At 71.3% G+C, this 40,472-nt stretch carries 39 protein-coding genes and 1 pseudogene; 24 read left to right on the top strand and 16 right to left on the bottom strand.

Annotated elements, in window-relative coordinates; all coding sequences use genetic code 11:
• Both MKK69_RS05290 and MKK69_RS05285 read right to left on the bottom strand, forming a co-directional pair.
• Positions 1-337, bottom strand: a pseudogene (locus tag MKK69_RS05290) (ATP-dependent DNA ligase); the annotation flags it as partial.
• The gene (locus MKK69_RS05285; protein WP_243966658.1) at positions 334-1,392 is read right to left on the bottom strand and encodes a ligase-associated DNA damage response exonuclease; all 1,059 of its coding nucleotides are present in this window, start codon (positions 1,390-1,392) and stop codon (positions 334-336) included. The pseudogene MKK69_RS05290 and the gene MKK69_RS05285, both read right to left, overlap by 4 nt.
• Positions 1,393-1,460: 68 nt before the next feature.
• Here MKK69_RS05285 and MKK69_RS05280 point away from each other — a divergent pair, with 68 nt between their 5' ends.
• Together MKK69_RS05280 and MKK69_RS05275 are read left to right on the top strand one after the other, a co-directional pair.
• On the top strand, positions 1,461-2,408 hold the full coding sequence (locus MKK69_RS05280) for a class I SAM-dependent DNA methyltransferase (RefSeq protein WP_243966657.1): 948 nt from the start codon (positions 1,461-1,463) through the stop codon (positions 2,406-2,408).
• Between the two features lie 68 nt (positions 2,409-2,476).
• A complete protein-coding gene (locus tag MKK69_RS05275) occupies positions 2,477-3,271 on the top strand; it encodes a YoaK family protein (protein ID WP_243966656.1) in 795 nt (264 codons plus the stop codon).
• 8 nt (positions 3,272-3,279) lie between these two features.
• Here MKK69_RS05275 and arfB read toward each other — a convergent pair whose 3' ends face one another.
• Together arfB and MKK69_RS05265 are read right to left on the bottom strand one after the other, a co-directional pair.
• Complete coding sequence (arfB, locus tag MKK69_RS05270; protein ID WP_243966655.1) at positions 3,280-3,711, bottom strand: alternative ribosome rescue aminoacyl-tRNA hydrolase ArfB; 432 nt, start codon at positions 3,709-3,711, stop codon at positions 3,280-3,282.
• Between the two features lie 140 nt (positions 3,712-3,851).
• Positions 3,852-4,148 (bottom strand): BolA family protein, encoded by a 297-nt coding sequence (locus MKK69_RS05265; protein WP_243966654.1) that lies wholly within the window; start codon positions 4,146-4,148, stop codon positions 3,852-3,854.
• A gap of 109 nt (positions 4,149-4,257) precedes the next feature.
• On the opposite strand from MKK69_RS05265, the gene MKK69_RS05260 reads away from it, so the two are divergent.
• The 4 genes from MKK69_RS05260 to cobT all read left to right on the top strand — a co-directional run bounded on the left by MKK69_RS05260 (position 4,258) and on the right by cobT (position 8,505).
• The gene (locus MKK69_RS05260) at positions 4,258-4,887 is read left to right on the top strand and encodes a J domain-containing protein (protein WP_243966653.1); all 630 of its coding nucleotides are present in this window, start codon (positions 4,258-4,260) and stop codon (positions 4,885-4,887) included.
• A gap of 208 nt (positions 4,888-5,095) precedes the next feature.
• The gene (cobS, locus tag MKK69_RS05255) at positions 5,096-6,079 is read left to right on the top strand and encodes a cobaltochelatase subunit CobS (protein WP_243966651.1); all 984 of its coding nucleotides are present in this window, start codon (positions 5,096-5,098) and stop codon (positions 6,077-6,079) included.
• Positions 6,080-6,096: 17 nt separating this feature from the next.
• Positions 6,097-6,591 carry a DUF29 domain-containing protein gene (locus tag MKK69_RS05250; RefSeq protein ID WP_243966650.1) on the top strand — a complete coding sequence of 165 codons (495 nt, stop codon included), beginning with the start codon at positions 6,097-6,099 and terminating at the stop codon, positions 6,589-6,591.
• Between the two features lie 6 nt (positions 6,592-6,597).
• Positions 6,598-8,505 carry a cobaltochelatase subunit CobT gene (gene cobT / locus MKK69_RS05245; RefSeq protein WP_243966649.1) on the top strand — a complete coding sequence of 636 codons (1,908 nt, stop codon included), beginning with the start codon at positions 6,598-6,600 and terminating at the stop codon, positions 8,503-8,505.
• A 218-nt stretch (positions 8,506-8,723) separates the two neighbouring features.
• Here cobT and rpmB read toward each other — a convergent pair whose 3' ends face one another.
• Positions 8,724-9,026 (bottom strand): 50S ribosomal protein L28, encoded by a 303-nt coding sequence (gene rpmB, locus MKK69_RS05240; protein ID WP_243966648.1) that lies wholly within the window; start codon positions 9,024-9,026, stop codon positions 8,724-8,726.
• A gap of 352 nt (positions 9,027-9,378) precedes the next feature.
• Between rpmB and MKK69_RS05235 the strand changes: the two genes are divergently transcribed.
• The 9 genes from MKK69_RS05235 (at position 9,379) to MKK69_RS05195 (ending at position 19,680) form a co-directional block, all read left to right on the top strand.
• Positions 9,379-10,329 (top strand): DUF3108 domain-containing protein, encoded by a 951-nt coding sequence (locus MKK69_RS05235; RefSeq protein ID WP_243966647.1) that lies wholly within the window; start codon positions 9,379-9,381, stop codon positions 10,327-10,329.
• A 79-nt stretch (positions 10,330-10,408) separates the two neighbouring features.
• Positions 10,409-10,699: a DUF1330 domain-containing protein gene (locus MKK69_RS05230; RefSeq protein ID WP_243966646.1), complete on the top strand. Its 291-nt coding sequence runs from the start codon at positions 10,409-10,411 to the stop codon at positions 10,697-10,699.
• Positions 10,700-11,289: 590 nt separating this feature from the next.
• Positions 11,290-12,600, top strand: coding sequence for a hypothetical protein (locus tag MKK69_RS05225; RefSeq protein ID WP_243966645.1), 1,311 nt, complete (start codon positions 11,290-11,292; stop codon positions 12,598-12,600).
• Between the two features lie 83 nt (positions 12,601-12,683).
• Positions 12,684-13,028, top strand: coding sequence for a hypothetical protein (locus MKK69_RS05220; protein WP_243966643.1), 345 nt, complete (start codon positions 12,684-12,686; stop codon positions 13,026-13,028).
• 81 nt (positions 13,029-13,109) lie between these two features.
• A complete protein-coding gene (locus MKK69_RS05215) occupies positions 13,110-16,529 on the top strand; it encodes a helicase-related protein (protein WP_409564780.1) in 3,420 nt (1,139 codons plus the stop codon).
• Between the two features lie 11 nt (positions 16,530-16,540).
• A complete protein-coding gene (locus MKK69_RS05210) occupies positions 16,541-16,840 on the top strand; it encodes an RNA-binding S4 domain-containing protein (RefSeq protein ID WP_243966641.1) in 300 nt (99 codons plus the stop codon).
• Positions 16,841-17,056: 216 nt separating this feature from the next.
• Positions 17,057-17,395: a ferredoxin FdxA gene (fdxA, locus tag MKK69_RS05205; RefSeq protein ID WP_243966640.1), complete on the top strand. Its 339-nt coding sequence runs from the start codon at positions 17,057-17,059 to the stop codon at positions 17,393-17,395.
• Positions 17,396-17,894: 499 nt separating this feature from the next.
• Positions 17,895-18,494, top strand: a complete 600-nt coding sequence (locus MKK69_RS05200) for a CarD family transcriptional regulator (RefSeq protein WP_243966639.1) — start codon at positions 17,895-17,897, stop codon at positions 18,492-18,494.
• Between the two features lie 310 nt (positions 18,495-18,804).
• A complete protein-coding gene (locus MKK69_RS05195; protein WP_243966638.1) occupies positions 18,805-19,680 on the top strand; it encodes an RNA polymerase factor sigma-32 in 876 nt (291 codons plus the stop codon).
• 166 nt (positions 19,681-19,846) lie between these two features.
• Here the strand turns inward: MKK69_RS05195 and MKK69_RS05190 are convergent, their stop codons facing one another.
• The 3 genes from MKK69_RS05190 to secB all read right to left on the bottom strand — a co-directional run bounded on the left by MKK69_RS05190 (position 19,847) and on the right by secB (position 22,143).
• Positions 19,847-21,079, bottom strand: coding sequence for an MFS transporter (locus MKK69_RS05190; RefSeq protein WP_243966637.1), 1,233 nt, complete (start codon positions 21,077-21,079; stop codon positions 19,847-19,849).
• Between the two features lie 52 nt (positions 21,080-21,131).
• The gene (locus MKK69_RS05185; protein ID WP_243966636.1) at positions 21,132-21,545 is read right to left on the bottom strand and encodes a DUF4865 family protein; all 414 of its coding nucleotides are present in this window, start codon (positions 21,543-21,545) and stop codon (positions 21,132-21,134) included.
• Between the two features lie 97 nt (positions 21,546-21,642).
• Positions 21,643-22,143 carry a protein-export chaperone SecB gene (secB, locus tag MKK69_RS05180; RefSeq protein ID WP_243966634.1) on the bottom strand — a complete coding sequence of 167 codons (501 nt, stop codon included), beginning with the start codon at positions 22,141-22,143 and terminating at the stop codon, positions 21,643-21,645.
• Between the two features lie 333 nt (positions 22,144-22,476).
• On the opposite strand from secB, the gene MKK69_RS05175 reads away from it, so the two are divergent.
• Genes MKK69_RS05175 through MKK69_RS05165 form a run of 3 tightly spaced genes read left to right on the top strand, consistent with a single transcriptional unit; the run spans position 22,477 to position 25,026 of the window.
• Positions 22,477-23,190 carry a Tim44/TimA family putative adaptor protein gene (locus MKK69_RS05175; RefSeq protein ID WP_243966663.1) on the top strand — a complete coding sequence of 238 codons (714 nt, stop codon included), beginning with the start codon at positions 22,477-22,479 and terminating at the stop codon, positions 23,188-23,190.
• Positions 23,191-23,209: 19 nt separating this feature from the next.
• Positions 23,210-24,394 carry a murein transglycosylase A gene (locus MKK69_RS05170; RefSeq protein WP_243966633.1) on the top strand — a complete coding sequence of 395 codons (1,185 nt, stop codon included), beginning with the start codon at positions 23,210-23,212 and terminating at the stop codon, positions 24,392-24,394.
• Positions 24,391-25,026, top strand: a complete 636-nt coding sequence (locus tag MKK69_RS05165; RefSeq protein ID WP_243966632.1) for a Smr/MutS family protein — start codon at positions 24,391-24,393, stop codon at positions 25,024-25,026. Before MKK69_RS05170 ends, MKK69_RS05165 begins: the two co-directional genes overlap by 4 nt.
• Positions 25,027-25,189: 163 nt before the next feature.
• Here the strand turns inward: MKK69_RS05165 and MKK69_RS05160 are convergent, their stop codons facing one another.
• Together MKK69_RS05160 and MKK69_RS05155 are read right to left on the bottom strand one after the other, a co-directional pair.
• A complete protein-coding gene (locus tag MKK69_RS05160) occupies positions 25,190-25,480 on the bottom strand; it encodes a hypothetical protein (RefSeq protein WP_243966631.1) in 291 nt (96 codons plus the stop codon).
• Entirely contained in the window at positions 25,477-26,286 is an 810-nt protein-coding gene (locus tag MKK69_RS05155; protein WP_243966630.1) for a hypothetical protein, read from the bottom strand. The genes MKK69_RS05160 and MKK69_RS05155 overlap by 4 nt, the downstream gene beginning before the upstream one ends.
• Before the next feature lie 152 nt (positions 26,287-26,438).
• Here MKK69_RS05155 and mutM point away from each other — a divergent pair, with 152 nt between their 5' ends.
• The 4 genes from mutM to gmk all read left to right on the top strand — a co-directional run bounded on the left by mutM (position 26,439) and on the right by gmk (position 30,645).
• The gene (gene mutM / locus MKK69_RS05150) at positions 26,439-27,332 is read left to right on the top strand and encodes a bifunctional DNA-formamidopyrimidine glycosylase/DNA-(apurinic or apyrimidinic site) lyase (RefSeq protein WP_243966629.1); all 894 of its coding nucleotides are present in this window, start codon (positions 26,439-26,441) and stop codon (positions 27,330-27,332) included.
• Between the two features lie 151 nt (positions 27,333-27,483).
• Positions 27,484-28,908 carry an endolytic transglycosylase MltG gene (gene mltG, locus MKK69_RS05145; RefSeq protein ID WP_243966662.1) on the top strand — a complete coding sequence of 475 codons (1,425 nt, stop codon included), beginning with the start codon at positions 27,484-27,486 and terminating at the stop codon, positions 28,906-28,908.
• 149 nt (positions 28,909-29,057) lie between these two features.
• On the top strand, positions 29,058-29,933 hold the full coding sequence (locus MKK69_RS05140; protein ID WP_243966628.1) for a YicC/YloC family endoribonuclease: 876 nt from the start codon (positions 29,058-29,060) through the stop codon (positions 29,931-29,933).
• Between the two features lie 49 nt (positions 29,934-29,982).
• Complete coding sequence (gene gmk / locus MKK69_RS05135; protein ID WP_243966626.1) at positions 29,983-30,645, top strand: guanylate kinase; 663 nt, start codon at positions 29,983-29,985, stop codon at positions 30,643-30,645.
• A 21-nt stretch (positions 30,646-30,666) separates the two neighbouring features.
• Here the strand turns inward: gmk and MKK69_RS05130 are convergent, their stop codons facing one another.
• Positions 30,667-30,951, bottom strand: a complete 285-nt coding sequence (locus MKK69_RS05130; RefSeq protein ID WP_243966625.1) for a hypothetical protein — start codon at positions 30,949-30,951, stop codon at positions 30,667-30,669.
• Positions 30,952-31,152: 201 nt separating this feature from the next.
• On the opposite strand from MKK69_RS05130, the gene MKK69_RS05125 reads away from it, so the two are divergent.
• Complete coding sequence (locus MKK69_RS05125; RefSeq protein ID WP_243966624.1) at positions 31,153-33,324, top strand: hypothetical protein; 2,172 nt, start codon at positions 31,153-31,155, stop codon at positions 33,322-33,324.
• Between the two features lie 53 nt (positions 33,325-33,377).
• Here the strand turns inward: MKK69_RS05125 and MKK69_RS05120 are convergent, their stop codons facing one another.
• A complete protein-coding gene (locus MKK69_RS05120; protein WP_243966623.1) occupies positions 33,378-33,824 on the bottom strand; it encodes a DMT family transporter in 447 nt (148 codons plus the stop codon).
• A gap of 99 nt (positions 33,825-33,923) precedes the next feature.
• On the opposite strand from MKK69_RS05120, the gene MKK69_RS05115 reads away from it, so the two are divergent.
• On the top strand, positions 33,924-34,811 hold the full coding sequence (locus MKK69_RS05115) for a LysR family transcriptional regulator (protein WP_243966622.1): 888 nt from the start codon (positions 33,924-33,926) through the stop codon (positions 34,809-34,811).
• 11 nt (positions 34,812-34,822) lie between these two features.
• Here MKK69_RS05115 and MKK69_RS05110 read toward each other — a convergent pair whose 3' ends face one another.
• From MKK69_RS05110 to truB, 4 genes are all read right to left on the bottom strand, one after another.
• A complete protein-coding gene (locus tag MKK69_RS05110) occupies positions 34,823-35,422 on the bottom strand; it encodes a biliverdin-producing heme oxygenase (RefSeq protein ID WP_313900831.1) in 600 nt (199 codons plus the stop codon).
• Complete coding sequence (locus tag MKK69_RS05105; RefSeq protein ID WP_243966621.1) at positions 35,419-38,037, bottom strand: histidine kinase dimerization/phosphoacceptor domain -containing protein; 2,619 nt, start codon at positions 38,035-38,037, stop codon at positions 35,419-35,421. Before MKK69_RS05105 ends, MKK69_RS05110 begins: the two co-directional genes overlap by 4 nt.
• Before the next feature lie 75 nt (positions 38,038-38,112).
• Positions 38,113-39,507 carry a dihydrolipoyl dehydrogenase gene (locus MKK69_RS05100; RefSeq protein ID WP_243966659.1) on the bottom strand — a complete coding sequence of 465 codons (1,395 nt, stop codon included), beginning with the start codon at positions 39,505-39,507 and terminating at the stop codon, positions 38,113-38,115.
• Positions 39,508-39,609: 102 nt separating this feature from the next.
• On the bottom strand, positions 39,610-40,472 hold an 863-nt coding region (gene truB / locus MKK69_RS05095; RefSeq protein ID WP_243966620.1), incomplete at its 5' end, for a tRNA pseudouridine(55) synthase TruB.

Raw genomic sequence — 40,472 nt, 5'->3', positions numbered from 1 at the left:
CCCTCTCCCGACCCTCGCTGACGCGAGGGCCACCCTCCCCCGCAGAGGGGGGAGGGAGATCGCGCGGTGTCGGCCAGATCAGCGCCGTGGTCTCGGCGAGATCGCCCACGTAATTGTGCGACAGCCGGAACAGCACCGGGTCGATCCGCGCCTCCACCAGCCCGCGGATCAGGGCCGGCTTGGCCTCGCGAAAGCTCAGCGTGCCGGTCATGGCGCCGAGCGCGTAGCCGCGCTCCGGGTCGGGCGTGCGCGAAAAATAATCCTGCAGCATCCGCAGCTTGGCATTGCGCCTCGGCTCGTAGGCGAGGCGGTCGAGGAGGTGGGCGAAGTCGTTCACGCGGCCACCTCCGGCTCGGGACCGGTCTCCGCGGGGCCGGGCTCGGCCTCGCCGTCGTCGCCATACCCCAGGAGATGCAGCGGCCGCGCCGCGATCCCCTGCGTCCCGCACCAATGGACCAGGGCGTCCTCCTGGCCGTGCGTCACCCAGACCTCCCCGGCGCCGGTGTCGCGGATGGTGCGGCACAGGTCGGGCCAGTCGGAGTGATCGGAGATCACCAGCGGCAGCTCGACGCCCTTCTGACGGGCGCGGGCGCGCACCCGCATCCAGCCCGAGGCGAAGCAGGTCACCGGGTCGGGGAATTTCCGCGACCACAGGTCTTGGATCGACGAGGGCGGGCAGATCACGATCGCCCCGTGCAGATCCTTGCGCTCGGCCGCCGCCACCTTCGGCGTGTCGCCGAGCGGCACGCCCTCGTCCTTGTAGAGGGCGGTGAGCTTCTCCATTGCCCCGTGCAGATGGATCGGCCGGTCCCAGCCCTCCTCGCGCAGCAGCGCCATCACCCGTTGCGCCTTGCCGAGCGCGTAGGCACCGACGATGTGGGCCCGCTCCGGGAACAGGGCCACCGACGCGAGGAGCTTGCGGACCTCGCCGCGGGTATCGGGATGGGTGAAGACCGGCAGGCCGAAGGTCGCCTCGGTGATGAACACGTCGCAGGGCACCACCTCGAAGGGCAGGCAGGTCGGGTCCGGCGCCCGCTTGTAGTCGCCCGAGACCACCACCCGGGCGCCCTCATGCTCGATGGCGATCTGCGCCGAGCCGAGGACGTGGCCCGCGGGGGCGAAGCGCACGGTGACGTCGCCGATCCGGATCGCTTCCCCGAGCCGGGCCTCCTGGCGCTGCGCGCAGAAATCCGCCCCGTAGCGCACCGCCATGATCCGCAGGGTCTCGGGCGTCGCCAGCACGTGGCGGTGGCCGGACCGGGCGTGGTCGGCATGGCCGTGGGTAATCAGCGCGCGCTCCACCGGCCAGGTCGGATCGACGTGGAAGCGCCCGAGCGGGCAATAGAGACCCTCGCGGGTCAGGGTCAGGAGATCGCTGGCGCGTATCGGCATCGGGTCCGTGCTGCCGGTGGAATCCGCCGGTGGCCCCGGTATATAGGCGCCCCCGACCCGGCAGACGCATGGCCTCGCAGCACAGTTCCGGCGACCTCCTCGCCGACCGCCGCTATCGTTACGCGGAAGCCTGCCTGGCTGAGGGCGACCATGAAGCCGCGGCGGACCTCGCCGGGCAGGTCCTGGAGCGCGCGCCACGCTACGCGCCGGCCTGGCTGCTGCTCGGCCGGGCCCGGGAGGGGTTGTCGGTGTCGCGCGGCGATCCGGACCTGCGGGACGCGGCGGCCCGGGCCTATGCCTGCGCCCTCGACATCGACCCGGACGACACGCTCGGCGTGCGGGCGCAGCTCGTCCGCCTGGGGGTCGGCGACGGCCTGCCGGCCCTCTCCCCCGCCTATGTCAGGGCGCTGTTCGACGGCTACGCGCCGCGCTTCGAGCGCCATCTGGTCGAGGGCCTGGGCTATGTCGGCCCCGAACTGGTCCGGGCCGCGCTCCCGCCGGACCCGGCGCAGTTCGCGACAGCGCTCGACCTCGGCTGCGGCACCGGCCTGATGGGCGCGGCGATCCGCGACCGGGTCGACCATCTCACCGGCATCGATCTGTCCCCCGGGATGCTGGCCCTGGCGCGGGCCAAGGCGTGGCAGGGCCGGCCGCTCTACGACCGTCTCGCCGAGGGCGAGCTCGGCGCGTTCCTGGCCGGACAGGCGGACGGGTCGGCCGATCTCTGCCTCGCCGCGGACGTGCTGATCTACGTTCCGGACCTCGGTCCCGTCCTGGCGGGGATCGGCCGCGTCCTGCGGCCGGGGGGCCTCGCCGCCTTCACGGTGCAGTCCCACGACGCGGCGGGGGCTGCGCTGGGCGCGGACGGGCGCTACGCCCACGCGGATTCGCATATCGCGGCGGCCGCCGCCGCGGCCGGCCTGGAGATCCTGACCCTGCAATCCGCCGATGTCCGCCGGGAGGGTGGCGCGCCGGTGCCGGGGCGCGTCGTTGTGTTGCGCCGCACCGCGGCATGAAACCGCTGCGCTATACGTCCATTGTCAGTCGGTCGCGGCGGACGCGGCCGCTGCATCGGGGGATCAGAATGGCGGAGTACGGCAATCGGACCGGAGGAGGCGTGTCGGAGCGCAAGCCCGAACCGCCGGCGGACAAGTCCTTCCCCGCCGATCCGCGCAGCCGCATCGCCTTCGCCATCGCGCTGGCCCTGCTGGCGGGCTGCGCGGATTCCATCGGCTTCCTGGAATTCTCGCAGCTGTTCATGTCGTTCATGTCGGGCAACACCACGCGCTTCGGCGTGGCGGTGGCGAACGGCGACTGGGAGAACGTCACCCGGGTCGCCAGCACCATCAGCCTGTTCTGCTTCGGCGCCTTCCTGGGGACGCTGATCGCCGCCTGGGTCGGGCGCTGGCGCCTGGCGGTGCTGCTGACGCTCCAGGCGCTGCTGCTCGCCGGCGGCCTGCTGATGCCCTGGGGCACCTTCGCCTATCCGCTGCACGCCTATCCGATCGTGCTGGCGCTGGGACTCCAGAACGCGACGCTCCAGGATGAGGGCGGCCGCTCCCTGGCCCTGACCTACGTCACCGGCGCCGTGGTGCGCTTCGGCACCGGCTGCGCCAACCTCCTGCTCGGCACGGTGGCGCCCTCGTTCTGGATCCAGGCGCCGCTCTGGGCCGGGCTCAGCACCGGCGCGGTGATCGGCGGCCTTCTCGACATCCGCTACGGCGAATCGGCCTTCCTGTTTCCGGCCGCCCTCGCGGCGCTGCTGGCCCTGATCGCCATCGCGATGACGATCGCCCGGCCGGGCAGCACCCTGGTGGCGGGCTCGTCCCCGGCGCCGGACGCGAACCCGAAGGCCGCGGTGATCGACGCGATCCACTGAGGACGTTCTCAGTTGTCGGAATCCCGGTAGCTGCCCCGCCCCTGCTTGATCGTGGCGCGGCTCTTCTTGGCGACGATGCGCCGTTCCTTCGAACCCTTGGTGGGCTTCGTCGGGCGGCGGATCGGGGGCGGCGGCTTGGCCGCCTCCGCCACCAGATCGACGAGGCGCTGCAGGATGTCGGCCCGGTTGCGCTCCTGCGTCCGGTGCCGCTGCCCGGTGAGCACGAGGACGCCGTCCTTGGTCATCCGCCGCCCGGCGAGCCGCACGAGGTTCGCCTTCACGCGCTCGTCCACGGAGGGCGAGCCGAGGATCGACCAGCGGAGCTGGACCGCGGTCTCGACCTTATTGACGTTCTGGCCGCCCGCCCCCGAGGCGCGCAGGAACGACAGCTCGATCTCGTCGTCGCCGATGGCGATGCGCGGGGTCACCCTCAGGGACATGTCGGCCTCCGGGCGCGGTTACCCCGCAGATGGGGCGGCGCGGACCCGCGCGCCGCGGGAATGCGTGCAGGGGCCAGCATCGCCATGTCTCCTCCCGAAAGCCGCGTGCCCATCGGGAACGAGGCCGGACGCGCCCGGGTTCAGGCAGCCTCGTCCGGCGTGCGCGCGCGCAGGGCCAGGGCGTGGAGGCCGCGCTTGAACGCATCGTCCATCAGCGCGTTCACCAGCCGATGCCGTTCGACGCGGCTCTTGCCCGCGAAGGCCGACGCGACGATGTCGAGCCGGTAGTGGGTCTCGCCCCCCGGCCGTGCCCCGGAATGGCCGGCATGCAGATGCGACTCGTCGATGACGTCGAGCCGCGCCGGCGCGAGCTGCTCGCGCAGCCGTGCCTCCATCCAGTCCCGCAGGGTTCCCCCGCCGCCCGCACCGTCAGCCATCGCACCCTCGCGTCGTGTTCAGGAGATTCCGTCAAGCCCGATCCCGCGCATGCGTCATCAGGCCCGATGCCCTTGTGTCTCAGGTCCACCCCCTCATAATCGGCCCGTCATGGATCTCAACTCGCGCCTGTTCGACAGCATCCGGATCAAACCGTCCTGCGACGAGCCGAAGGCCGCGGCCGCGGCCGAGGCGACGTGCGAGAGCCCGGGCTGCACGCAGCCGGGCCCGCATCGCGCGCCGAAGGGTCGAAAGGCGGAGGGCCAGTACTGGCGCTTCTGCATCGACCACGTCCGCGCCTACAACGCCAGCTACAACTATTTCGACGGCATGAACGACGCCGCCGTGCAGGCCTATCAGAAGGACGCGATCATCGGTCATCGCCCGACCTGGGCGATGGGGGTGAACCCGGCCGGCCAGGGCAAGCCGGCCGAGGAGCCGACCCGGGATTGGGCCTATGTCGATCCGCTCGGCATCCTGCGCGGTGCGGGCGTCGACGACGGACGCCGCCGCGCCCGCCAGCCCGAGCCGGAAAAGCCCCGCCGCACCGCCACGGTACGCCGGGCCCTGGACGTGATGGGCCTCGAAGAGGGGGCGGACGCCCCTGCCATCAAGGCGCAGTACAAGGCGCTGGTGAAGCGATTCCACCCCGACGCGAATGGCGGCGACCGCTCGTTCGAGGAGCGGCTGCGCGACATCATCCGCGCCCACGACGTGCTGCGCACCGCCGGCCTCTGCTGAACGGCACGAAGGATGCACGCCGGTTCGACCCCAGGATGGGGAAACCGCGCGACGCGGCCCTATATGGAGGCCATGCCGGTCGGTGGCGCCTCGGCGCGTCGCCGTCTAAGGATGGCTCCGCCCCGCCGCGGAGGCCCGGCTCGACGTTCTTCCGCGCGGTTGCGCCACCGGTTCAGGGTGGCGTCGTCCGCGCCTCACGAGGTTCCGAATGCTCTCTGACGACACGCCCGCCCGGCTCCCCGACCGCACCGTCTCCGTCCGCGAGGTCTTCGGCATCGACCTCGACCTCAAGGTCCCGGCCTATGCCGAGTCCGAGGAGCACGTTCCCGATCTCGATCCGGACTACATCTTCGATCGGGAGACGACGCTGGCCATCCTGGCCGGCTTCGCGCGCAACCGGCGCGTGATGGTCACCGGCTACCACGGCACCGGCAAATCGACCCATATCGAGCAGGTGGCGGCCAGGCTGAACTGGCCCTGCATCCGCATCAACCTAGACAGCCACGTCTCGCGCATCGACCTCGTCGGCAAGGACGCCATCGTCCTGCAGGACGGCAAGCAGGTGACCGCCTTCCAGGACGGGATCCTGCCCTGGGCGCTGCAGAACAACGTCGCCCTGGTGTTCGACGAGTACGATGCCGGCCGCCCGGACGTGATGTTCGTGATCCAGCGCGTGCTGGAACTGTCGGGCCGGCTGACGCTGCTCGACCAGAAGCGCGTGATCCGCCCGCACCCGGCCTTCCGGCTGTTCGCCACCGCCAACACGGTGGGGCTGGGCGACACGTCGGGCCTCTATCACGGCACCCAGCAGATCAACCAGGGCCAGATGGACCGCTGGTCGATCGTCACCACGCTGAACTACCTGCCGCACGACCGCGAGGTCGACATCGTACTGTCGAAGGCGGTGCATTACCGGGGCGACCAGGGCCGCGACATCGTCAACCGCATGGTGCGGGTGGCGGACCTGACCCGCAACGCGTTCATGAACGGCGACCTCTCCACCGTCATGAGCCCGCGCACGGTGATCACCTGGGCCGAGAACGCCGACATCTTCAAGGATGTCGGCTTCGCCTTCCGGGTGACGTTCCTGAACAAGTGCGACGAGCTGGAGCGGACCCTCGTGGCCGAGTTCTACCAGCGCGCCTTCGGCAAGGAGCTGCCCGAGAGCGCGGTGAACGTCGCCCTGAGCTGAACCACATGGAGGACGCGATGGCGCATCCGGCCCTGACACGCGAGGACGCTCCAGCGGCTTCGTATACCGAGGGGCGGACGCGCTACGCGGACGACCTCTACACCTGGGTTCAGGAGCAGGTGGCGCTGCTCCGCGCCGACCGGGTGGACGTGCTCGACCTCGAGAACATCGCCGAGGAGCTGAGCGACGTGGGCCTGAGCGAGTATTACCGGCTCCAGAGTGCGGTCGAGATCATCATCCTGCACATGCTGACGTGGGACAATCAGCCGGAACGACGAAGCCACAGCTGGGCGCTCAGCATCGCCGAACATCGAGAGCGGGCTCTGATTCAACTGCAGAAGAGCCCGGGCCTGAAGTCGAGCCTCGATGAGATCCGCCACAATGCGTTCCGGCTCGGTCGCCTCGGAGCAGCCCGGCAGATGAAACGCGCACCCAAATCCCTGCCCGCGGAGTGTCCCTACACCTGGGACGAGATCCTGAACCGCCCCTTCGACTTCGACGACGACCGGTAGCCGCGCATGTCCATCTCCAACCGCAAGCCCGGCGAGCGCCGCGAACCCGTGGCCGAGCCCCTCAAGCGCTCTGTGGCCGGATGCCTGCGCGCCATCGCCCGGCGCTCCGAGGTCGAGGTCACCTACGCCACCGACCGGCCCGCGCTCACCGGCGACAAGGCCCGCCTGCCCGAGCCCCCCCGGAAACTCTCGGCGCAGGATGTCGCGGTGCTGCGCGGCAACGCCGACGCCATGGCTCTGCGCCTCGGCTGCCATGACATCACCCTGCACCGGCGCTTCGCCCCGGAGAACGCGGCCGCCCGGGCGGTCTACGACGCGGTGGAGCAGGCCCGGGTCGAGGCGATCGGCTCGCGCCGGATGGCGGGTGTCGCCAGCAATATCACGGCGATGCTGGAGGACCGCTACCACCGCGGCGGCAAGTACGAGAGCATCACGGATCGGGCCGACGCCCCGATGGAGGACGCGGTCGCCCTGATGGTGCGCGAGCGCCTGACCGGCCAGAAGCCGCCCCAGGCGGCCGACAAGATCGTCGCGCTCTGGCGCGAGCATATCGAGGCCAAGGCCGGCCCGAACCTCGACGGGCTGCTCGGCTCGATCGAGGACCAGCGCAAGTTCGCCCGCTCGGTCCGCGACCTGCTCACCTCGCTGGACATGTCGGACGAGACGCCGTTCGACGCCGAGGACGACGACAACGACGACGAGAACGACGCCCAGGACGACGAGCAGAACCCGAGCGAGGGTGATTCGGAGGAGAAGAGCCAGGGCGAGCGCGCCGAGATCGAGACCTCCGAGGAGGCCTCCGACGAGATCGAGGAGGGCGCCCAAGAATCGGCCGACGCGCCCTCGGGCGAGTTGCCCGAGGAATCCGACGACGCCGAGTCCGAGGAGGCCTCCGAGGCGTCGCGGCCGCCGCAGCGCCAGGGCAACGAGGCGCGCGGGCCCGAATACCGGGTGTTCAACCCCCGGTTCGACGAGGTCATCCACGCCGAGGAACTCTGCGACGCCGACGAACTGTCACGCCTGCGCGCCTATCTCGACAAGCAGCTCTCGCATCTGCAGGGCGTGGTCGGCCGCCTGGCCAACCGGTTGCAGCGCCGGCTCCTGGCCCAGCAGAACCGCGCCTGGGATTTCGACCTGGAGGAGGGTCAGCTCGACCCGGCGCGGCTCGTCCGCGTGGTGATCGATCCCTACCAGCCGCTCTCCTTCAAGCAGGAGAAGGACACCAACTTTCGCGACACGGTCGTCACCCTGCTCCTGGACAATTCCGGCTCGATGCGCGGCCGGCCGATCACCGTGGCGGCGACCTGCGCTGACATCCTGGCGCGGACCCTGGAGCGCTGCGGCGTCAAGGTCGAGATTCTCGGCTTCACCACCCGGGCCTGGAAGGGCGGCCAGAGCCGCGAGGCGTGGCTGGCCGCCGGCAAGCCGCCGAACCCGGGCCGCCTGAACGACCTGCGCCACATCGTCTACAAGTCGGCCGACGCCCCCTGGCGGCGCGCGCGAAAAAACCTCGGTCTGATGATGCGCGAGGGGCTGCTCAAGGAGAACATCGACGGCGAGGCCCTCGACTGGGCGCACAAGCGCCTGCTCGGCCGGCCGGAGCAGCGCAAGATCCTGATGGTGATCTCCGACGGCGCGCCGGTGGACGATTCGACCCTGTCGGTGAACGCCGGCAACTACCTGGAGCGGCACCTGCGCTGGATGATCGAGGAGATCGAGACCCGCTCGCCGGTGGAACTGCTGGCGATCGGCATCGGCCACGACGTGACGCGCTACTACCGCCGTGCCGTCACGATCATCGACGCCGAGGAGCTGGGCGGGGCGATGACCGAGAAGCTGGCCGAGCTGTTCGAGGAGGATGGATCGCCCACGCCCACCGGTCGGGCGCTGCGCGCGGCCGGCGGCCGGCGTTAGGAGCGGGGTTCCCGAAGGGCTCAGCCCTTCGGCGGGGTTCGGGGGCGGAGCCCCTGATTTTCGCAGGGCCCTGCCCTGGACCCACAACAGGTTTCAGACCTTTTGAGACCCTGACTTGTCCAGACTCGATCCCGTCCGGGCATGCGCAAACCGCCGCAGCCTGAATGGCTGCGGCGGTTTGCTTCGTCGGATGACGGTCGCGTGGAAGCGCCCGAGGCTCAGGCCGCCTCGGCCGGGGTCTCGGCGAGCTTCTTGTGAAGCTCGCGCTTCAGGAGGCGGGCGGTCTGCGACAGGTCGCCCTCGCCGGCCTTGATCAGGAAGGCGTCGAGTCCGCCGCGATGCTCCACCGAGCGCAGGGCGTGCGCGGTGACCCGCAGGCGCACGCGCTTGCCGAGCGCGTCGGACTGCAGGGTGACATTGCACAGGTTCGGCAGGAACCGGCACTTGGTCTTGTGGTTCGAGTGGCTCACGAGGTGGCCGACCTGAACGGCCTTGCCGGTGAGTTCGCAGCGGCGCGCCATGATGACTTTAGATCCCGTCTCGTTCCGCCCGATGAGACCCGATCGCGGCCGGCGCGATCGTCGTCGCAGCGGGCGGCGCCCATTGCGTGTTCCAGGTCCAGCGGAGTCCTGTTGAAGGCGCGAGCCTATAGGCGACGGAAGGGCGATGCGTCAAGGGAGCGGCGCCGAGACGGGCCGCATCCGCGATCCAACGGTCTGTTAACCACGATGCCGGGATATAGCCTTCATCCGCTCGCAGAAAGGCGCCACGCCCGGCACTTGCCGTCGCGGGGAGGCCGTCATGCAGGCGAGTTCGAGAGGGCGTGCGCAAGCTGGTGTCTTGGGCCGCCGTCCTTGGGATGCGATCCGGATCATGAGTGCCACGCCAGCCCATCGGACGATCGAGCCTTTGACGACGCACGCCGCCGGCCGACTCGCGGGCGGCCTCCTCGCGCTCGCACTCCTGGCGGGGCCGGCCGATGCCGGCGCGCGCGGGGCGCGTTCGAAGCGGGCGGCCGCGGCCCCCGCGACCGTGGCGGTCGATTACGGGATCAACCTCGCCGGCCTGCCGATCGGCACCGCGCGGCTGGCCGGGGCGTTCGAGCGCGACCGCTACGTCATGGACGTATCGGCGGTGCTGACCGGCCTCGTCGGCGCGATCACCGGCGGCAAGGGCTCGGCCCGCGCCTCCGGGACCTTCGCGGCGGCGCCCCAGCCCGGCGCCTTCGCGATTGCCACCCACACGGCGAGTTCCGGCATCGCGGTGCGCATGGCCCTGGCCCGCGGGACCGTGGTCCAGGCGGAGATCACCCCGCCGCTCGTGGACATGCAGGACCGGGTGCCGGTCACCCAGGCCGACAAGCGCGGCATCATCGACCCGGTGAGCGCCCTGCTGATGCCGATCCAGGGGCGCGGTGAGCCGATCGATCCGGAAAACTGCAACCGGACCCTGCCGGTCTTCGACGGCGCGACCCGCTTCAACGTGGTGCTGAGCTACGCCGAGACGCGGCCCGTGCAGAAGCCCGGCTATGCCGGCCCGGTCCTCGTCTGCACGGCCCGCTATCAGGCGGTGGCGGGCCACCGCCCGGACCGCCCGGGGGTCAAGTTCATGGAGGAGAACCGCGAGATGTCGGTTTGGCTCGCCCCCGTCGAGGGGACGCGGGTGCTGCTCCCGCTGCGCATCTCGGTGCTCACCACCATCGGCACCAACATCATCGAGGCGACGCGCTGGACCCAGGGCGGCCCCACTGGGACCGCCGGTGCCGGCGCGACAGGCACCGCCGCCGCGCAGGCGAGCCTGCAAGAACACCCGCCGGGACAGTAGCCGCACGGATCGCTTTGACCGGCGGGCGATTTCCCGGCACGCATGCCCGGCGCGGCGCACGCGCCAGGGAGGTCAGCCGGTGCCCAAGGGCTACATCATCGTCCGCATGACGGTCACCGACCCGGACACCTACCGGGACTACGCCGCCATGGCCTCCGAGGCCATGCGACAGTACGGCTGCAAACCGCTGGTCCGCGGCGGGCGCAGCGAGGCGCTGGAGGGCGAGGCCCGGCCGCGCAACGTCGTGCTCGAATTCGACTCCTACGAGGCGGCGCGGGCCTATTACTTCTCCCCCGAATACCAGGCGGCCAAGGCGAAGCGCCTGCCCGCCGGGATCGGCGAGGTGGTGCTGGTCGAGGGCGCGGACTGAAGTTTGGACGCCAAGCCCACAGCTAGAGCATCGTCCCAAAAGGTGGTTGCCGGCTTTCGGAAAAAGACGATGCAAATCGGAACGTTAGCGCATCGCGCCGGTTCCGATATCCGGTACGATGCGCTAACTTGGCTGCAGCGTTGCGGGCTAACTGAGCGCGGCCTAAACATCGACCGACATGATCAAAAGGCCAAGCTTTACGGCCCCCTTGCGCCCGAATCGCAGGATGCGATCGGTTTGGCGTGAGTGCCCACCTGAACGGCTCGAAGCGGCCGCCGCGCTCGTTATCTACGAAGGAAGCCCGTATCACCGCCGCGGAGGGGGCGGGCAATCCACGGCGGTGCGCCGATATCCGGCGGCCAGCAAGTGTGATCCAAAATGGACTCGTGACACGGCATCCGAAGCGCTCCGTGAGGCGATCAGACAGGGCTTCGTCCCGCAGGAAGGTGATTGGCGAGGGATGTTCCCGCGGTACGTTTGGTACACCGATGATGCAGTCGTATATCAGGCTTTCCTGCACAACGAGACGTCAGGCGCCTATCATGCCTTCCCGCTGAACAAGGAAGAATGGCCCTTCGGACTGGAATGAAATGGCCTCGCTGAAGATCAGCTCGGATTGGATTGCATCGGACGAAAATTTTCGTCCGGAGTTTGACCAGTCATATGGGCAGCTCGGCATTCGAGTCGATGACGACTGGATCACAGAATACGAAACGGAGAGCGGATCGCGCGGCGAGCGGCTTGAAGTACCGGCCTACCCTCTTGCGGAGTGGATCGCCGAGAACTGGTGGTCACTTCTTTACGAACCGGCCAAGGGCGATCGGTCGCGCAAGGATCCGGGCTTCAGATCCCGTCACTGGATGGGTTCGGCGCGCGACGGCTTCGCACTGCCCGATGGTTGGATTTGCTCGCTCGGGCGTGGTTCGGTCCGTGTCGAGTCGAGACCGGCTTACTTTCCCCACGCACGCTTGGTGCTTCGGAACACCTGCGACGCGCAATTGCGCACCGACGATGTGGCTGCCGCACTCGCTGGGTTCGTCGATTCTGTTGTGGAACGGCTGAATGCCGCAGGCATCACGGAGACGGGATTGCAGGCGATTTGGGGGGCTTTCAAAAGCATCGATGCAGACGAGCATCGCTTCTGCCGCCTGCTCGGTGCCCTCGGCATGTCCCCCTACGACGCGGCTCCGGACATATCCGAATTGATAACTGGTGCTCTCGGCGACGTGTCGGAGCAAGTCGCCGAAGATTTCTGCGAGGCTGCCGATGTCGGCGATGCTCTCGAAGCGGCTGCGGATGTCGTACAGACGCTCGCTGCGCTCGACGGCGAGTCGGAACTGGATTTCACAGACCTATTCAGTCTGAAAAGCCGCGGAGACCGTACACCGAGGCGGATGGCCCTGGAGGCGGTCAAGTCGGCACGTGAGCGGTTCTCTATCGCTGCAGGCGATCCGCAGGGCGGAGAGCAGTTTCTTCAAAAACTCGCTCTCAACGCGATCGTGCGTGGCCAGGAAGGCGTCCGAGACATGGACGAGCCGGTGCTTCATGGATCCCTCCGCCGCACCGCCAACACGCTGAGGTTCAATCTGATCAGAAAGCAGCTGGCCTCTCGACGTTACGATGCTGCCCGCGCCTGCTATCTCGCTTGGATTCAAGCATCGGACGGCGACCGGCTGGTCACGCGCGCCCGGGTCCCCGATCAACAGGCGAGCCGGATCTTCGCGGCGGAGTTGCTGGCACCCATCGAGTACATCCGCTCTCGCACGCGCAACAACGTCTTATCGCCATACGGGGCCGCCGAGATCGCCGATACGTTGTGCGTCTCCGACGCCGTCGTATCGTGGCAGGCGTCGCACAACCGAATCAGCGTCGTCGGTCAGCATGGCGGTCAGTGGGGATAAGCCTCATCGACAGTACGTAGGAATCCCAACCAGATGCATCCTGCAGGGAGGGAGATTTTATTTGTTTCGGCGATGATGGGGGCATGCGCGACACTCAACCGATCACGTTGTTCATCGCCCGGATCACGGCCCTGGTCGCCCTCACCGGACCGGCCGCCGCCCGCCCGCTCACCGCAGGCCCCGTGGAATCCGGCTGCGGCGGCGACGCCTTCTCGTCCGCGGAGGTCGTCAAGAACCGGCCCGGGCAGGGTCGGCCCCGCGGCGGCCCCCTCGTGGCGATCCCCGACACGCTGTGCGCCGACCTCGCACCCCAGGTGGGGGCGCCGGCGACGCAGATCGACGTCTATCCGCTCGTCTCGCCGCAGGTTGGACCTGGCGGCGCCGGCATCCCATATGGGGGTGGAACGACCCGGCCCTATCGTCCCTGACGCGACCGGTCGATAAGCCCCCTCCCCGCTCGCGCCATAACGGCGCCGCGACGGCCTTCTCGTCCGAAGGGACCGCCGACCATCGACGCGCCGCTCCGCCCCTCGCCCAGCCGCTCGCTGCCCCGCGACGTCCGCGCCCGCGGCGTCACGGCGGTCCTCGGGCCGACCAACACCGGCAAGACCCATCTCGCCATCGAGCGGATGCTCGCGCACCCGACCGGGATGATCGGGCTGCCCCTGCGGCTGCTCGCCCGCGAGGTTTATTTGCGGGTGGTGGCCAAGGTCGGGCCGGAGAAGGTCGCGCTCGTGACCGGGGAAGAGAAAATAAAGCCCGATCGGCCGCGCTACTGGATCTGCACCATCGAGGCGATGCCCCGCGATCTCGACGTGGCCTATGTCGCCATCGACGAGATCCAGCTCGCCGCCGACATGGACCGCGGCCACGTCTTCACAGACCGCCTGCTCTACGTCCGCGGCCGGGAGGAGACGCTGCTGATCGGCTCCTCGACCATGCTGCCGCTGGTCCAGAGCCTGATCCCGAACATCCACACCACCACCCGGCCGCGGCTGTCGCAGCTGACCTTCGCGGGGGAGAAGCGGCTGGCGCGCCTGCCCCGGCGCACGGCGATCGTCGCCTTCTCGGCGGAGGAGGTCTACGCCATCGCCGAGCTGATCCGCCGCCAGCGCGGCGGCGCCGCGGTGGTGCTGGGCGCGCTCTCGCCCCGGACCCGCAACGCCCAGGTCGAGATGTACCAGGCCGGCGACGTGGACTACCTCGTCGCCACCGACGCGGTCGGGATGGGCCTCAACCTCGACGTCGATCACGTCGCCTTCGCGGCCAACTGGAAGTACGACGGGACCCGCTTCCGCAAGCTCACCCCCGCCGAGATGGGCCAGATCGCCGGCCGGGCCGGGCGCCACCTCGCGGACGGGACCTTCGGCTCCACCGGACGCTGCCCGCCCTTCGAGGCCGAGCTGGTCGAGCGGCTGGAGAGCCACGATTTCGACCCGCTGCGCATCCTGCAATGGCGCAACCCGGATCTCACCTTCGGCAGCCTGGAGGCGCTGCAGGCGAGTCTCGACACGCACCCGCGCGAATCGGGCCTGACCCGGGCCCCGATGGGCGAGGACCAGCAGGCCCTCGAGATCCTGATGAAGGAAGACGACATCCGCGACATGGCGCGCGGCGCCGCCACGGTCCGGCGGCTCTGGGACGTCTGCGGCGTGCCGGATTACCGCAAGGTCCACCCGCAGGTGCACGCCGACCTCGTGGCGCAGCTCTACCGATTCCTCATGAAGGGCATGGCCGGGCGCATCCCCGATACGTGGTTCGCCGAGCAGGTGGCGATGATCGACCGCACCGACGGCGACATCGACACCCTGTCCCGCCGGATCGCCCAGGGGCGCACCTGGACCTTCGTCGCCAACAGGCCCGACTGGCTGCGCGACCCAGAACATTGGCAGGGCGAGACGCGTCGGGTAGAGGACAGGCTGTCCGACGCCCTGCACGAACGCCTCGCGAGCCGCTTCGTCGACCGGCGCACAAGCGTCCTGATGCGGCGCCTGAGAGAGAACACGATGCTCGAAGCCCAGATTACCGCCGACGGTGACGTCACCGTCGAGGGTCAGCATGTCGGCCACCTCCACGGATTCCTGTTCGTTCCGGATGCCAGCGCCGAGGGACACGAGGCCAAGACTCTGCGGAGCGCCGCCGAGAAGGCGCTCGCCGGCGAGATCGAGGCCCGGGCCGAGCGGTTCGCCGCCACGGCCGATTCGACCCTGGTGCTGGCGCATGACGGCACGATCCGCTGGACCGGGGCGCCCGTCGCCAAGCTCACCCCCGGCGAGAAGCTGTTCGCCCCGCAGATCCGGCTTCTCGCCGATGACAGCCTGACCGGCGCCCATCGCGAGAAGGTGGAGGCCCGCCTCGACGCGTGGCTGAAGGCCCATGTCGTCCGCCTGCTCGGCCCGCTGATGGACATCGAGACCGCCGCCGACCTCACCGGCCTCGCCAAGGGGATCGGCTATCAGGTGGTCGAGGCGCTCGGCGTGCTGGAGCGTTCGAAGGTGGCGCACGAGATGCGCAGCCTCGACCAGGACGGCCGCGGGGCGCTGCGCCGGCACGGCGTCCGCTTCGGCGCCTATCACATCTTCCTGCCGGCACTGCTGAAGCCGGCGCCGCGGACGCTCGCGGCCCAGCTCTGGGCCCTGCGCAACGGCGGGCTCGACCAGCGCGGCCTCGACGAGATCGCCCATCTCGCGGGCTCGGGCCGCACCTCGATCAAGGTCGACCGCGAGATCGCCAAGGGCCTTTATCGCGCGGCCGGCTTCCGGGTCAGCGGCGAGCGGGCGGTGCGCGTCGACATCCTGGAGCGGCTCGCCGACCTGATCCGCCCGGCGATCGCCTACCGCCCCGGCACCACGCCCGGCGCCCCGCCGGAAGGCACCGCCGACGGCGACGGCTTCGTGGCCACCGTCGGCATGACCTCCCTGGTCGGCTGCTCGGGGGAGGATTTCGCCTCGATCCTGAAGTCCCTGGGCTACAATGCGGAAGCCCGCCCCGGGCCGGCCATCACGGTGCCGCTCCTGCCGGCCGCCGCGATGACGCCGGCCGCGGCGACCGCCGCCGCCGAGGCCTCCTCCGACGAGGCGGTCACCGCGCAGGCGGACGCCGCCGAGCCCGTCGGCGACGAGGCCCCGGCCAGCGCGGCGCAGGCCGCGTCCGGCGACGACATCCCTGGCGACGACATCCCTGGCGACGCGCCCGTCGCCGGGGCGGAGCCCGCTGAGGCGGCAGGCGTTTCGGACGCGGTCGCGACCGACGAGCCCCCGGTCGAAGGATCCGAGGCCGCATCCGAGCCTGTCGAGGCCGCAGCCGAGGCGCACGGCCCGGCCGACGCCCCTGCGGCGGAGCATAGCGAAGCAGCGCATCCCGGGACGGAGCCGGCGGCCGAGCCCGACGCCACCCCGGAGGCGGCGACGCCGGAGCCTGGGACCAGCGAGGCGGAGCCGGTTGTTGCGGCCGATCCGGCCGGCGCGGAGGCGGCGCGCGAGACCGCTGGGGCGGAGGGCGAGCCCACCGGCGAGGTGCCCCAGATCGAGGTCTGGCGGCTCCAGCGCCATCAGCGTCCGGCCCATCAGCGCCCGCAGAACCGCCCGCGTGGCGCGGGCCGCGGCCGGGATGGCGGCCCGCAGGGCCAGCACGAGGGGCCGGGTCGCCCGGAGGGTCGTCCGGAGCCGCGCCGCGCCGAGGGTGGCGACGACGCGGCCCGCAACGGGCGGGACCGGGGGCCGCGCCGTGACCGCTTCGAGGGCGGCCGGCCCGAACGCCGTGACGCGCCGCGGCGGGACGATCAGCGCAACGCCGAGCCGCGCGCCTCCGGTCCGCGGCCCGACCAGCGTCCCCCCCGGCGCGAGCGCGCGCCCGATCCGGATTCGCCCTTCGCCAAGCTGGCGGCGCTCAAGGCGCAGCTCGAAGCCGGCGACGGCGGGAAGCGCTGAACCGCCCAGGGATGCGGGAGAACCGGCAGCGGCTCGACAAGTGGCTGTGGTTCGCCCGCTTCGCGCGGACCCGGTCCCTCGCGGCGCGGCTCGCCGCGGAGGGCTTCGTGCGGGTGAACGGGGTCCGGGCCGAGAATCCCGCCAAGGGCATCGGAATCGGCGACGTCGTGACCGTGGCCGCACCCCACGCTACGCTGGCGGTGCGGGTGCGCGACCTGGGCGTGCGGCGGGGCCCGGCCCCCGAGGCGCAGTGCCTCTATGACGACCTCTCGGCGGGCCCCTCGGACGCCGCATCGCCCAGGCCCGAGTGATGAGGCCGGGCCACAGCCGCCGGGACAGCGACCGAACGCCGAGGGGATGCGGCGCCCGCGCGCTTGTCAGCCCGGGAGGCAGAGTCTAGAGCCGTTGCCTCTGAAGCCCGGCTCCGAGCCGTGCCGCACCGGCATTCCCTCGCAGTGCCACCCGGGCGTGCGGGCCGTCCCGAGGCTCCGCCCGAGCCAAGTCGTGTTTGAGGACGAAGATATCCGATGACCTATGTCGTCACCGACAATTGCATCAAGTGCAAGTATACCGACTGCGTCGAAGTCTGTCCGGTGGATTGCTTCTACGAAGGTGAGAACATGCTCGTCATTCACCCGGACGAGTGCATCGATTGCGGCGTCTGCGAGCCGGAATGCCCCGCCGAGGCGATCAAGCCCGACACCGAATCGAACCTCGACACCTGGCTGAAGCTGAACGCCGACTACGCCAAGACCTGGCCCAACATCACCCAGAAGAAGGAAGCTCCGGGCGACGCCAAGGATTGGGACGGCAAATCCGGAAAGCTCGAGGCCCACTTCTCGCCCAATTCGGGTACGGGCGACTGAGCCCGGCCGCAGGCCGACAGGATTCAAGGCCGGCTCCCGGAGATGCCTGCGGGAGCCGGGGCAATCCGCGGACGGACCGCCGCCGCCGGCCCGGGCTGATCTGCGTCTCGGGAAGCCCAGATCCGCGGTGGGGTCATTTCTAGGCCGCTGCGCCGGTGTAAAACGCTCGAGCGCCGCGGAGCGCCTGCGCGCGTCTTCAGGGATGCTTTGCTCTACGCGCCGGATTGTGGTAGACAATCTGCCTGCCGTCGCTCGCGCCTGACGTGCTTCCTCCGGCCGAAACGCCTTCGATCTTCGTGGCTTAGGAGTGGTACGCGATCGACCGCCGAAGGTCTCTTCGGTGGGCGATCCAGACGTTTGCACGGCCGCGCCGGGGAATGCCCGGGTCCTCCCACGTGGCGGGGATCTCGGGAGCGGCGAGGCAAACCGGGAGTCCCACCCGGAAGAACACGGTTCCGTGCGGCGCTGAACGCTGCGCGCCAGTGGAGGCCCTTCTCGCATGACCACAGCCAAGAAGACGACGACCACAGGCCGGCAGGGTTTCAAGACCGGCGAGGCCGTCGTGTATCCGGCCCACGGCGTCGGTCGCATCACGGCGATCGAGGAGCAGGAGATTGCGGGCTACAAGCTTGAGCTGTTCGTCGTCTCGTTCGAGAAGGACAAGATGGTCCTGCGGGTCCCGACCGCGAAGGCCAACAGCGTCGGCATGCGCAAGCTGGCCGAGCCGGAACTGGTGAAGAAGGCCCTGGACCTGCTGACCGGCCGCGCCCGGATCAAGCGGACCATGTGGTCGCGCCGGGCCCAGGAATACGAGGCCAAGATCAACTCGGGCGACCTGCTCGCGGTCACCGAGGTGGTGCGCGACCTATTCCGCTCCGAGGCGCAGCCCGAGCAGTCCTACTCGGAGCGTCAGCTCTACGAGGCGGCGCTCGACCGGATCGTGCGCGAGATCTCCTCGGTGAACCGTATCACCGAGACCGAGGCCCTGAAGCTCATCGAGCAGAGCCTCGCGAAGTCGCCCCGCCGGGCCAAGAGCGAGGCGGAACCGGAGGCCGAGGTTGAGGCCGACGGCGAGGACATCCAGGAAGAGGCCGCCTGAGCGCAGCCCTCCGCCACCACGACGAACCCGGCCCTGGTGGCCGGGTTTTTTTTCGCGCCGACGGTTGCCGCCCGAGGGGGCAGCGCTTTTTTCGCGGTACCGGGACTGGACGGGGGACCGCCCACGCCCATGTTTTCTCGACGGAACACGAAATCGTGGCCGTCCAGGTGTCGCATTCCGGGGCATTCAGGCGGAACTTTCCTATTTGGCCTCCCGTTGTCGCTGGCCTGGCGTCGCTTCGCGGCGGCGCCTGTGCGCCGGGCAGCAGGTCCGGCGCCGCAACAGCGCTCGACAATAAGAGGCAGGCGGAATGGCTGAGATCGCGGGAATACGCAGGCAGTTCATACGGACTGCGATGGAGGCGCCTTTCCTGGCCCGGGAGGAAGAGCGCGGCCTCGCCGTCCGCTGGAAGGACGACCGCGACGAGCGCGCCCTCCATCGCCTGATCTCCGCCCATATGCGCCTCGTCATCGCCCTGGCGGGGCGTTTTCGTCACTACGGCTTGCCGATGGCCGATCTGGTCCAGGAAGGCCATGTTGGCCTGATGGAGGCCGCTGCCCGTTTCGAGCCGGAGCGGGACGTCCGGTTCTCGACCTATGCGACGTGGTGGATCCGGGCCTCGATCCAGGACTACATCCTGCGCAATTGGTCGATCGTCCGCGGGGGCACTTCCTCGGCCCAGAAGGCCCTGTTCTTCAATCTGCGGCGGCTGCGCGCCCGGCTGATGCAATCCACCGAGGAGCATGTCGGCGACGAGATCCATCGCCGCATCGCCACCGCCATCGGCGTCTCGCGCGACGACGTCGCTCTGATGGACGCCCGCCTGTCCGGGCCGGACATGTCGCTCAACGCCCCCGTCGGTGAGGACAGCGACGCCTCCTCCGAGCGGATGGACTTCCTGGTCGATGGGGCCGCCCTGCCGGACGAGACCGTGAGCGCCACGGTGGACGGCGAGCGGCGCCTGAGCTGGCTCCAGCAGGCCCTGACCGTCCTGTCCGAGCGCGAGTTGCGCATCCTGCGCGAGCGGCGCCTCGCCGAGGACCAGGCGACCCTGGAAGCGCTGGGGCAGCGCCTCGGCATCTCGAAGGAGCGGGTCCGTCAGATCGAGAACCGCGCCCTGGAAAAGCTCCGGCGCGCCCTGGCCGACCGGTTCCCGGCGGCCACCGGCAGCCCGCATATCGGCTGAATCGCCTCACCAGCACTACGACGAGCCCGGCCATCGGCCGGGCTTTCGTGTTTTCGACCGAACTCACGCCCTCCCTCCCCTTTTTGCGAGAAGGGCGCGTGGCGGGCTCGGGGCACGTTTCAATCGACCGTCGACTCCGAACGCCGTCGGAGTCCGCCACGCTCCTTTACGCCCGCTGCATCGCCGCACTGCGTCGCTCCCGGCGCTTGCGGCGGCGACCGGGCTCGGGCGTCGCGTCAAGCCAGATGACCAGCACCAGCGCGAGCAGGGCCGGAACGCCGAGGGCCAGGAACGCCCCCGTCCAGCCGAACACCCCGTAGGAGAGGCCGCCGTACCAGCCCGACAGGGCGCCTCCGACCCCTTGCACGGCGTTGACGCTGCCCAGCGCCGTCTGGGTCCGCCCGGACCCCCAGGTCAGGTCCGCCACCACCACCGGCACCGCCACCCCGACGATCCCGGACGCCACGCCGTCGAGGATCTCGGCGGCGAGGAGCCAGACCGGGTCGTCGATCAGGCCCGACAGGAGGGCCCGCACGGGCAGTACCGCGAAGGCGACCATCAGGAGTTGGCGCCGCCCGCGCCGGTCCGCGAGCGAACCGGCATACAGGGCCACCGGCACCATCACGAGTTGCGCCACCATTACGTAGCGCGCCGTCCAGGTGGTGGCGTCGGCGGCGGTCGCCACCAGCTTCTGGCCGAGCAGCGAGAGCATGCCGCCGTTGCCGAGGTTGAACAGCGTCAGCGCCACCGTGAGCACCAGCAGCCGCCGGTTGCCCAGGACCTGCCGGAGACCGCCGCGCGCCGGCTCGTCCTCCGCATCCTCCTGCCAACCCACCGCCCGGCGCCGGTTCCAGGCCCCCGCCGGCGTCGTGAGGCTCGCGACGATCGCCGCGACCGCCATGCCGCCGAGCACCCAGAAGGCGATCGCCGGGCCGAAATAGCCCGTGCCGAGGCTGATGCCGCCGGCCGCGATCAGGATGCCGAGATGGTTGAAGGCCTGGTTGCGGCCCTGCTGCCGGGGAAACCCGTCTTTCCCGACGATCCCGAGGGTCAGGGCCGCGACCGCCGGCAACAACAGCGTGCCCCCCGCCGCGGCCAGCAGCTGGGCGAACAGCACCGCGCCGAAGCTGCGGGCCGGAAGCAGCATCAGCGTGCCGGCCAGGATGCCGCCGCAGGCCAGGGCGATCAGCAGGCGCGGCCGGGGGAAGCGGTCGACCAGGGCCCCGAACGGGCCGCTCAGGAACAGCGTCCCGAACCCGACCAGCGTGATGACGAAGCCGACCCGCGCGGGGCTCCACGCGCCCGCCTCCGCCAGCCATGTCCCGAGGAAGGGGCCGAGGCCCCCCTGGATGTCGCCTATGAAGACGTTGATCAGGGCGAGGTGTGCGGTGGGAGCCATGCGATCTCGGAGCTGCAATCGGCCCCGGACCTGGACTCGGTCCCCACAACGGTCAAGCCTGCCTTCCGCGACGCGGAGCGTTCGCCGACCGGGCCGCGAGATCGTCTCCGGGACCGACGAGCCGGGTTGTCTCGGTGGGTCCACGCGTCGCCGTGGAGGAACCGAACGCCGCCGCGCAGACCCGCCGGGTCTCGATCCGGGGCCGGCCGAAGCCCTCGACCACGGCGCGGAACCCCGAGCCGGCGAGGATATCCGCGGCCGCGCCGGCCTCTCGCCAGAGGGAGAGCGAACCGGAGGCGTTGGCCGCGGCTTCCCTGCCCTGGATCGGGGTGTTCGTCGGCGGCGGCGGCGTGCTGCCGGTCGGGGCCGCCGTCATGGCGGGGCTCGCGGTGGCGGCCCTGGCGCCGTTGAGGTCGGGGGACGCTTCGGCCTGCCCGAACTCCCGCTCACCTGGATCATGCTGCACGCGCGCCCCTTGCGGGGGCCGGCCGCGGATGCGCTGCGCGCCCTGGCGGCGGCCTATCGCGGGTCCGGCAGCCGTTGACGGGCCGCCGGAGGCGGCTTCAGGAGGCGAGCGGACCCTGCGCGCCCTGCTGCTCGATCATCTTCTGCCGGTAGAGGCCGACGAAATCGATCGGGTCGATGTACAGGGGCGGGAAGCCGCCGTTGCGCACCGCCTCGGCCACGATCTGGCGGGCGAAGGGGAAGAGCAGGCGCGGGCACTCGATCATCACGGCCGGATGGATCTGGTCGGCCGGGATATTCAGCAGGCGGAACACGCCCGCATAGGTCACCTCGAAGGCGAACAGCACGTCGTTCTGGACCTTGGCGTCGCCGTCGAGCTTCAGCTCGACCTCGAAGTCGGTGTCGGACAGCTGCGCCGCGTTGACGTTGACCTGGATGTTGATCTGCGGCCCCTGGCCCTCCTTGGGCTGCAGCGAGCGCGGCGCGTTCGGGTTCTCGAAGGAGAGATCCTTCGTGTACTGCGCCAGGGCGTTGATCATCGGCATATCGCCCTGCGGCATGCCGCCGCCGTTGCCGTTCGCTGCCGGTGAATCGGCCATGCGGGTCATCCTTCTCGATCGGCCGGCGGGGCCGGCGCGCGTTGTCACAGCGGGAGCCGCTGGATTGCGCCGCGGAACCGTCCCGAACGGGAGGGCCGCTAACACGCGCGACCTGCGTGGACAAGCGAGCTGGCGCGACGCTGGCGGCGGGCACCGCGGCGACCCATATCGCGTGCGACACGGAGCCGGCTTCGCGTGCGGTTACAACCGGCTCGCCCCCGGCGCGTTGGTCAGATATGAGTCGCAAGGACGATGCGCGCCTTGACGGCGCCGCACCGCGCATGACCTGAGCAAGGGGCACAGGGTCTCGTCGCGGCCACCATCGGATCGATGATGCAGGATAGTTTCGACGTTACGACGATCATCTTCCTCGCGCTCGCAGTCTTCGTGATCTGGCGTCTGCGCTCGGTGCTCGGCCAGAAGACCGGCGCGGAACGCTCGCCGTTCAAGCCGATCGACCGCAGCCGCACCGAGCCCCAGGCGCGCAGCGAGGGCGACAACGTCGTGCGCCTGCCCGGGGCCGACCGGGTTCAAGCGGCCGCGCCGCCCGCCCCGGCGTCGCGAGACTGGCGCGGGATCGCCGAGCCCGGATCCGAGGTCGCCCGCGGGCTCGAAGCCTGCGTCCAGGCGGAGCCCGGCTTCGAGCCGCGCGCCTTCCTGGAGGGTGCGAAATCGGCCTACGAGGCGATCATGATCGCGTTTGCCAAGGGCGACCGGAAGACCCTGCGCGGGCTCCTCTCCAAGGAGGTCGGCGAGGCGTTCGAGCGGGCGATCACCGAGCGCGAGCGCAACAAGCAGACCCTGGAAACCACCTTCGTCTCCATCGACAAGGCCGAGATCGTCGCGGTCGATGTGCGCAACCGCGTGGCGCAGGTCACCGTGCGCTTCCTGTCGAACCTCATCACCGCCACCCGCAACGCGGAGGGCAAGGTGGTGGACGGCAGCGCCGAGACCGTGGTCGAGGTGCCCGATGTCTGGACCTTCGCGCGCACCCTGGGCTCGCGCGACCCGAACTGGCAGCTCGTGGCCACCGAGGCCGGCGCCTGACGTTCGTGACACCCTTGCCGTGCCGCTCCCGCGCGCCTGGTCCGGTTCTGCCCCGGCCGCCCTCCTCGCATTCCTCCTGACCGGCGCGTCGGCCGCTGCACCGGAGACGGTCGGCGGCGCGACTCTGATCCCCGTCGCCTTCGCGGCCGTGCCGGGTTTCCCCGGCCGGGACCCGAACGCGGCCCTGGACGCGTTCCGCCGGGTCTGCACCGCCCCGGGCCCCGCCCCGCCGCAGGCTGCGGGGGTCGCGGGCGATCCGGCCGCCCTGGAAGGGGCCTGCGCGGCCGCCGCGGGGGACGTACCCGACGCCGCTGCGTTCTTCCGGGCGCATTTCGACGCCTTCCGGGTCGAGCGGCCGGATACGGGGCGGACCGGCTTTCTGACCGGCTATTTCGAGCCCGAACTGACGGGCTCCCTCGAACCGGGGCCGGACTTCACGACGCCGGTTCTCGCCCGCCCCGACGATCTCGTCTCCCTCGGCCCCGGTGAGACCCGTCCGGGCCTCGATCCCATCCTGCGCGCCGCCCGTGCGACCGCGGAGGGGTTCGCGCCCTATCCCGACCGCGCCGCCATCGAGGACGGGGCGCTGGGCGATCATGCCCGGCCGATCCTGTGGCTGCGCGACGCGGTCGATCTGCTGGTCCTCCAGGTCCAGGGCTCCGGCCGCGTCCGGCTGCCCGACGGGTCAGCGGTGCGGGTGCTCTACGACGGGCGCAACGGGCGGCCCTATACGGCGGTGGCCAAGCTGATCGTCCAGGCGGGGCACCTGCCCCTCGAAGGCCTGACCCTAGCCCGCTGGACCGGGTGGCTGCGCGACCATCCCGAGGCGGCCAAGCCGCTGATCCGGGGGAACGCCGCCTACATCTTCTTCCGCCTCGCCGCCGTGTCGGATCCGGCCCTCGGTCCGCCGGGGGCGGCGAACGCCTCGCTGAGCCCGGGCCGCAGCCTCGCGGTCGATGCCGCCCTGTGGCGCTACGGGCTGCCGTTCTGGCTGGCCGGCCCGCTCCCGGGCGGAGCGCCCGACGAGGCCGGGCGCCTGGTGATCGCCGCCGATACGGGATCGGCGATCGTCGGCCCGGCCCGGGGCGATCTCTTCCTGGGCACCGGCGCGCCGGCCGGCGTGGCGGCGGGGAACCTCCGCGATGCGGTCGGCTTCGTGGTCCTCCTGCCGAAGGCCGCCGCTTCGGCCGGGGGGGGGCGATGAGGCCGCCGCGCCGCGGGCGCCGCCTCACCGCCGGGGAGGCCCGGCTCTGGGACGCGATCGCCCAGCTGGTGACGCCGCTGCCGAGCCGGGCGGCCCCGCCGCCCGAGGCCGCCCCCAATCCGGCGGCGCCCGCCGCGACCATGCCGCCGCTCACGGACCCGATCCTGACGCCGGGCGCGCCGCCGGTCACCAAGAGGCCGCGCCCGAAGCGTGCGCCGAAGCCGGCCGCGGAGCCGTCCCACGCGCCGACCGCCGCACCCTATCAGGCCCCGCCGCAGCGCCACGGGCCGAGCCCGGGCCTGGATCGGACCGCCAAGGTCGGCCTGCGCCGCGGCCGTCTGGCGATCGACGCGCGGATCGACCTGCACGGGATGGTGCAGGCGCAGGCCCATGCCGCGCTCACGGGCTTCCTGCTCCGGGCGCGGGCCGCCGGGCATGCCTACGTGCTGGTCGTCACCGGAAAGGGTGGCCCGGATTATTCGGAGGCTTTTGCCGAGCGCGGCGTGCTCCGCCGCAGCGTGCCGCACTGGCTCCGGGGACCGGAGCTGCGCGGGATCGTCCTCGGTTTCGAGGAGGCCAGCCGCCACCATGGCGGGGGCGGGGCACTCTACGTCCGGCTGCGGCGGCGCTAAAGCGTTCTCCGCCGAAGCGGACACCGGTTCGGCGCAAGACGTATCACAGCGGGAGCTGTCGAAACCCGGCCTGGCGATGCATCGGGATTTCAAACAGGAAGGGCGCCCTCAGATTTGCCAGCAGACCGTCGATGTCCGGCCAACGCCAGATCAAGAGCGACGCTTATTGGTGGATCGGCGTCTTCTGGTAGCCGGCGGCAAGGACCAGACCCTTAAGGTCTGCCTGCCGAAAGGCGGCGCGCTCCGCCTTGTTCTTCTGGATCCGCCTGTCGCCGGTGATGACGAGCCAGTCGTCGCCCGTTTCAGCAAGGTAGGCCACCCATTCGAGGTCCGAGGCATGCCGCCCGCATGGCAGGTCTCGGATGTGCGATGCGCTTTCGTCCCGATGACGAAGGTAACCGTCCAGGGTCTCGGCGAGCACGGGAGTCGTGCAATTGTCGAAGAAGACCTTCAAGCGGCCGACCGCAGGTCCATCTCGCGCCGAAACGCCAAGGCACGCTTCACGGCGCGGACGGGCACGTCCCACACGCGCGCGGCCGCCTCCGTAGAGCCTTCGGCCTGAACCGCAGATACGAGCGCATCGACCGGGACTGAGGTTTCGGCCTCGATCGGCTGCCCGAAAGAGCGCGCCGGATCAATCTTCACCGACTTGCCGCGCCCGAGGGGCCACCAGATCGCAGGGATACCGGCCTCGTCGTAGTCGAGGTTGGTCAGGCTACGCTCAAGAATGTCGCGGAACGCGAACTGTTTCCGGAATAGATCAATCAGCTTGGTCTGGCCGTCCTCCTCCACGACCTGGAGGAACACCGTCCGGCCATCGGAGCGGAAGCGGGCCGTCGACAGCGGCCGTGCATCGCCGACGACATCGCGGGCGAGCTCGATCGCTTGGCGGACACGCTGCGGGCTCAAGCCCTTCTCGATGAACGTCGCCGCGACGCGAACCTCCTGCAGGTCCCGGAAGCCGAGGACGATGCCCTCGTCGCCGAGATCCACCTGCGGCTGCCACAACGGTTCGTAGCGCTTGCCGTTGGTCTCATGGCCCCGCAGCCATCGGGAGATTTTCGCGGGGGCGATGCGCAGCAGGCGACCGGCTTCAGCGGGCGTGTAGAGCCCGATGCCGACGAGGCCGGTGGCCGGAGGTTGCGCGCTGTGTCCCACGGCCACGTGGTCTGCCGCCCACGGCTCAGCGTCAATAGGTCTCGACGCCGTGCGGCTGACATGCATGGCTCCGCGCACCGGAACGGCGACGGACAAGTCCACGATACGGCTCGCGCTTCGAGACGCCGAAGCGCGTTGCGCCGAACTGCGATGCGCGGCAAACCGCGCGGGCCGCGAGCCGTTGCAGCGGCTGCCGTTTCTGCCGATATCCGAGGCGGACGCGCGGAGCGCCACAAAGCCAAGCCGCGAGACAGATGCCGGAGCTTCCCGAGGTCGAGACGGTGCGGCGGGGCCTGGCGCCGGCCCTGGTCGGTGCCCGGTTCAGCCGGGTCACCCTGCGCCGGGCGAACCTGCGCTTCCCGTTCCCGGAGCGCTTCGCCGCCCGGCTGGAGGGCCGTACCGTGACCGGCCTCGCGCGCCGGGCGAAGTACCTCACCGCGGCCCTCGATTCCGGCGAGACGCTGATCATGCATCTCGGCATGAGCGGCCGGTTCGACGTGGCGCTGGCGGACGGCAGCAACCTCTCGCCCGGGGATTTCTACCTCGAGGGCGCGCTGGGCACCCCCAAGCACGACCACGTGGTCATGGCGATGAACACCGGCGCCACGGTCACCTACAACGACGCCCGCCGCTTCGGATTCATGGATCTGGTCCCGAGCGCCGATCTCGCCGCCTGCCGCCACTTCGCCCGGATGGGGATCGAGCCCCTCGACGGGCAGCTTTCGGGCGCGGTGATCGCGGGGCTCTTCCGCCACAGGATCGCGCCGCTGAAGGCCGCGCTCCTGGACCAGCGCCTCATCGCGGGGCTCGGCAACATCTACGTCTGCGAGGCCCTGCACCGGGCGCGCCTGCATCCGGAGGCGCCGGCCGGGAGCCTCGCCCGGCCCGATGGCCGGCCGACGCCCAAGGCCAACGCCCTGGCCAAGGCGATCGTGCAGGTGCTGGAGGAGGCCGTGAAGGCCGGCGGCTCGACCCTGCGCGACTACGCCCATACGGACGGGAGCGCCGGCGCCTTCCAGCACGCCTTCCGGGTCTACGACCGGGTCGGCCTGGCCTGCAGCCGGCCGGGCTGCGGCGGCGCGGTCACCCGGATCGTCCAGGCCAACCGCTCGACCTTCTTCTGCGCCGCCTGCCAGCCCCTCGGCTGACCGCGACGATCCGCGCATCCCGGCGGGGCCGGACGGCATTTTCGCCACAAACCGGGCTAGGGTCGCAGCCCTCGACGTGCGCACCCGGCTGCGGGCAGCCGATCCCGGCCCGCGGCGCGTGGCGGGTCGCATGGCCCCAGACAGGATCCCGATGTTCTTCCGCCGCCCAAAGACGCCCGCGCCCGAGGTCATCACGCGGGATCCGACGGACGAGCCCGCCCTGCCGCAGCGGCTCTCGCCGCGCTCGCCCGGCGAGGCGATCAAGCCGACCGTCGCGCCCCCGCCCCCGGAGCGTCCCGAGCGCGAGCGGAGCGGCTTCATCGGCATCATCAGCGGTGCGCTGACCTTCGCGGTGGTCATCGCCATCGCGGCGATGATCGGGATCACCCTGTTCCAGCGGCAGGTGCGCGAGTCGGGACCGCTCGGGGCCGACAAGGTCGTGGTGATCCCGACCCACAGCGGCACGGGCGAGATCGCCGACACGCTGAAGCGCGAGGGCGTGATCGATCATACCGGCCTGTTCGAATTCGCCGCCCGCTTCGGCGGCCGTCCGGCGCTGCGGGCCGGCGAGTACGTGTTCAAGGCCCATGCCAGCGTCGCCGAGACGCTCGACACGATCGCCACCGGCCGGCAGGTCCAGCACGCGATCACCTTCCCGGAGGGCCTGACCTCCGAGCAGATCGTGGGCCGGCTCAACGACAACGACGTGCTCACCGGCGAAATCAACGAGATCCCCGCGGAGGGCACGCTCCTGCCCGACACCTACAAGTTCGAGCGCGGCGCCACCCGCCAGCAGATCGTCAACCTGATGAAGGCCAAGCAGCGCGAGGTCCTGAACCAGATCTGGCTCCGGCGCAGCGCCGACGTGCCGGTGCGGACCCCGGCCGAGATGGTCACCCTCGCCTCCATCGTCGAGAAGGAGACCGGTCGCGCCGACGAGCGGCCGCGGGTGGCCGGCGTCTTCATCAACCGCCTGAACAAGCGGATGAAGCTGCAATCCGACCCGACGATCGTCTACGGGCTCGTGGGCGGCCGGGGCACCCTCGGCCGCGGGATCCTGCGCTCCGAGATCGACCGGCCGACGCCCTACAACACCTACGTGATCGAGGGGCTGCCGCCGGGCCCGATCGCCAATCCCGGCAAGGCCGCCCTGGAGGCGGTCGCCAACCCGTCCCGGACCAAGGACCTCTACTTCGTGGCGGACGGGACTGGCGGCCACGCCTTCGCCGATTCCCTGGAGGCGCATCAGCGCAACGTCGCCCGCTGGCGGGCGGTGGAGAAGGGCCGTCAGGCGCCGCCGGACGCGGTCGACAAGGTCGAGCCGGGCCCCGATCCGGCGACCCCGGGGCGCGCCTCGGCCTACGCGCCGGGCGGCGTCCCCGCGGGCGCGGACGGCACCAACACGAACGCGGCCTTCGCCCTCGACACCGGCGCGCCGGCCGGCACGCGGGCCTTCGATGCCTCCGAGGGCACGCGCCTCGATCCGCTGAAGAACCGCAGCTACGACCTGGGCTCGCCCAAGACCGTGCCGTCCCTGGCCGATCCGGCGGCCCCCGCCCCGCGCAAGCGGCGGTAAGCGGCAGCGGCCGAGCTTCGCCCGGGTCGTGGGACGGCCTCCGCCGTCGCAGCCCGACAGCCTCGCCCGCCCCGGACCGCCCCATCACCGCTTCCCACCGAGGCGATCCGTGCTACAGGCCCCGATCTTCTTGAGGACGGGGGGTCGGCATGGCCCAGATCGCGAGCATGACCGGCTTCGCCCGGTCGGCGGGCACGACCGGATCGGTCCAGTGGGCCTGGGAGGTCCGCAGCGTCAACGGGCGCGGCCTTGACGTGCGCGTCCGGGTGCCGGCGGGCCAGGACGGGGCCGGTGAGATCGCCCGCGCGGCCCTTCAGAAGGCCCTCGCCCGGGGCCAGTGCCAGCTGACCCTGACGGTGACGAAGCCGGAGACATCGACGCGGGTCCGGATCAACGAGACGCTGCTGGCGAGCCTCGCCCAGGCCGTCGCGCGGGTGCCGATCCCCGCGGGCGTGGCCCCCGCCACCCTGGACGGGCTGCTCGGCGTGCGCGGCGTCGTCGAGATCGAGGACGAGGCGCCGGAGACCGGGGCGCTGGCCCAGGACCTCGCCGCGGGTGCGGTCCGGCTGGTGGCGGATCTCGTCGCGGCCCGCCGCGCCGAGGGGCGCCAGCTGGAGCAGGTCGTGACCGCCCAGGTCGACCGGATCGCGGCGCTGACCCAGGCCGCGGACGATAACCCGGCCCGGCGGCCCGCGGCGGTGCGCGCCCGGCTGGAGGCGGCCGTGGCGGCGCTCGGCGGCAGAGGCCTCGATCCGGACCGGCTCCATCAGGAAGCGATGCTGCTCGCCGGCAAAGCGGATGTGCGCGAGGAACTCGACCGGCTCCGCGCCCACATCGCCGGCGCCCGCGAACTCCTGGCGGCCGGCGGCGCCATCGGCCGCCGCCTCGATTTTCTGGCCCAGGAATTCGGCCGCGAGGCCAACACCCTGGGCGCCAAGGCCAACGACATCAGCCTGTCGCGGATCGGGCTCGATCTGAAGGCCGTGGTCGAGCAGTTCCGCGAGCAGGTCCAGAACATCGAATGACACGTCGAGACGGGAACCTACGGATGCGCAACGCCGCGGAGCCACGCCGATGATCCAACCGGTGGGAAGCGCCCCGGAAACCATCGCCCGGCGCGGGTTGATCCTGATCCTGTCCTCGCCCTCCGGGGCGGGGAAGACCACCCTGACGCGGGCGATCGCGCAGGATCCCGCCTGGGCGCTCGACCTGTCGATCTCGGTCACCACCCGGGCCCGCCGTCCCTCCGAGATCGACGGGCGGCACTACCACTTCATCGACCGCGAGGCCTTCGAGGACCTGCGCAGCCGCGACGACCTGCTCGAATGGGCCGAGGTCCACGGCAACTATTACGGGACGCCCCGCCGGCCGGTGGAGAAGGTGCTCGGGGCCGGCCGCGACATGATCTTCGACATCGACTACCAGGGCACCCGGCAGGTGCGCGCCAAGCTCGCCGAGGACGTGGTGACGGTCTTCATCCTGCCGCCCAGCCTGGCGGAGCTCCGCCAGCGCCTGGAGCGCCGGGCCGAGGATTCGGCCGACACGATCGAGAAGCGCCTCGCCAACGCCCGCACCGAGATCCAGCGCTGGGTCGAGTACGATTACGTCATCGTCAACGACGACCTGCAGAACGCCTTCCGGGCCCTCCAGGGGATCCTGGCGGCCGAGCGGCTGCGGCGCGGGCGCCGGACCGGCCTCGCGACCTTCGTGGATGGGCTGCTGGCCGAGACGCCGTAGGGTCCGCCGGCGCTCGATCGCTCATCGTCCCCCGCCCAAGGGCATCAGGCTCTTGGGATCGATCTCCGGCATCTTCGCCATCTGGTCGAAGGGCACGACCGCCATCACGAGGCCGTCCGGCATCTTGATGAGGTTGAATCGCTTGCCGGTGCCCTTGTCGGTCGCCATCGCGACCATGAGCTGCATCGGCTCGAACGGCGTGACGACGAAGTCATGCCCCCAGGCGCCGACGAGGCTCGACAGGGACGCCGTGGCCACGCCCGTGCCGGCGAGGAGCGCGACAGCTGGCAGAAGTGCGCGCATCATGATGGATCTCCCCCGGTTCGACCGAGGGGACTTCGCCGTCCTGGGCGCGGCGGTTACCGGGACCGGATCACCGTCGCCTGCCGCGTAACGGGGCGCCGACGGCGAACGAAGGGCGGCAGGGCGAAGGGGGATTGCGATGACGCCGTCTGCGGTCCGACTGAAGCGGCGACCTTCGGTGCCCGCGATCAGGATACGGCCGCGATGAGCGTGGGACGGGTGACCGCGCCGGGCGCACGGCGCCGCCCGGTGGGTCGGGCAGCCTTCATGTTCCTTCGCGGGGTCTCGTACACGGTGCGCATCGCCGCCCGGATGGCCGGCGCGCTCGTCCTCGCGGCGCTCGGGATCCTGTTCCTGAACTACGTCGTGCTCTCGACCGACAAGGCGCACGCCTATCGCAACCTCGACCCGAGCCTCGCCGAATGCCGCGACGGGCTCGCGAAGGGCTGGACGATCCTGGCCGATACCGGGCGCGAGACCCTGCGGGCGACGATGCCGTCCGACGGGGACGGTTGGGTCGATGCCAGCAACGACGAGGACGCGGTGATCGCGGCGGATGCGGGTTGGGCCACGCGGCTGCGCTGCGCCCTGCAGCGCCACGTCGTCCGGGCCCGCGATCCCGGCGGGCGGGACCTCGCCTACCACCTCGGCTTCATCGAGTTCCAGGAAGACGGCGAACCCTACGCGCTGGTCTCGCGCGAGGGGGCGAGCGACACGGCCATCGACAGCGCGATGCTGCGCCACGCCATGGACAACGAGATGCGCGCCAAGGGCGTGCCGGTCACGATGGTCAAGCCGGTCATCACCCAGCTCGACGCCCTGAAGACGCATCTCTCGACCGGTTCGCACTACGTGATCGCCTTCGTTCACGGCTGGCGGCACGACGCGCGGATCGGCGACGGCAACGTGGCGGACCTGCGCCTCTACGCGGCCCACGCCGCCCGTTTCCTCGCGCAGCGCTGCCCGAGCGACCCGAGCGTCTGCGACATGGACGTGACGGCGATCTATATCGGCTGGCGCGGGGCGCGGGTCGACGAGCGCGGCCTGCGGCTCCGGTTCGGCGACGCGATCGGCGGCTTCTTCGGCAACCTGTCGGCCGGCGCCACCCTGTTCGACCGGAAGCCCGTGAGCGAGGCGATCGCGCCCGCGGCGATCTCGGCGCTCCGCACGATCGAGACCACGCTCAGTGCGCCGGGCGCGCACAACAAGCTGATCGTCGCGGGACACAGCCTCGGCGGCAACATGCTCGCGAGCGGGCTCAAGGACGACCTGGTCAAGGCGGTGCGCCGCCATCGGTTCGGGGAGACGCTCCCGCCGGTGCTCGGCAATCTCGTGGTCCTGATCAACCCGGCCTCCGAGGCGAGCAAGTGGACCGCGATCCAGCGCGAGGTCTGGATGAAGCTCGCCGACCATGCCGACGCACACACGCCGGCCTCCGAGGTCGTGCGCGACGACGGGTACTTCCCGGCCGACCAGCGGCCGGTCCTGATGTCGGTGACCGCGGCTCTCGCCTTCCCGGCCGGCGGGCTGAGGCCCGGGGATTGCGCGTGGATCGGCCTCGATGCCGAGGATCGTTTCGCCGCGGCCCGTCGAAAGATCCGGAGCCGGCTTGCCGCCACCGACAGCATGTTCGATGCGGGCGTCGACTACGATTGGGCGACGCACGACCTGTTTCCGACCTTCAAGTTCGATTTCCGGCCGGCCGCCGGCTTCCTCGACCGTGTGGCGGCGCGGTTCGAGGGCCGCCAGCCCCGGGGCGAGAGCTGCACCCCGCCGCCGCCCGTCGACCTCCTGGCGGGATTGCTGACGCTGCCGCTCCGCACCCTGTCGCTGCTGGCCGCGACCTTCCCGTTCCAGAACAGCGCCCGGGAGGATTCGCACACCATCGGCAACCTCGACCCGCCGCGGCCGGCGGCCGGCGTGCTCGCCGATGCCCAGCCGTCGGCCGCCCCCTTCGGCACGACCCACGAGCTGCTCGGGCTCGATGCTCCAGGCCTCGAACGGCACCACCCCTACGCGACGCTGGCCGACGCCGCCATCGACTGCCCGCGCTCCGATCACTGGCTGACCCGGGCCCGGCTGGCGCGTGCCGACCGGCGCGGCAACTTCTGGGACAGCACCGACCTCGCGCCCGGCGGGTCCGGGGAGAACGGACCGGCCGCCCGCTTCCTGCACGGCCTGCAACTGACCGGCCTCGCACCGATCACCCGCCCCAACGACCCGTTCTGGAACGTCCGGGCTTTCGACAACGCCCTCTCGCGCCACGACGGCTACCGGCTGTCGTCGTTCATCTGCGCCCTGAATCAGCTCGTCATGGACGACATCACCGATGCACCGTCGTCGATGAGCGATCACCGGGATACGCAGATCCCGTAGGGCTTCCGTTGAACGGCCGGATTTCCAGCGTGGGCCCCGAACCGGCCCCTCCCCTACCGTCGGATCAGCACGACGCCGCCGATCAGCAGCCCGATCCCGGCGAGGCGCGGCAGGTCGATGGGCCGCTGCGCGAGGCCGAGCAGGCCGACGTGGTCGAACACCACCGAGGCGAGCATCTGGCCCGTCACCAGAAGGGCGAAGAAGGTCGCGGCCCCGAGCTTCGGGACGAGCAGGATGGCGAGCCCGATGAACAGGGCGCCGAACAGGCCGCCGCTCCAGGTCCACCACGGGATGCGCCCCGCCGCGCTCGCCGCCGGCAGGGGGTCGCGCAGGGCGGCGGCCAGGAGCGTCATGCAGGCGAGGCCGACGAAGTAGCTGGCAAACCCCGCCCAGGCCGTCGAGGCGAGCCCCGCGCGCAGGTTCGCATTCAGGATCTGCTGCACCACGAGGCCGGCGCCCGCCAGCACGGCGAGGAGGGCGGAGAGCGCGAGGACGAGCATGGGCGGGCCTGTTGTCCGAGTGAAACCGGGCTGTGATTGACAGCGCCTCCGCGTCATGCCGTCAAATGCCGCCTTTTCCTGACTCCATGCAGGATCGGCATGATCAACCCGGCCCATCTCGATCTGTTTCGCGCCGTGATCCGCCATGGCGGCATGACGCGGGCCGCGGAGGCGCTGGGCGTCGGGCAGCCGCATGTCAGCCGCGCCATCGCGCAGTTGGAGGCCGATCTCGGTTTCCCGCTCTTCGTCCGCGGCCACGGCAGCGCGGTCCCGACCCAGGAGGGCGAGGCCTTCGCCCACGAGGTCGCGCAGACCTTCGCCGGCCTCGACCATCTGCGCCACGCCGCCCGCCGGATCCGGGACCGGGGCACCGGCGTCCTGCGCGTGGCCTGCCAGCCGTCCCTGGCCGCCCGGCTCCTGCCCCGGGCGCTCCGGCGGCTCGATGCGGAATGCCCGGGCCTGCGGGTCTCGGTCCATGTGCCGAGCCCCGACACGATCTGGTCCTGGGCAGCGTCGGGCCAGTGCGACCTCGGCCTGGCGCGGCCGCGATCCGGCTATACGGGGGTGACCGCGGAGCCGTTCCTGACCGTGGCGGCCGTCTGCGCGCTGCCGCGGCGCCATCCCCTCGCCCGCAGGCGGGTCGTCACCGCGGCGGATCTCGCCGAAATCCCGCTGATCTCGGCGGGATCGAGCCCCGTCCAGGCGGCCACGGAGGCGGCCTTCGCGGAGGCCGGCGTGAGCCCGCGCTTCGTCCTCATGGCGGAATACACCGCCGCGCGCTGCGGGCTCGTGGCCGAGGGTCTCGGCGCCGCCCTCGTCGATCCCGTCCCGGCGCGCGACATGACCGGTCTGGCGATCGTCCTGCGCCCGTTCCAGCCCGGCATCCCGATCGAGACGCACCTGCTGTACCCGGGCGGGCGGCCGCCGGGCCGCCTCGCCGGGCGGCTGATCGCCCATCTCAAGGCGGAGCGGGACGCGCTGGGCTGAGCCCGCGCGGGTCAGTCCGCTGCCGGCGCGGTGCAGAGCCAGTCCCGCATGGCCGCGAAGGTCGCCACCGCCGCCGCAGTGAGGGTGGCTTCCGCGACGGGATCCGCGGCGAAATCCTCAAGCCGCAGCCGGAAGGCGCCCCACATCGCGCCGGCCCGGGGGCCGTGGGCCCGGTAATAGGCGAGCCCCGTCTCGCCGAAGCCGTGCAGCCCCGCGATGTGCCGACCGATCAGTTGTCCGCCCAGGGTCGAGCCCTCGAGCACGTAGAGTGCCCCCATCGCCGCCGCAGGACCGTCGAGGATGACGGGCGCGGGCCGCGGCAGAGCCGCGACCGTCGCCGGCGTGAGGCCGAGATGGTCGAGGTCCGCGACCAGCAGGGCGAGGCGCCGCCGGGGCCCGAGGAACGGCTCGTCGGAGAGCTGCGCCCCGATCGCCGCTTCCCAGACGGCATGGAAGCCGTGTAGCCGGGCCAGAAGATCGCGGTAGCCCGCGCGGCTCGCGACCCGCGCCCGCCAGTCGAGCCCCGCCTCCAGCGCTTGGTGCGCCGGATCGGTGGCCATGCGCAGGCGGGCATGCAGGCCGTCGCGGCGCGTCGGAGTGGCGGCGCTCACGCGGTGATCGTGAAACAGGCGCCGGGCGTGTTGGCGACGTCGAGCCGGGCGTTGATCTGGTCGAGCATCGCCCGGATCAACTTCATGCCGAGGCCGGTGCCCCGGCTGCCGCGGGCCTTGGCGTCGGCCCAGTCGTCGGGCAGGCCGGCGCCGTCGTCGCAGACCCGGAGCTGCACCTCGCCGGGGCCGGAGGCCGAGACGGTGACCTCGACGCGGCCGCCGCCAGCCGGGTTGGCGGCGTATTTGAAGGCGTTGGTGACGAGTTCCGTGGCGATCAGCGAGAGCGCCACGGCCTTGCGGTAGGGCACCATCAGGCCGGGCTCGGCGGTGAGGTCGACGGCGTGGCCCTCCCCGGCCAGCTCGGCCAGATCGTTGCACAGGCTCTCGAGGGTCTGTCCGAGATCGACCTCGTCCACGCGTTCGGCCTGATAGAGGCTGTCGTGGACCCGCGCGACGCTCATCACCCGGGCCGAGGTGTCGGCGAAGGCCTGCCGGGCTTCGCCGTCGGCGATCTGCCGACGCTGCATCTGCAGGAAGGCCGAGACGATCTGCAGGGAGTTCTTGACCCGGTGGTCGATCTCCCGCGTGAGCAGGTCCTTCTGCTCCAGCAGGCGCTCCTTCTCGGCGAGCAGGCTCGTCAGCTCGTCGATCTTGCGGCGCTGGCGCAGCACGACGCCCTCTACCGCCTCCGCCAGGGAGGCGGCGAGCTGGGTCTGCCATTCGGCCCAGGGGGTGGCGAAGCCGGTGCGCTCCTCGACCCAGCGCTCGAAGGAGCGCCGCGGCAGCACCGCCACGGGGCCGCTGCCGGCCAGCACGGGCTTGCGCGGATCGCCGCCCCAGGTGACCGTGCTGGGCACCTCCGGGCGGAACCACAGGAGCAGGGTCTCGCGCGACTGGTCCACGAAGGCGGCGAGCACCCCGCTGGCGCTCTCGCGGTGCGGGGCGGCCTCCGGGTACTCGGCGGTGAAGCAATTGCTGCTGTAGCCGAATTCGCCCTCCGGGATGCGTGCCCGCAGCCAGGCGGCAATCGCCGTCACCCTGTCCGGCGGAGGCGTGCGGCCGATCAGCGTGACCCGCTCCCCCGCGACGATGCCGGCGCCGGTGGCGCTGAACAGGTCGAGCAGCGTGGTGTCCCCGGCGGTCAGCGCCGCCACGAAATCGTCGGAGCGGGTCAGCCCGCGCACGAGCCGGCCCTCGACGTCGAGATGCGCCTGCCGCTCGGCCCAGAGCCTGCGGGATTCGATCTCCTGCACCCGCATGGCGAAGGCGTCCGTCAGCACGGTCGCGGCGGAGCGGGTCTCCGGGGTGACGTAGTGCGGGCGGCGATGGTGGCCGATCATCAGGCCCCAGAGGCGGTCCTCGACCATGATCGAGATCGACATGGAGCCGTTCACGCCGAGATTGCGCTGGTACTCCAGGTGGATCGGCGACAGCGTCCGGTGCTGGGCGAAGGTCAGGTCGATCGGGCCGTTGCCGGCGCCCGGCGCGGCCACCAGCCCCACCGGGACGCTGTCGCGATCGATCACGAAGCGGCTCTTGGCCTTGGTGTAGAGCGCGCGCGCCTGGGCGGGGATGTCGGAGGCGGGGAAGCGCAGGCCGAGCAGGCTGCGCGACCAGTCGCCCACCTTGTCCTCGGCCACCGCCTCGCCGTTCCAATCCGCATCGAAACGGTAGACCAGCACCGCCTCGAACCCGGTCAGCGCACGGATCTCCAGGGCCGCGATCCGGGCCGCATCCGCCAGCGTTTCGGCCTCCCGCAGGCGCCCGACCGCGAGTTCGGTATCGACCTGGCTGGCGGTGGCGAAATCGTCGGGCGAATCGGGCTCCTGTTCCAGCTCGACGATCAGCCGTCCGGCATGGGCGTGGGCGACGGCGTAATAGCGCGCGTCGCTGCCCGGGACGGTGAGCCGGGCGCGGACCGAGCGCCCGTCGCTCAGCGTTCCCTCGGCCAACCGGCTCTTGATCTTCTCGACGAAGGTAGTCGGCAGGACCTCCGCCAGGGGGCGGCCCGCCAGCGGCGGCTCGGCTGGGTCGACGATCTCGGCGATGTTGGCCGAGTGGGCGAACACCAGGAGGGTGTCGATATCGGCCGCGATCATCACCGCATTGGGCTGGATCGAGCCCGGGATGTGGATCGGCTCGCGCGCGCACAGGCTGGCATCCACCGGCTCGGCCCGGACCCGGTGCCCGATCGCCGCGAGCACCGCCTCCCGGGGCAGGCCGGCGCCCAGAGTTTCCTGTGGATCGATCGTCAGCCACGTGACCGGAGGCCCACCCGCGATCGTCCCGTGGCGCATGTGAACCCGGGCCCGCAGGGGTTGCGGCACGCGGCCGAACACGTAGTCGAAGCGCTCGTCCAGAGCGCCGCGGCGGGCGCCGGCGAGGAAGCGCCCCCGGAAACCCGGGACGTTGGCCCCCGGCATCACGTCGCGGAAGTAGTCGCGTCCGAGCACCGCCTCACGGGCAAGTCCTGAGATCGTGCTCGCGCCCTCGCTGAAGGCCACGACCGCGCCCGCCGCATCCAGACCGATGACCCCCTGATCCAGGCGGTCGATCGCGTCGGGCGCGAGCGCGTCGAGGTCGATATCGCTATCGAGCACCGGACCCGGCATCATCAGGAACCAAACCAGCTCATGCTTCGGGTATGGCGGTGAGATCGGGGAAGCGCAATGCTGGGGATCCCGACACGATCAGCACTTGCTTGTCGACTGAACGATATTCGACATCGCCGTTTTTAATCCCTCTTCAACTGTAGGATGATAAATCGGTCGCTCGACCGCATCCCGGGCCGTGAGTCCGTCCGCGACCGCGTCGGCGAGGCGGTGGGCCAGATGCTCCACGCCGGGCCCGAGCATCTCGCCGCCCAGCAACCGCCCGTCCCGATCGGCCCAGACCCGGATGCCACCCCGGTTGTGTCCCTCGACCCGGGCGCGGCCCTGGTCGGAGAAGTCCATGGCGCCGATGAGGCGGTCGCCGGCCTCCGGGGCGTAGGGCGCGCCGATCGCGGCGGCCTGCGGATGGGTGAACACCATGGCGAGGCGCGTCCAGGGCGTGACCGCCTGGACCGGACGCCCCGCGGCCAGGGCGGCGGCGTTGGCCCCGGCGATCCTGCCCTGGCGGCTGGCCTCGTGGAGCACCGGCCGCCAGGCATCGGCGTCCCCCGCGATCAGGATCGGCGCCCCCGGACAGACCAGGGTGCGGTGGTCGAAATCGGGCACGCCGTTCTCGCCGGGGCGCAGGCCCGCGGCGGCGAGATCGAGGTCATCAAGATTCGGTGAGCGTCCCGCGGCGGCCAGCACCCGGCGCGCCCGCGTCACCTGTGCGCGCCCGTGGCGATCGGTCCAGTCGAGGCGCACGCCGTCGCCCTCCGGTACGGCGGCCCGCAACCGGGCGCCGAGATGCAGGTCGAGTTCGGCGCCGAAAATCGCGGCGGCCTGGCGGGCGAGGTCCGGCTCGCGCAGGCCAGCTACGGTCTTACCGGCGTCGATCACCGTCACGGCGACGCCCAGCCGCGCCATCGCCTGGGCGATCTCGATCCCGACCGCGCCAGCCCCCAGAACGGCCAGGGAGGGCGGCAGATCGGGCATCTCGAACAGGCTGTCGGTGGTCAGGACGCGGGCGCCCAGACCGCGCAACGGGTCCGGCACGATCGGGCTCGACCCCGTGGCGATGATTGCGGCGCGGAACCGGATGCGCGCATCCTCCCCGACCAGGAGCGTGCCGCCGTCCGCGAACCGGGCGCTGCCGGCGATCCGGCCGTCCTCGGGCAGCGCGTCCACGCCCTCGAGGACGCCGCCGACGAAACGGTCGCGTTCGGCCCGGACGCGCGCCAGCACGGCGGGTCCATCCACCGAGACCCCCGACACCCGGATCCCGAACAAGTCGGTGTTGCGCGCGGCATGGGCGGCGGCCCCGGCCGCGATCAGCAGCTTGGAGGGCATGCACCCGACCCGGGCGCAGGTTGTGCCGCCGGGGCCGCGCTCGATCAGGACGGTGCGCGCCCCGGCCGAGGCGGCGGCGCGACGCGCGGCGAGACCGGCCGTCCCGGCCCCGATCACCGCCACGTCGCACGCGAGTTCGCGCATCATTCACCCCGGACCATCCGCCGGGCAAAGCGGCACGGCTCAGGTTCGGTTCCCCCTGCGCGCACGCGTCTCAGACCGGTGGGACCCCGGGGGCCCCGCGCCTCAGGCCCCGCGGCCCGGCGCCGTACCGCCGAGGTGGAACACCCGGTGCGGCACCAGCTCGCCGCGCTCCACGTCGCCGACGGCGACCAGGATCCCCGCACAGGTGGCGAAGGCCTTCCCCTCCACGGGGGCGTCCCGGCCGCGCAGGATCACCGGCTGGCCGCGCATCAGGCGCAGGCCGAGGTCGCGGGAGACCGCGACCTCCGGGATCGCGTCGAGGGCGGTCTCCACCGGGCGGAGATGGGCCAGCGCGGCCTCGGGGGTTCCCTCGGAGAGGCTGGCGACCGCGCAGGAATCCGCCTCGGCGAAGGGCCCGACCCGGGTCCGGCGCAGGGCCGCGACGTGGCCGTAGCAGCCGAGCATCCGGCCGAGATCGCGGGCGAGGGCGCGCACGTAGGTGCCCTTGCCGCATTCCGCCTCGATCACCGTGCGCATGCCGTCATGCTCCATCACCGCCAGGCGATCGATCTGCACCGGCCGGGCGACCAACTCCACGATCTCGCCTTCCCGGGCGAGGTCGTAGGCGCGCTCGCCCTGGATCTTGATGGCCGAGTAGCGCGGCGGGACCTGCTCAATCGCCCCGACGAAGGCCGGCAGGGCGGCTTCGACCGCCGCGCGGTCCGGCCGGGCCTCGCTGGTCGCCACGGGGCGCCCCTCGGCGTCGTCGGTGTCGGTCTCGACACCCCATTGCACGGTGAACCGATAGGCCTTGCGGCCGTCCATCACGAAGGGGACGGTCTTGGTCGCCTCGCCCAGCGCGATCGGCAGGATGCCGGAAGCCAGCGGGTCGAGGGTGCCGGCATGGCCGGCCTTCTTGGCGTTGAAGGCGCGCTTCACCACCGCGACCGCGTGGGTCGAGGTCA

The sequence above is a fragment of the Methylobacterium sp. J-026 genome (assembly GCF_022829585.1).
Classification (GTDB): domain Bacteria; phylum Pseudomonadota; class Alphaproteobacteria; order Rhizobiales; family Beijerinckiaceae; genus Methylobacterium.
The sequence above is the reverse complement of the archived record's forward strand: the minus strand, read 5'-3'. Positions and strand labels throughout refer to the sequence as shown.

Coding starts and splice junctions, on each gene's coding strand:
- secB (WP_243966634.1), bottom strand. CDS start 22,143: ATGGCCGATTCACCGGCAGCGAACGGCAACGGCGGCGGCATGCCGCAG.
- gmk (WP_243966626.1), top strand. CDS start 29,983: ATGATCCAACCGGTGGGAAGCGCCCCGGAAACCATCGCCCGGCGCGGG.
- MKK69_RS05225 (WP_243966645.1), top strand. CDS start 11,290: ATGGCCTCGCTGAAGATCAGCTCGGATTGGATTGCATCGGACGAAAAT.
- MKK69_RS05260 (WP_243966653.1), top strand. CDS start 4,258: ATGGATCTCAACTCGCGCCTGTTCGACAGCATCCGGATCAAACCGTCC.
- MKK69_RS05190 (WP_243966637.1), bottom strand. CDS start 21,079: ATGGCTCCCACCGCACACCTCGCCCTGATCAACGTCTTCATAGGCGAC.
- MKK69_RS05235 (WP_243966647.1), top strand. CDS start 9,379: ATGAGTGCCACGCCAGCCCATCGGACGATCGAGCCTTTGACGACGCAC.
- MKK69_RS05140 (WP_243966628.1), top strand. CDS start 29,058: ATGGCCCAGATCGCGAGCATGACCGGCTTCGCCCGGTCGGCGGGCACG.
- MKK69_RS05285 (WP_243966658.1), bottom strand. CDS start 1,392: ATGCCGATACGCGCCAGCGATCTCCTGACCCTGACCCGCGAGGGTCTC.
- MKK69_RS05120 (WP_243966623.1), bottom strand. CDS start 33,824: ATGCTCGTCCTCGCGCTCTCCGCCCTCCTCGCCGTGCTGGCGGGCGCC.
- cobS (WP_243966651.1), top strand. CDS start 5,096: ATGCTCTCTGACGACACGCCCGCCCGGCTCCCCGACCGCACCGTCTCC.
- MKK69_RS05220 (WP_243966643.1), top strand. CDS start 12,684: ATGCGCGACACTCAACCGATCACGTTGTTCATCGCCCGGATCACGGCC.
- MKK69_RS05275 (WP_243966656.1), top strand. CDS start 2,477: ATGGCGGAGTACGGCAATCGGACCGGAGGAGGCGTGTCGGAGCGCAAG.
- MKK69_RS05105 (WP_243966621.1), bottom strand. CDS start 38,037: ATGATGCCGGGTCCGGTGCTCGATAGCGATATCGACCTCGACGCGCTC.
- MKK69_RS05200 (WP_243966639.1), top strand. CDS start 17,895: ATGACCACAGCCAAGAAGACGACGACCACAGGCCGGCAGGGTTTCAAG.
- arfB (WP_243966655.1), bottom strand. CDS start 3,711: ATGTCCCTGAGGGTGACCCCGCGCATCGCCATCGGCGACGACGAGATC.
- cobT (WP_243966649.1), top strand. CDS start 6,598: ATGTCCATCTCCAACCGCAAGCCCGGCGAGCGCCGCGAACCCGTGGCC.
- MKK69_RS05125 (WP_243966624.1), top strand. CDS start 31,153: ATGAGCGTGGGACGGGTGACCGCGCCGGGCGCACGGCGCCGCCCGGTG.
- MKK69_RS05250 (WP_243966650.1), top strand. CDS start 6,097: ATGGCGCATCCGGCCCTGACACGCGAGGACGCTCCAGCGGCTTCGTAT.
- MKK69_RS05115 (WP_243966622.1), top strand. CDS start 33,924: ATGATCAACCCGGCCCATCTCGATCTGTTTCGCGCCGTGATCCGCCAT.
- MKK69_RS05175 (WP_243966663.1), top strand. CDS start 22,477: ATGCAGGATAGTTTCGACGTTACGACGATCATCTTCCTCGCGCTCGCA.
- rpmB (WP_243966648.1), bottom strand. CDS start 9,026: ATGGCGCGCCGCTGCGAACTCACCGGCAAGGCCGTTCAGGTCGGCCAC.
- MKK69_RS05265 (WP_243966654.1), bottom strand. CDS start 4,148: ATGGCTGACGGTGCGGGCGGCGGGGGAACCCTGCGGGACTGGATGGAG.
- MKK69_RS05195 (WP_243966638.1), top strand. CDS start 18,805: ATGGCTGAGATCGCGGGAATACGCAGGCAGTTCATACGGACTGCGATG.
- mutM (WP_243966629.1), top strand. CDS start 26,439: ATGCCGGAGCTTCCCGAGGTCGAGACGGTGCGGCGGGGCCTGGCGCCG.
- MKK69_RS05165 (WP_243966632.1), top strand. CDS start 24,391: ATGAGGCCGCCGCGCCGCGGGCGCCGCCTCACCGCCGGGGAGGCCCGG.
- MKK69_RS05100 (WP_243966659.1), bottom strand. CDS start 39,507: ATGCGCGAACTCGCGTGCGACGTGGCGGTGATCGGGGCCGGGACGGCC.
- MKK69_RS05130 (WP_243966625.1), bottom strand. CDS start 30,951: ATGATGCGCGCACTTCTGCCAGCTGTCGCGCTCCTCGCCGGCACGGGC.
- fdxA (WP_243966640.1), top strand. CDS start 17,057: ATGACCTATGTCGTCACCGACAATTGCATCAAGTGCAAGTATACCGAC.
- MKK69_RS05210 (WP_243966641.1), top strand. CDS start 16,541: ATGCGGGAGAACCGGCAGCGGCTCGACAAGTGGCTGTGGTTCGCCCGC.
- mltG (WP_243966662.1), top strand. CDS start 27,484: ATGTTCTTCCGCCGCCCAAAGACGCCCGCGCCCGAGGTCATCACGCGG.
- MKK69_RS05280 (WP_243966657.1), top strand. CDS start 1,461: ATGGCCTCGCAGCACAGTTCCGGCGACCTCCTCGCCGACCGCCGCTAT.